Origin of the sequence: Streptomyces sp. NPDC050703 (assembly GCF_040654435.1) — a bacterium.
GTDB lineage: Bacteria > Actinomycetota > Actinomycetes > Streptomycetales > Streptomycetaceae > Streptomyces.
The window spans coordinates 57,672-114,770 of sequence record NZ_JBFAHX010000010.1 but is presented as its reverse complement, the minus strand read 5'-3'; the positions used below and the strand labels follow the sequence as shown (position 1 = coordinate 114,770).

Annotated in this window: 45 protein-coding genes (2 of these 45 running past the window's edge); 22 read left to right on the top strand and 23 right to left on the bottom strand. The window is 72.0% G+C overall.

Going from position 1 to position 57,099, the window contains the following annotated elements:
• Positions 1-1,143 carry the 5' portion of an APC family permease gene (locus tag AB0I16_RS12585; protein ID WP_363249317.1) on the bottom strand. Its footprint begins 324 nt before the window's first position, so 1,143 of the gene's 1,467 nt are visible here — the first part of the coding sequence; the start codon lies at positions 1,141-1,143; its stop codon lies beyond the left edge, outside the window.
• A 23-nt stretch (positions 1,144-1,166) separates the two neighbouring features.
• The gene (locus tag AB0I16_RS12580; RefSeq protein ID WP_363249316.1) at positions 1,167-1,850 is read right to left on the bottom strand and encodes a transcriptional regulator; all 684 of its coding nucleotides are present in this window, start codon (positions 1,848-1,850) and stop codon (positions 1,167-1,169) included.
• A 149-nt stretch (positions 1,851-1,999) separates the two neighbouring features.
• Between AB0I16_RS12580 and AB0I16_RS12575 the strand changes: the two genes are divergently transcribed.
• The gene (locus tag AB0I16_RS12575) at positions 2,000-2,455 is read left to right on the top strand and encodes a TerB family tellurite resistance protein (protein ID WP_363249315.1); all 456 of its coding nucleotides are present in this window, start codon (positions 2,000-2,002) and stop codon (positions 2,453-2,455) included.
• Between the two features lie 23 nt (positions 2,456-2,478).
• Here the strand turns inward: AB0I16_RS12575 and AB0I16_RS12570 are convergent, their stop codons facing one another.
• Both AB0I16_RS12570 and AB0I16_RS12565 read right to left on the bottom strand, forming a co-directional pair.
• On the bottom strand, positions 2,479-3,411 hold the full coding sequence (locus AB0I16_RS12570) for a M56 family metallopeptidase (protein ID WP_363249314.1): 933 nt from the start codon (positions 3,409-3,411) through the stop codon (positions 2,479-2,481).
• A 23-nt stretch (positions 3,412-3,434) separates the two neighbouring features.
• Positions 3,435-3,842 carry a BlaI/MecI/CopY family transcriptional regulator gene (locus AB0I16_RS12565; protein ID WP_363249313.1) on the bottom strand — a complete coding sequence of 136 codons (408 nt, stop codon included), beginning with the start codon at positions 3,840-3,842 and terminating at the stop codon, positions 3,435-3,437.
• Between the two features lie 148 nt (positions 3,843-3,990).
• Between AB0I16_RS12565 and AB0I16_RS12560 the strand changes: the two genes are divergently transcribed.
• Together AB0I16_RS12560 and AB0I16_RS12555 are read left to right on the top strand one after the other, a co-directional pair.
• The gene (locus AB0I16_RS12560) at positions 3,991-4,566 is read left to right on the top strand and encodes a TerD family protein (protein ID WP_363249312.1); all 576 of its coding nucleotides are present in this window, start codon (positions 3,991-3,993) and stop codon (positions 4,564-4,566) included.
• 55 nt (positions 4,567-4,621) lie between these two features.
• The gene (locus AB0I16_RS12555; protein WP_363249311.1) at positions 4,622-5,032 is read left to right on the top strand and encodes a CoA-binding protein; all 411 of its coding nucleotides are present in this window, start codon (positions 4,622-4,624) and stop codon (positions 5,030-5,032) included.
• Here the strand turns inward: AB0I16_RS12555 and AB0I16_RS12550 are convergent.
• Positions 5,029-6,090 (bottom strand): helix-turn-helix domain-containing protein, encoded by a 1,062-nt coding sequence (locus tag AB0I16_RS12550; protein ID WP_363249310.1) that lies wholly within the window; start codon positions 6,088-6,090, stop codon positions 5,029-5,031. The genes AB0I16_RS12555 and AB0I16_RS12550 overlap by 4 nt on opposite strands.
• Positions 6,091-6,173: 83 nt before the next feature.
• Here AB0I16_RS12550 and AB0I16_RS12545 point away from each other — a divergent pair, with 83 nt between their 5' ends.
• Together AB0I16_RS12545 and AB0I16_RS12540 are read left to right on the top strand one after the other, a co-directional pair.
• Positions 6,174-7,058 (top strand): MoxR family ATPase, encoded by an 885-nt coding sequence (locus tag AB0I16_RS12545; RefSeq protein ID WP_363249309.1) that lies wholly within the window; start codon positions 6,174-6,176, stop codon positions 7,056-7,058.
• A complete protein-coding gene (locus AB0I16_RS12540; protein WP_363249308.1) occupies positions 7,055-8,437 on the top strand; it encodes a VWA domain-containing protein in 1,383 nt (460 codons plus the stop codon). The genes AB0I16_RS12545 and AB0I16_RS12540 overlap by 4 nt, the downstream gene beginning before the upstream one ends.
• 28 nt (positions 8,438-8,465) lie before the next feature.
• On the opposite strand, the gene AB0I16_RS12535 is transcribed toward AB0I16_RS12540, so the two are convergent.
• Entirely contained in the window at positions 8,466-9,122 is a 657-nt protein-coding gene (locus AB0I16_RS12535; protein WP_363249307.1) for an endonuclease, read from the bottom strand.
• 168 nt (positions 9,123-9,290) lie between these two features.
• Here AB0I16_RS12535 and AB0I16_RS12530 point away from each other — a divergent pair, with 168 nt between their 5' ends.
• The 3 genes from AB0I16_RS12530 to AB0I16_RS12520 all read left to right on the top strand — a co-directional run bounded on the left by AB0I16_RS12530 (position 9,291) and on the right by AB0I16_RS12520 (position 14,316).
• Positions 9,291-10,544 (top strand): ATP-grasp domain-containing protein, encoded by a 1,254-nt coding sequence (locus tag AB0I16_RS12530; protein ID WP_363249407.1) that lies wholly within the window; start codon positions 9,291-9,293, stop codon positions 10,542-10,544.
• Positions 10,545-10,616: 72 nt separating this feature from the next.
• Positions 10,617-12,653, top strand: coding sequence for a CocE/NonD family hydrolase (locus AB0I16_RS12525; RefSeq protein ID WP_363249306.1), 2,037 nt, complete (start codon positions 10,617-10,619; stop codon positions 12,651-12,653).
• A 106-nt stretch (positions 12,654-12,759) separates the two neighbouring features.
• Positions 12,760-14,316 (top strand): FAD-dependent oxidoreductase, encoded by a 1,557-nt coding sequence (locus AB0I16_RS12520; RefSeq protein WP_363249305.1) that lies wholly within the window; start codon positions 12,760-12,762, stop codon positions 14,314-14,316.
• Positions 14,317-14,336: 20 nt separating this feature from the next.
• Here the strand turns inward: AB0I16_RS12520 and AB0I16_RS12515 are convergent, their stop codons facing one another.
• The 6 genes from AB0I16_RS12515 to AB0I16_RS12490 are packed head-to-tail and all read right to left on the bottom strand — an operon-like array spanning position 14,337 to position 21,067.
• Positions 14,337-15,308 (bottom strand): sensor histidine kinase, encoded by a 972-nt coding sequence (locus tag AB0I16_RS12515; RefSeq protein ID WP_363249304.1) that lies wholly within the window; start codon positions 15,306-15,308, stop codon positions 14,337-14,339.
• Entirely contained in the window at positions 15,305-16,192 is an 888-nt protein-coding gene (locus tag AB0I16_RS12510) for an MEDS domain-containing protein (RefSeq protein WP_363249303.1), read from the bottom strand. Before AB0I16_RS12510 ends, AB0I16_RS12515 begins: the two co-directional genes overlap by 4 nt.
• A gap of 58 nt (positions 16,193-16,250) precedes the next feature.
• Positions 16,251-17,423: an XdhC/CoxI family protein gene (locus AB0I16_RS12505; RefSeq protein WP_363249302.1), complete on the bottom strand. Its 1,173-nt coding sequence runs from the start codon at positions 17,421-17,423 to the stop codon at positions 16,251-16,253.
• Entirely contained in the window at positions 17,416-19,539 is a 2,124-nt protein-coding gene (locus AB0I16_RS12500) for a xanthine dehydrogenase family protein molybdopterin-binding subunit (protein ID WP_363249301.1), read from the bottom strand. The genes AB0I16_RS12505 and AB0I16_RS12500 overlap by 8 nt, the downstream gene beginning before the upstream one ends.
• Entirely contained in the window at positions 19,536-20,528 is a 993-nt protein-coding gene (locus AB0I16_RS12495; protein WP_363249300.1) for a xanthine dehydrogenase family protein subunit M, read from the bottom strand. The genes AB0I16_RS12500 and AB0I16_RS12495 overlap by 4 nt, the downstream gene beginning before the upstream one ends.
• On the bottom strand, positions 20,525-21,067 hold the full coding sequence (locus AB0I16_RS12490; protein WP_363249299.1) for a 2Fe-2S iron-sulfur cluster-binding protein: 543 nt from the start codon (positions 21,065-21,067) through the stop codon (positions 20,525-20,527). The genes AB0I16_RS12495 and AB0I16_RS12490 overlap by 4 nt, the downstream gene beginning before the upstream one ends.
• Positions 21,068-21,303: 236 nt before the next feature.
• Here AB0I16_RS12490 and AB0I16_RS12485 point away from each other — a divergent pair, with 236 nt between their 5' ends.
• The 4 genes from AB0I16_RS12485 (at position 21,304) to AB0I16_RS12470 (ending at position 24,786) form a co-directional block, all read left to right on the top strand.
• Complete coding sequence (locus AB0I16_RS12485; protein WP_363249298.1) at positions 21,304-21,882, top strand: TetR/AcrR family transcriptional regulator; 579 nt, start codon at positions 21,304-21,306, stop codon at positions 21,880-21,882.
• Between the two features lie 275 nt (positions 21,883-22,157).
• Positions 22,158-22,853, top strand: coding sequence for a type 1 glutamine amidotransferase domain-containing protein (locus AB0I16_RS12480; RefSeq protein ID WP_363249297.1), 696 nt, complete (start codon positions 22,158-22,160; stop codon positions 22,851-22,853).
• Positions 22,854-22,855: 2 nt separating this feature from the next.
• Positions 22,856-23,446, top strand: a complete 591-nt coding sequence (locus AB0I16_RS12475) for a helix-turn-helix domain-containing protein (RefSeq protein ID WP_363249296.1) — start codon at positions 22,856-22,858, stop codon at positions 23,444-23,446.
• Complete coding sequence (locus tag AB0I16_RS12470) at positions 23,443-24,786, top strand: aldehyde dehydrogenase family protein (RefSeq protein WP_363249295.1); 1,344 nt, start codon at positions 23,443-23,445, stop codon at positions 24,784-24,786. Before AB0I16_RS12475 ends, AB0I16_RS12470 begins: the two co-directional genes overlap by 4 nt.
• Here AB0I16_RS12470 and AB0I16_RS12465 read toward each other — a convergent pair.
• The 4 genes from AB0I16_RS12465 to AB0I16_RS12450 form a co-directional block, all read right to left on the bottom strand.
• Positions 24,783-25,442 (bottom strand): M15 family metallopeptidase, encoded by a 660-nt coding sequence (locus AB0I16_RS12465; protein ID WP_363249294.1) that lies wholly within the window; start codon positions 25,440-25,442, stop codon positions 24,783-24,785. The genes AB0I16_RS12470 and AB0I16_RS12465 overlap by 4 nt on opposite strands.
• A gap of 216 nt (positions 25,443-25,658) precedes the next feature.
• Complete coding sequence (locus AB0I16_RS12460) at positions 25,659-28,868, bottom strand: BTAD domain-containing putative transcriptional regulator (protein WP_363249293.1); 3,210 nt, start codon at positions 28,866-28,868, stop codon at positions 25,659-25,661.
• Between the two features lie 410 nt (positions 28,869-29,278).
• Positions 29,279-30,643: an FAD-dependent oxidoreductase gene (locus AB0I16_RS12455; RefSeq protein ID WP_363249292.1), complete on the bottom strand. Its 1,365-nt coding sequence runs from the start codon at positions 30,641-30,643 to the stop codon at positions 29,279-29,281.
• Between the two features lie 237 nt (positions 30,644-30,880).
• The gene (locus tag AB0I16_RS12450) at positions 30,881-31,303 is read right to left on the bottom strand and encodes a secondary thiamine-phosphate synthase enzyme YjbQ (RefSeq protein WP_363249291.1); all 423 of its coding nucleotides are present in this window, start codon (positions 31,301-31,303) and stop codon (positions 30,881-30,883) included.
• Positions 31,304-31,471: 168 nt separating this feature from the next.
• Between AB0I16_RS12450 and AB0I16_RS12445 the strand changes: the two genes are divergently transcribed.
• Positions 31,472-32,581 (top strand): NAD(P)-binding domain-containing protein, encoded by a 1,110-nt coding sequence (locus tag AB0I16_RS12445; protein ID WP_363249290.1) that lies wholly within the window; start codon positions 31,472-31,474, stop codon positions 32,579-32,581.
• A gap of 176 nt (positions 32,582-32,757) precedes the next feature.
• Here the strand turns inward: AB0I16_RS12445 and AB0I16_RS12440 are convergent, their stop codons facing one another.
• The 3 genes from AB0I16_RS12440 to AB0I16_RS12430 all read right to left on the bottom strand — a co-directional run bounded on the left by AB0I16_RS12440 (position 32,758) and on the right by AB0I16_RS12430 (position 36,101).
• On the bottom strand, positions 32,758-33,327 hold the full coding sequence (locus AB0I16_RS12440; protein WP_363249289.1) for a DinB family protein: 570 nt from the start codon (positions 33,325-33,327) through the stop codon (positions 32,758-32,760).
• A gap of 70 nt (positions 33,328-33,397) precedes the next feature.
• A complete protein-coding gene (mltG, locus tag AB0I16_RS12435; protein ID WP_363249288.1) occupies positions 33,398-34,252 on the bottom strand; it encodes an endolytic transglycosylase MltG in 855 nt (284 codons plus the stop codon).
• Between the two features lie 43 nt (positions 34,253-34,295).
• Positions 34,296-36,101 carry an ABC transporter ATP-binding protein gene (locus AB0I16_RS12430; protein WP_363249287.1) on the bottom strand — a complete coding sequence of 602 codons (1,806 nt, stop codon included), beginning with the start codon at positions 36,099-36,101 and terminating at the stop codon, positions 34,296-34,298.
• A 120-nt stretch (positions 36,102-36,221) separates the two neighbouring features.
• Between AB0I16_RS12430 and AB0I16_RS12425 the strand changes: the two genes are divergently transcribed.
• From AB0I16_RS12425 to AB0I16_RS12415, 3 genes are all read left to right on the top strand, one after another.
• On the top strand, positions 36,222-36,665 hold the full coding sequence (locus tag AB0I16_RS12425) for a MarR family transcriptional regulator (RefSeq protein WP_363249286.1): 444 nt from the start codon (positions 36,222-36,224) through the stop codon (positions 36,663-36,665).
• A 45-nt stretch (positions 36,666-36,710) separates the two neighbouring features.
• The gene (locus tag AB0I16_RS12420) at positions 36,711-39,638 is read left to right on the top strand and encodes an FAD-binding and (Fe-S)-binding domain-containing protein (RefSeq protein ID WP_363249285.1); all 2,928 of its coding nucleotides are present in this window, start codon (positions 36,711-36,713) and stop codon (positions 39,636-39,638) included.
• 226 nt (positions 39,639-39,864) lie between these two features.
• Complete coding sequence (locus AB0I16_RS12415; RefSeq protein WP_363249406.1) at positions 39,865-41,265, top strand: Gfo/Idh/MocA family oxidoreductase; 1,401 nt, start codon at positions 39,865-39,867, stop codon at positions 41,263-41,265.
• 144 nt (positions 41,266-41,409) lie between these two features.
• On the opposite strand, the gene AB0I16_RS12410 is transcribed toward AB0I16_RS12415, so the two are convergent.
• Together AB0I16_RS12410 and AB0I16_RS12405 are read right to left on the bottom strand one after the other, a co-directional pair.
• On the bottom strand, positions 41,410-43,053 hold the full coding sequence (locus AB0I16_RS12410; protein ID WP_363249284.1) for a peptide-N4-asparagine amidase: 1,644 nt from the start codon (positions 43,051-43,053) through the stop codon (positions 41,410-41,412).
• A gap of 67 nt (positions 43,054-43,120) precedes the next feature.
• Positions 43,121-43,864: a L,D-transpeptidase family protein gene (locus tag AB0I16_RS12405; protein WP_363249283.1), complete on the bottom strand. Its 744-nt coding sequence runs from the start codon at positions 43,862-43,864 to the stop codon at positions 43,121-43,123.
• Positions 43,865-44,152: 288 nt separating this feature from the next.
• On the opposite strand from AB0I16_RS12405, the gene AB0I16_RS12400 reads away from it, so the two are divergent.
• The 4 genes from AB0I16_RS12400 (at position 44,153) to AB0I16_RS12385 (ending at position 52,073) form a co-directional block, all read left to right on the top strand.
• A complete protein-coding gene (locus AB0I16_RS12400; RefSeq protein ID WP_363249282.1) occupies positions 44,153-46,201 on the top strand; it encodes an ABC transporter ATP-binding protein in 2,049 nt (682 codons plus the stop codon).
• Entirely contained in the window at positions 46,198-47,979 is a 1,782-nt protein-coding gene (locus tag AB0I16_RS12395; protein WP_363249281.1) for an ABC transporter ATP-binding protein, read from the top strand. Before AB0I16_RS12400 ends, AB0I16_RS12395 begins: the two co-directional genes overlap by 4 nt.
• A gap of 279 nt (positions 47,980-48,258) precedes the next feature.
• Entirely contained in the window at positions 48,259-50,244 is a 1,986-nt protein-coding gene (locus tag AB0I16_RS12390; protein WP_363249280.1) for an ABC transporter ATP-binding protein, read from the top strand.
• Entirely contained in the window at positions 50,241-52,073 is a 1,833-nt protein-coding gene (locus AB0I16_RS12385) for an ABC transporter ATP-binding protein (protein WP_363249279.1), read from the top strand. Before AB0I16_RS12390 ends, AB0I16_RS12385 begins: the two co-directional genes overlap by 4 nt.
• A 44-nt stretch (positions 52,074-52,117) precedes the next feature.
• Here the strand turns inward: AB0I16_RS12385 and AB0I16_RS12380 are convergent, their stop codons facing one another.
• Positions 52,118-52,912, bottom strand: a complete 795-nt coding sequence (locus tag AB0I16_RS12380; protein ID WP_363249277.1) for a metal-dependent hydrolase — start codon at positions 52,910-52,912, stop codon at positions 52,118-52,120.
• 31 nt (positions 52,913-52,943) lie between these two features.
• Between AB0I16_RS12380 and AB0I16_RS12375 the strand changes: the two genes are divergently transcribed.
• Together AB0I16_RS12375 and AB0I16_RS12370 are read left to right on the top strand one after the other, a co-directional pair.
• The gene (locus AB0I16_RS12375; RefSeq protein WP_363249276.1) at positions 52,944-55,547 is read left to right on the top strand and encodes a DUF3516 domain-containing protein; all 2,604 of its coding nucleotides are present in this window, start codon (positions 52,944-52,946) and stop codon (positions 55,545-55,547) included.
• Between the two features lie 46 nt (positions 55,548-55,593).
• Positions 55,594-56,463, top strand: coding sequence for an acyl-CoA thioesterase II (locus AB0I16_RS12370; RefSeq protein ID WP_363249274.1), 870 nt, complete (start codon positions 55,594-55,596; stop codon positions 56,461-56,463).
• 91 nt (positions 56,464-56,554) lie between these two features.
• Here AB0I16_RS12370 and AB0I16_RS12365 read toward each other — a convergent pair whose 3' ends face one another.
• Positions 56,555-57,099: the 3' portion of a DUF6397 family protein gene (locus AB0I16_RS12365; RefSeq protein WP_363249273.1), read on the bottom strand. Its footprint extends 403 nt past the window's final position; only the last 545 of its 948 coding nucleotides appear in the window; its start codon lies off the right edge, out of view; the stop codon is at positions 56,555-56,557.

Below are 57,099 nucleotides of genomic sequence, written 5' to 3'. Positions count from 1 at the left end.
GCTGCTCCACAGGAACGTGACGGTGTACGGGTCGGCCCCGGTGAGCACCGTCGCGGCGATCACGGCCAGGGCGAGCGCCGACTGCAGGGCCACGGCGGCGGCCGGGGCCCGCGTCCGGGGCGAGACGGTGCCGAGGCGGGCCGGCAGCAGGCCCTCCCTGCCGAGGGCGTAGAAGTAGCGGGCGGCGCCGTTGTGGAAGGCGAGGGTGGCCGCGAAGGCGCTGGTGATGATCAGCACGTGCATGGCGTCGGCGGCCCAGGCCCCCGCGAGGCGTGCGGTGGCCGTGAAGACCATGTCGGCGCCGCCGTCGCCGCTCGCGACGCGTTGGGCGCGGTCGGCCCCGTACGCGTTGATGATCATCCAGACCGTGAAGGTGTAGAAGAGCGCGAGGAACGCCACGGCGACGCAGGTGGCGCGGGGCACCGTCCGCTCCGGGCGGCGCGCCTCCTCGGCGTAGATCGCCGTCGCCTCGAACCCGATGAAGGCGCCGATCGCGAGGACGAGCATGCCGCCGACCCCGGAGTCGCCGAGGTGGGCGGGTGAGAGTGCCGTCAGCTCGATGCCCCGCGGGCCGCCGCCGTGCGCGAGGACGCCCGCTTCGAAGACGAGCAGGACCAGGACTTCGAGGACCAGCGCGACGCCGAGGACCTTGGCGCTGAGGGTCACCTTGAGGTAGCCGAGCGCGCCGATGGCGGCGAGTCCGGCCGACGCCCAGAGCCACCAGGGCACGGACACGCCGGTGAGGTCCTCGAAGCCGGTCTCGGTGAACCAGCCGAAGGCGGCGAGCAGCCCGACCTCGATGGCGTTGTACGAGAAGAGCGCCACGTAGGCGGAGCCCGCTCCCGTCACCTGTCCGAGGCCCCGGCCGATGTAGGCGTAGAAGGCCCCCGCGTTGCGGACGAAGCGGCTCATCGCCGTGAACCCCGCGGCGAAGACGACGAGGAGCAGCCCGGAGATCAGATAGCCGAGCGGCGCGGCGCTGCCCGCCATCGCGATGGACAGGGGGGCCACGCCCGCCATGACGGTCAGTGGCGCGGCGGCCGCCACGACGAAGAAGACCAGGTCACCGGTGCCGACGGCACCGTCACTGAGGCCGGGGTCGTCGCTGCGGCCGGGGCGGGTCGCGGGAGTCGCGGGGGTCACGGGGGTCGCGGGACGGAATTCGTTCACATGCCCCGCACCGCCTCGTCGCCGCTCGCGAGCGTCGCCCAGAACATCTCCTCGTAGGCTTGCACGAGGCGTCCGTAGCGCGGGTGGGCCGCCGTGACGCGCCGGCGGTCGAGGCCCGCCTGTACCGCGGCGAGCGCCTGCCGGTCGAGTTCCGGGGCGGGCTCGGCGAACAGGTCGAAGAAGCCGCGGGCCTCGTCCCCGAGCCCGTACCGCTCGCGCAGCGCGCGGGAGATCTCCGCGCAACAGGCTCCCCAGGAGGCGAAGTTGGCGGTGAGGGCGATGACGGCGTCGGCCGGTTCGGCGTTCAGCGCGAGCCAGGCCACGTACGCGGGGTAGGCCTGGCAGCCGGCCCGCGGTTCGTACGTCGCGCTCTCGGCCGCGGTGACGCCGAGGGCGTCGAGCAGCGGGGCGAGCCGTTCCTCGGCGACGGACTCGCCGTCGGCGAGGGCCACGAAGAACGCGGCGGACTCCGGGTCCTTGCCCTCGGCCGCACGCTCGGCGAGGTGCTGGAAGGAGCGCCGGTCGGCGGGGATGACGTGCCGCTGTTCGAGAGCGAGCACGGCGAGTGTGCGCGCCGCCGCCGTGCCGTCGGCGATGCGGGGGACGAGCGGGTTCGCCGCCGGGTCGAGGGTGAGGCGGGCGGCCGTGGTCCGCATGAGCTCTTGTGCCGTCGGTGTCATCGCGCGCACCTTCCGCTGGGCGGGAACTTCTCGGTTCGACTGCTAGTTTCTACAGTGTTGTAGAAATGACCGCGGTCACCGGCCCCCGATGGTGGGAGCCGTGGACCGCGTCAACACCCCTGGTACACCGATAGTTTATGGAGCTCTCCATGGCCCTGTGGGATCGCCTCAAGGAATCCGCGTCGACGATGCAGACCCAGCTGATGGCGAAGAAGAATGATCTGAAGAGCGGCGCCTTCCGCGACGCGAGCATGGCCATGTGCGCCCTGGTGGCCGCCGCCGACGGCAGCGTGGACCCCTCGGAGCGCCAACGCGTCGCCCAGCTCATCGGGACGAACGAAGTCCTGCAGAACTTCCCCGCGGACGACCTCCGCCGCCGCTTCGAGGGGTACGTGGACCAGCTCACCGCCGACTTCGCCTTCGGCAAGGTGAGCGTCATGCAGGAGGTCGCCAAGGCGAAGAAGAAGCCCGCGGAGGCCCGCGCGGTCGTCCAGATCGGCATCATCATCGGCGGCGCCGACGGCGACTTCGACAAGGACGAGCAGGCCGTCGTGCGCGAGGCGTGCTTCACGCTCGACCTGCCGCCGCACGAGTTCGACCTGTAGGCGGCAGGCCGGGCCGCGGCGCCTCAGAGCGGCGTGGCCGCCCGCAGGATGAGGACCATCGTGACCGCGGAGTTCGCCGAGGACATCGCGGACACGGCGGTGCCGAAGGCCGCGCACCACAGGGCGAGCCCCATCGAGGTGAAGACCGAGGGGCGGATGCGGGCGGCGGGCGCCGGCGCGAGCAGCGCGGCGACGCGGCGCGGCACCGGCCCCGGCGCCGCGAGCCCCGCGAGCGTCGGCGCGGGCACGCCCCGGGAGACCAGGGCGGCCTTGCCGATCGCGCGGGCCACGGTCCGCCGGTCCCTGACGGCGCGGGCCGCGCTCTCGTCGGCCCACCGCTCGGCGGTGAAGGCGACGGAGGTGCGCAGCGGCCGCAGGAACGGGTTGGCGCGGGCGGCGAGCTGCGTGACGAGCAGGTGCCTGTGGTGCCGCGCGGTCAGATGGGCCCGCTCGTGGGCGAAGAGCGCGCGCCGCTCGGGGGCCGTGAGCCCGGCCAGCATGCCGGTGGTGACCACGACGCGGCCGCCGCCGCGCGAGGGCAGGGCGTAGGCGTACGACGCCTCGTCGGCGAGGACGGCGACGGAGGTGCCGGGCAGCCCCGCGAGGGCCCGGTGCGCCCTTCGGCGTACGCGCGCGTGCCGCCACAGCAGGCGGGCGCATGCCGCGCAGACGGCGAGCAGGGCGGGGATGGCGGCCCGCCCGGCGATCTCGTCGTAGGGGACGGCGGCCCGCACCTCGGGGTCGGACCAGCCGTCCGGCAGCGGGTTGCCGGGGAGCTGGGCGGTGCCGACGACCATGAGCAGCGCCAGGCAGAGCGTGCTGCACACGGCCATCACGCCGGCGACGGCGGTGAGCACGCGCGTGGCGGCGCGCGGGTGCAGATGCTGTTCGGCGAGGCGGGCGACCGGCCACGCGGTCAGCGGCAGCACCAGCGGCAGGAAGACGAAGACGCCCATCAGAGAAGAACCCCCTTCGGGCGTCAGTCGTCCGCTTCGGCGTCCGCCCGGCCGAGCAGGTCGCGCAGGAGCTGCTCGTCGTCGGGCGTCAGCGTGGTGACGAAGCTGGCGAGGACCGCCTCGCGGTCGCTCTCGCCGTCGAGCACCTTGCGCATGCGGAAGGCGGCGAGCCCGGCCTCGTCGGAGGCGGAGGACCAGGCGAAGGAGCGGCCCGCGCGCTCCCGGGTCACGACGTCCTTGGCGAGCAGCCGGGTCAGGATGGTCATCACCGTCGTATAGGCGAGATCGCCGCCGATCCGCTCCTGCACCCAGGCGGCGCTGACCGGCTCCGGCGCGGCGTGCAGCGCGGCGAGCACCTGCTGCTCCAGCTCGCCCTGCGCGCGGCGGCGCAGCCGCGGCTGCCCCTCTTCGTGCTCGTCCTGGTGCTTCATGCCCGGCTCCCTCCAGCCTTGTCACGCTCCGCGGGGAGCGCCACATCGTAACGGGCCTCCACCGGACAATCGTCTTCTACAGTCCTGTAGATTCTGCGGGACCGGCCCGTTCCGCACTCATGTCTCACTCATACCTCAGGAGGACATCATGGGAGTTTCCCTGGCCAAGGGCGGCAACGTCTCGCTCAGCAAGGAGGCCCCCGGCCTCACCGCCGTACTGGTCGGTCTGGGCTGGGACGTGCGCACCACGACCGGCACCGACTACGACCTGGACGCCAGCGCTCTGCTCTGCGACGCCTCGGGCAAGGTCCTCTCGGACCAGCACTTCATCTTCTACAACAACCTGACGAGCCCGGACGGCTCGGTCGAGCACACCGGCGACAACCTCACCGGCGAGGGCGAGGGGGACGACGAGGCCGTGAAGGTGAACCTCGCGCAGGTGCCCGCCGACGTCGACCGCATCGTCTTCCCGGTCTCCATCCACGACGCCGAGAACCGCGGCCAGAGCTTCGGCCAGGTCCGCAACGCCTTCATCCGCGTGGTGAACCAGGCGGACCACGCCGAGATCGCGCGCTACGACCTCTCCGAGGACGCCTCGACGGAGACCGCCATGGTCTTCGGCGAGCTCTACCGGCACGGTGCGGAGTGGAAATTCCGCGCGGTCGGCCAGGGTTATGCCAGCGGGCTGCGCGGCATCGCGTCGGACTTCGGCGTGAACGTCTGACCGACGGGCGGCGGCCCCGCGGCCGGCCGGCCGCACTTCACCGAGGAGGCAGGGCATGTACGGCGACCAGGAGACGGTACGCAGGATTCTGACGGAGCACGGGGACACCTGGGCGGTCGTGGGCCTGTCCGAGAACCGTGACCGCGCGGCGTACGGCGTCGCGGCCGTCCTGCGGCGCTTCGGCAAGCGCGTCGTGCCGATCCACCCCAAGTCCCCCACGGTCCACGGCGAGCAGGGATACCCGTCCCTGGCCGCCGTGCCGTTCGAGGTCGACGTGGTCGACGTCTTCGTCAACAGCGCCCTGGCGGGCCAGGTCGCCGACGAGGCGGTGGCGGCCGGTGCCGCGGCCGTCTGGTTCCAGCTCGGCGTGATCGACGAGGCGGCGTACGAGCGCACGCGCGCGGCCGGCCTGGACATGGTCATGGACCGCTGCCCCGCCATCGAGATCCCGCGCCTCGGCGGCTAGAACTGCGTGTCGGGCCAGTCGAGGAGGCGTGCCCCGATGACCGCCGTCTGCAGCGTGTAGCGGTGCACGGGATCGGCCGGGTTGGCGCCGGTCAGCTTGTGGATGCGCTCCAGGCGGTAGGTCAGCGCGCGCACGCTCAGGGCCAGCGCGCGGGCCGTCTCCGCGGCGACACAGCCCGAATCGAAGTACGCGGTGAGCGTGTCGAGGAGCGGCCCGGGCCCGCCGCGGGCCTCCCGCAGCGGGCCCAGCGTGTGCAGCACGAGATCGGCCATGGCCTGCCGGTCGCGGGTCAGCACGGGATAGACGAGCAGGTCCGCGGCGCGCAGCACGGGGGCGTCGAACTCCAGGCGCTCCGCGAGGTCCAGGGCGCCCAGCGCCTCCTCGTACGACTGGACGACTCCCCCGGGGCCCGGCCGCGGGCGGCCGATGGCGACGCGGCAGCCGTCGGTGGCGGCGTACGCCTGCTTGGCGAAGAAGGTGAGCACCTCGGCCTGGTCGCCGGGCGCGACGCAGACCAGGCGGCTGTCCTTGGTGGTGAGCAGGATGCTCCGGTCGCCGAACCTGCCGATCAAGGCCCGCTCCACCTCGCGGGGGACGGCGTGCCCCTCCTTGTAGCCGTGCTGGTCCTGCGCGACGGCGACCGCGTGCTCGTAGGACAGGCGCAGGCCGAAGCGCTCCGCGCGCTCGGCGAGCAGGCCGAGGTCACTGCGCCCGTACAGCAGGTCGTCGATGAACTCCCGCCGCGCCGCCTCCTCTTGGCGTACGGCCAGGCGCTGGGCGCGTTCGTAGCCCTCGGCGAGGGCGTCGACCGCCTGCTCCGCCGCGGCGAGGACGCTGTCGGCGACGTCCGAGCGCCCGTGCGGCCAGTGGTCGCGGGTCGCCGCCAGGTGCGCGCCGACCAGGGCGCGCAGGCCGTGCCCGGCGTCGGCCGCCCGCTCCCCCAGGGCGCGCCGCGACTCCAGCTCCTCCCGGGTCAGCCTGCGGCCCGTGCGGGCGGCAGCGGTGAGGATGTCGGCATAACCGTCGAGGTAGTCGTCCGGTATGCCGTGCCCCGCCATGTGCGCCCCCGAGACGTCTCGAAATTTCGTTGCCGCCCTATCCTGACACCCCTTGCCTCCTGACCCTCGTTTGGAGCCCCGCCATGACGTCCGAGCCCCCGGCGACCGGATACTTCACGTCGGTCGACGACGTCGCGGCCCGTCTCGCCGAGACCGGGTACCTCGCCTCCCCCGCGGTCGCCACCACCGTCTTCCTGGCCGACCGGCTCGGCAAGCCGCTGCTCGTGGAGGGCCCTGCGGGCGTCGGCAAGACGCAGCTGGCGAAGGCGGTCGCCGAGGTCGCGGGGGCGCGCCTGGTCAGACTCCAGTGCTACGAGGGCGTCGACGAGTCCCGCGCGCTCTACGAGTGGAACCACGCCAAGCAGCTGCTCCGCATCACCGCGGGGCGCGACGAGTCGTGGGACGAGACGCGCACCGACATCTTCAGCGAGGAGTTCCTGCTCGCCCGCCCGCTGCTCACCGCGATCCGCGGCGACGAGCCGAAGGTGCTGCTGATCGACGAGATGGACAAGGCCGACGTCGAGGTCGAGGGCCTGCTCCTCGAAGTGCTCAGCGACTTCCAGGTGACGGTGCCCGAACTGGGCACCATCGGCGCGGAGCGCCGCCCGTTCGTGGTCCTCACCTCCAACGCGGGCCGTGAGCTGTCCGAGGCGCTGCGCCGCCGCTGCCTGTTCCTTCACATCGGCTTCCCCGACGAGGAGCTGGAGCGCCGCATCGTCCGGATGCAGGTGCCCGGTCTCGACGAGGCGCTCGCCGCGTCGGTGGTGCGGGTGGTGGGGGCGCTGCGCGCGATGGACCTGCGCAAGGTGCCCTCGGTCGCGGAGACCGTCGACTGGGCGCGCACCCTGCTCGCCCTCGGCGCGGACACCCTGGACGAGGGCGTCGTGCGCGACAGCCTCGGCGTCGTCCTCAAGCACCAGGACGACGTGCTGAAGGCGACCGCGAAGCTGGACCTGGACGCCGTGTGACCGCCGTGGAAGGCGGCCTCCCCCGGCGGCTCACCGGCCTGGTGGCGGCGCTGCGCGCGCACGGTCTGCGGATCGGCACCGGGGAGACCGTCGACGCCGCGGAGGCGCTGCGGGCACTCGGTCTGGACGACAGGGAGCGGGTCAGGGAGGGCCTCGCCGCCGCCCTGCTGCACCAGCGGAGCCAACGGGCGGTCTTCGACCCCGTCTTCGACCTGTACTTCCCGTCACGCGTCGGCGCCCCCGGCGGCGAGGCGGGGCGGGACACCCCGCCGGACCGCGAGGCGCTGCGCGAGCGCCTGGCCGCCGCGCTCGCCGCCGGTGACCAGGCACTCCTGTCCCAGTTGGCGGCCGAGGCCGTCGACGGCTTCGGCGGGTACGGCTCGGGACGGGGCGGCTCCGACGGCTGGTCCTCGTACCAGACCCTGGACCGGCTGCGGCCCGAGACGCTCCTCGCGCGCGTGCTCGCCGCGCTGCGTGCGGAATCCGGCGGGGACGCCGCGTTCACGGACCGTCTGGAGGCCGACGAGATCCGGCGCCGGATCGAGGGCTTCCGCGAGCGGGTCGGCACGGAGGCGCGCCGCCGGGTCGCCGAGCGGCGCGGCACCGAGGAGATCGCCCGCCGGGCCGTGGTGACCACCGCCGACCGGATCGACTTCCTGGTGGCCGGCCGCGCCCAGCTGGAGGAGCTGCGCAGGACCGTGCACCCGCTGGCCCGCAAGCTCGCCACCCGCCTGGCGGCCCGCCGCCGACGGGCCGCGCACGGCTCCATCGACCTGCGCAGGACCCTGCGCGGGTCCCTGTCGACCGGCGGGGTGCCGATGCGGCCCGTGCTGCGCCGCCGCCGTCCGGGACGCCCGGAGCTGGTGCTGCTCTGCGACGTCTCCGGTTCGGTGGCCGGCTTCGCGAACTTCACGATGCTGCTGGTGCAGGCGTTGCACGAGCAGTTCAGCAAGGTGCGCGTGTTCGCGTTCGTCAACCGCGTCGACGAGGTGACCGGACTGCTCGCGCGCGGAACGGCCGACCCGGCGGGGCTCGCCGCCCGCATCGCCCGCGAGGCCGCCGTCACGGGCCGGCACGGCAGCAGCGACTACGGGACCTCCCTGGGCGAGTTCGCCGAGCGGTATCTCGACGCGGTCGGCCCGCGCACCACGGTCTTCGTGCTCGGTGACGCCCGGACGAACATGAGCGACCCCAACCTGCCCGCGCTGCGGCGCGTCGCCGAGCGGGCCCGCCGCGTGTACTGGCTCAACCCCGAGCAGCGCTCGCAGTGGTCGACCGGGGACTCGGCGGCGTACGCGTACGCCGAACTGGCCGAGATGCACGAGTGCCGCACCGCACGCCGGCTCGGCTCACTGATCGCACGGCTGCTCCCGGTCTGAACCGGGCCGGCCGCCTCGGCCGGCCGCCTCACAGGTCGTCCGCCGTGCGCTTCTCCAGTGACGCCCTGACCAGCGCGGCCGACAGGACCGCGGGCTCCGTCCTCCCCGCGAGCCGCATCAGCTCGTCCGGATCGTCCGGGAGCCCGAGCCGCCGCGCCCCGTCCAGGGCCTTGTCGCCGAAGTAGGGACCCGTCTCCGGCCACACCCGCTGCACCTCGCGCAGGAAGATGGCGGCGCCCGTCGGGCCGAGCCCCGGCACCTTCTGCAGGCTCCTGCCGAGCGCCTCCGCGTCGCCGCCGGCCTCGTCCCGCATCCGGCGCAGATCGCCGCCGTAGTCCCGCTGTACGAGCTGCGCGCCGTCGCCGAGCCGCGTGGCGGTGCTCTCGTCGTAGCGCCGGTAGCCGCCCCGGCCCAGCGCGTCGACGCGCTCCTGCCAGGTCGCGTCGGCCATGCGCCGGGCGTCGCGCATCCCGGCGCCGAAGAGCTCCCTGGCCGCGCCCACCGCCGCACCGCCGCGGATCGGCGCGCTCAGCAGGACGGAGAGGACCAGGAGCTCGTACAGCGGCTGTGGCGTATCCCGCAGCCGGATTCCGGCCTCCTCGGCGTAGGTGCGGCCCTCGGCCTTGAGAAGCGCTTTGATCAGGGCTTTTGCCGCGTCACGTGGTCCGTCGCCTCGGGCGGTCATGGTGCTCCTTCCGGTGGGATGGATTCCGCTTACCCAGGATGGCCGACGTGTGCGCCCACGGCCTGCGGGTACTCAGCGGCCTTGACGCCGTCTAGCGAAGGAGCATTTGTGTCTGCACGCCAGAAGAACGTCTTCGTCATCGGACTGGACGAGGCCAACCTGCCGGCGATGAAGGACATACCGAACGCGGCGGACTACCGGTTCCACCCACTGCTCACGATCGAGGAGCTGCAGGGCGGCGAGGTCTCCGTACCGGACCTGATGGCGAAGGCGGAGAAGATCCTCGACGCCTTCGACGGCGACATCGACGCGATCGTCGGCTACTGGGACTTCCCCGTCAGCACGCTCGTGGCGATGCTCGGCGACCGCTACGGCACCCGCAGCACCAGCCTGGAGTCGGTCGTCAAGTGCGAGCACAAGTACTGGAGCCGCCTCGAACAGCAGAAGGTGATCAAGGAGCACCCGCGCTTCGGCCGGGTGGACCTGGAGGCGGCGGACCCGCGGCCCCCGGAGGGCGTGCGCTACCCCATGTGGCTCAAGCCGGCGCTCTCGTACTCCTCGAAGCTGGCCTTCAGCGTCCGGGACGAGGACGAGTTCCGGGAGGCCGTGGCCAAGATCAAGGACGGGATCACCCTCGTCGGCCGGCCGTTCGAACACATCATGGAGCGCATCGAGGTCCCCGAGGAGATGGCGGGCGTCGGCGCGCAGGTCTGCCTCGCCGAGGAGGCGCTCTCCGGCATCCAGGTCGCCGTGGAGGGTTACGTCCATCGGGGGGAGGTCACCGTCTACGGCGTCCTCGACTCCATCAACTATCCGGACTCCTCCTGCTTCCTCCGCCACCAGTACCCCTCCACGCTGCCGGAGCCCGTGGTGCGCCGTCTGCACGACGTCTCCGAACGGGTGATGCGGCAGATCGGGATGGACTCGGCGACCTTCAGCATCGAGTACTTCTACGACCCGGGCAACGACGAGCTGAACCTCCTGGAGATCAACCCGCGGCACTCGCAGGCCCACGCCGAGCTCTTCGCGTTCGTGGACGGCGTCCCCAACCACCACTGCATGGTCAGCCTGGCCTTCGACGAGGACCCCGCCTTCCCGCACGGCAAGGGCCCGTGCACGACCTCCGCCAAGTGGTACTACCGCTGGTTCTCCGACGGTGTGGTGCACGACGTGCCCACCCGCGAGGAGATCGACCGCATCGAGCGGGAGATCGGGAACGTGCGCATCGAGGTCCTGGTCGAGGAGGGCCAGCGGCTCTCCGACGCCGGCCACCAGGACAGCTACAGCTTTGAACTCGCCCACATCTCCACGGGGGGCGACAGTGAGGAAGAGCTGCGGAGCAAGTACGACCGGTGCGTGGCCGCCCTCGGCCTCACCTTCGACGAGACGGAGCCGGGCGGACGCGACCTCACCAACGACTGACCCGCCTTCGCCGCAGCAGCACGAGACCGCCGGACCCGGCGGAAGAGTCGACCGAGAGGATGGCACGGCCACATGCGTTACGTGGGAAATCTCCCGTACGCGACCAAAGAGGAAGAACACGTCGTCGTCCCGATGTCCGACGGCACCCGTCTGTCGGCGCGCGTCTGGCGCCCGACGTCCTCGGACGACGCGCCCGTCCCGGCCGTCCTGGAGTACATCCCGTACCGCAAGCGCGATCTGAGTTCCGTGCGCGACTCGATCCATCACCCCTACATCGCGGGACACGGCTACGCGTGCGTGCGCGTGGACGTGCGCGGCACGGGCGAGTCCGAGGGCGTACTGCGGGACGAGTACCTGGAGCAGGAGCAGGCCGACGCCGAGGAGGTGCTGGCCTGGCTCGCGGAGCAGCCCTGGTGCGACGGGTCCACCGGGATGATGGGCATCTCCTGGGGCGCGTTCGCCGCGCTGCAGGTCGCCGCCCGGCGGCCGCCGAGCCTGAAGGCGATCGTCATCTCCTCGTTCACGGACGACCGGTACGCCGACGACATGCACTACATGGGCGGCGCGATGCTGTCCGACAACCTCGCCGAGGCGGGGACCATGTTCGCCTACGGCACCTGCCCGCCCGACCCGGCCGTGGTCGGGGACCGCTGGCGCGAGATGTGGCACGAGCGCATGGAGGGCACCCGTCCCTGGGTCCTCGAATGGCTGCGCCACCAGCGCCGCGACGCGTACTGGAAGCACGCCTCCGTCTGCGAGAACTACCAGGACGTACGCTGTCCCGTCCTCGCCTCCAGCGGCTGGGCCGACGGCTACTCCAACGCCGTGACCCGGCTGCTCGGCAACCTCGACGTGCCGCGCAAGGGCCTCGTCGGCCCCTGGTCGCACAAGTATCCGCACCTGGGTGAGCCGGGGCCCGCCATCGGCTACCTCCAGGAGGTGGTCCGCTGGTGGGACCACTGGCTCAAGGGCGAGGACAACGGCGTCATGGAGGGCCCCATGCTGCGGGCCTGGATGCAGGACAGCGTGCCGCCCTCGACCTCCTACGAGGAGCGCCCGGGACGCTGGGTCGGCGAACCGGAGTGGCCCTCACCGCACATCGAGGAGGTCTCCCACCCCCTGCTGCGCCACCGCATCGCCCGGCGGGGCGAGGTGCCGGAGGGCGCGGGGTCCGGTGAGGCCATGACCGTGCAGTCCCCGCTGTCGGTCGGCCAGTTCGCCGGGAAGTGGGCCTCCTACAACGCGCCGCCCGACCTCCCCTACGACCAGCGGGAGGAGGACGGCGGCTCGCTGGTCTTCGACTCGCCCGAGCTGACCGAGGCGGTGGAGATCCTCGGCTCGCCCTCCGTCGACCTCGACCTGACCGTCAGCGAACCGGTGGCCACGGTCGCCGCCCGCCTCTCCGACGTCGCCCCCGACGGCCGGGCCACACGCGTGACGTACGGCGTGCTCAACCTGACCCGCAGGGACGGCACGGGCGAACCCCAGCCGCTGGAGCCCGGCAAGCGCTACCGCGCGACGCTCCAGCTCAACGGCGTGGCCCAGTCGTTCCCGCCGGGCCACCGCATCCGCCTTTCGCTGTCCACGTCGTACTGGCCGCTGGCCTGGCCGCCGCCCCGCCCCGTCCTGCTCAGCGTGTACGAGGGCACCAGCGCGCTGCGGCTGCCGGTGCGCCCCGTGGCGGAGCCCGACAACGCGCCGCAGCGCCCCTTCGAGGAGCCCGAGGGCGCGGAGCCGCTGTCCACGACCCGGCTGACGCCGCCGGACCAGCGGTGGGAGGTCCGGCGCGACCTGATCACCTACGACTCCGCCCTGGAGATCGTCAAGGACCGGGGCACCGTGCGCTACGAGGAGATCGGCCTCGACGTCGGCTGCCGCGCCTTCGAGAGGTACACCTCCACCGGAGAGGACTTCACGTCGGTGGGCGGTGAGTCGGCCTGGACGATGACGTTCCGGCGGGACGACTGGGACGTGCGCGTGGAGACCCGCACGGTGCTGCGGTGCGACGAGGACACCTTCCTCGTCGACGCCACGCTCGACGGCTACGAGGGCGAGCGGCGCGTGTTCTCCCGTACGTGGAACGAGACGGTGCCCCGCGACTGGCTCTGACGGAGCACCGAGAACTCCCGTGAAACGACGCGGACAGCCGTGAACTGCCGAGACAGCCAAGAACTGACGAGAACTGACGAGAACTGCCGAGAACAAGGAGATCGCCATGTCTGGCTCACCCCCCGCCCCGGCCGGTCCACTGCCGGGCCGCCCCGAGTCCTACTGGATGGACACCACCCCGGCGACGTCCTACACGCCCCTGGCCGAGGACATCGAGGTGGACGTCGCCGTGATCGGCGGCGGCATCGCGGGGCTCAGCACGGCGTGGGAGGCGGCCCGCGGGGGCCGGACCGTGGCCGTCCTCGAAGCCGACCGCGTCGCGGCCGGGGTGACCGGCTACACCACCGCGAAGCTGTCCGCACTGCACTCCCTCGTCTACGACCGGCTCCGCCGCTCCCGCGGGCCCGAGGCCGCCCGCCTGTACGCGCGGTCGCAGCAGGAGGCGGTGGAGCGGGTGGCCGCCGTCAGCGCCGAGATCGGCGTGGACTGCCGTCTTGAGCGGGCGCCCGCGTACACGTACACCGTCCGCCCCGACCGGAGGGACGAACTGCGGGCCGAGGCGGACGCCGCGGCGGAGGCCGGTCTTCCGGCGGAGTACACCGAGGTCACCGGCCTGCCCTTCGACGTGGCGGGCGCGGTGCGGGTGGCGGACCAGGCGCAGTTCCACCCGCGCGAGTACCTGCTCGCGCTCGCCGAGGACCTGCGCGCCCGGGGCGGCGTCATCCACGAGCGCACCCGGGTGACGGGCCTGAAGGAGGGCACCCCCTGCCGGGTGACGGCCGAGTCGGGGCACACGGTCACCGCGAAGGCGGTCGTCGTCGCGACCCACTACCCCGTGTTCGACCGGGCACTGCTCTTCTCCCGTCTCTCCGCCAACCGTGAGCTCGTCGTCGCCGCGCCGCTGGCCGCGGGGCGGGACCCGCAGGGCATGTACATCACGCAGGACGAGGGCAAGCGCTCGGTGCGCACCGCCCCGTACGGCGACGGCGGGCGGCTGCTGATCGTCACGGGTGAGGGCTTCACGCCGGGCACCGGCGACGCCGCGGCCGGGTTCCGCGCCCTCGACGCGTGGATGCGGGAGCGCTTCGACGTCGGCGAGACGGTCTACCGCTGGGCCGCTCAGGACAACTCCGTGACCGACGGCGTGCCCATGGTCGGGCCCTTCCACCCCGGCGCCCGCAACACGTACGTGGCCACGGGGTTCGGCGGCTGGGGCATGAGCGGCGGTGTCATGGCGGGCACGCTGCTCGCACGGCTGATCGACGGGGAGAAGTCCCCCTGGTCCGACCTGTACGACCCGCGCCGGCTGCTGAGCACCGTGCGGGAGGCCCCCGCGCTGCTCGGCCAGCAGGCGGAGGTGGCCAAGCACTTCGTCGGGGACCGCCTCAAGTCCTCCCACGTGGACTCCGTCGACGAGATCCCCGCGGGTTCGGGAGCGGTGGTGCGGATCGAGGGGAGCCGCTGCGCGGTCCACCGTGACGAGGGCGGCGCGCTGCACGCCGTCTCCGCGCGCTGCACCCACCTCGGCTGCCTGGTCGCCTTCAACGAGGCGGAGACCACGTGGGAGTGCCCCTGCCACGGCTCCCGCTTCGCCACCGACGGCTCGGTGCTGCAGGGCCCCGCGACGCGCCCCCTCGAACGCAGGGAACTGCCCGGCTCATAGGGGCGCGCCCCATGGGGCTCTCAACGGCGGAAGTGCAGCCGCAGGACCGCTCCCCCGGCGCCGAAGTCCTCGGTGACCAGGTCGCTCAACTGCCGCGCGACCCACAGGCCGTGGCCCCGCGCGGCGTGCGGGTCGGGCGGGAGCCGGCCGAGGAAGCCGGTGTCCCGCACGGCGGGGGCGGTGCGGCCGCCGCCGGTGTCGGTGACCTCGCAGACCACCCAGTCGGAGTCGTTCGACACCCGCAGCACCCCGCGGCCGCCCCCGAACCGGACGGCGTTGACCACCGCCTCGTGGACGGCCGCGACCATGTCGCGCGCGCGGTCCTCGGCCATGCCGCACCGCCTGGCGTACTCGGCGACGGCCAGGCGCGCGGCCACCGACTCGCCGCGGGTGAAGGCGACCGTGCGGGGTGCGCCGGAGGCGGCGAGCGGCACCGGCGACACGCGGTCGAGTTCCGAGCACTCGGCGTAGAAGTCGGCCGGGTCCGCGTACCGGCCGCCGACGGCCGGCGCGGTGGCCGACGAGGTCACCTCCGGGTGGGTGCGCCCCACGGTGCCGAGCACGTCGGCGGGCAGCACCCGGGCGTCGTAGGGGCAGACGATCCAGTGGCCCGAGTCGGCGAACGCGGCGTTGATCACCGACTCGTAGCGAATCCACTCGCGGGTCTCGGCGGCCGTCCGGCCCGTCCACACCGGCTCCCCGATGACGCGGACCCTGCGGGCGCCGCCCTCGCCCCGCGCGGTGCAGTAGTCGTGGTACATGCCGAGGGTGCGGGAGGGATGGTGGTACCAGTCGCGGGCGTCGATGAACTCCACATCCCGCGCGTCGGCGCCGAGGGCGTCGCGCAGCAGTGCGATGTTGTGCACCGCGGCGACGGCGAGCACCGCGTCGTCCGCCGCGAGGCCGTCCCTGACGAAGCCGGCCGTACCGGCGACGAACCCGTCGTCCGAGGCGTAGCACAGTGCCTGGTGCACGAAGCCGCGACGCGTCATGTCCGCTCACGCCCCTTTCCCGGGGAGAGGCCCGGTACGCGGTCCCAGCCGGTGACGCGCAGGACCCTGCGCACGTGCGGGGCCACGCCGTCGAGGACGATGCCGCCGCCCAGCGCGTGGAGGCTCAGCCCGGTGAAGACGAGCAGCCGCAGCGCGCAGACGTCGACGAAGGTCAGCTCGCGCAGGTCGACGTGGACGCGGTGCGGTTCGTCCGCCCGTCCCGCGGCCCGCCGGGTCTCGGCGCGCAGGGCGCGGGCCACCGCGGTGAGGTTGCTGTCGTCCACCTCGCCGCGCAGGGCGAGGCCCGGCGGGGTGAACGTCCGGGTGATGCGCAGCAGTTCGTCCTGCCAGACGTCGTCGACGACCACCCTGCCGTGGTGCAGGGCGTCGAGCGCGGCCAGTCCGCGCGCGTCGAAGGCGCGGCGGTCGTACTGGCACAGTCCGATCACGGGCAGCACCCGGAAGACGGGGTCGAGGAGCTTCTCGGCGTCACCGGGTCCTCCGGGCACCCCTGTGCCCGACGGCGCGGCCTCAAGGACCACCCGCAGGCCGAGGAGTCCGGCGGAGACCGTGCTCTCGGCCTCGCGGCACACCAGTTCGTCGAGGTCGTACGGGTCCTCCTCCGCGCCCGGCAGGTGTGCCGCCCGCAGCCGGCCGTCGGCCAACGCGTCGGCCACGTCGTGGCCCTGGTGCCGCAGCCGCTCCCGGAGACCGGACGGCGCCCGGGCGGACGTCAGGAGCAGTCCGCGGTGGCCGCTCGCGAGGCCGTCGACGAGGAACGCGGCGAGCACCGCCTCGCGTTCCTCCTCCGTCTCGTAGCCGTGGAAGAGGTGGTCGCCCGGCCGCATCTCCCCCACCGCACGCAGGGCAGGAGCGGTGTCCATCCCCGTGCACTCCTTCCGTGGCACCCCTGCCGCACCGCTACCCGGTGTGGCCGCACGATTACACCGTACGCATTCCGGGGCCCGCGCGGGACGGGCTTCGGCGATCCGCCGCCACGGTCACGTCGGGGTGGATCGGTGTGCGGGAGCCGGTCAGCGGGCGCCCCGTGCCTCCCTGGCGGACGGCGACGATCTCCGCGGCGATGGAGAGCGCGGTCTCCTCGGGCGTGCGGGCGCCGAGGTCGAGGCCGATGGGCGAGTGAAGGCGCGTCAGTTCCTCCTCGGTGACGCCGACTTCGCGGAGTCTGCGGTTGCGGTCCTCGTGGGTGCGGCGGGAGCCCATGGCCCCGACGAACGCGACGGGCAGCCGCAGTGCGGCTTCGAGCAGGGGCACGTCGAACTTGGCGTCGTGGGTGAGCACGCACAGGACCGTGCGGTCGTCCGTGGTGGTGCCTTCGAGGTAGCGGTGGGGCCAGTCGACGACGATGTCGTCCGCGTCGGGGAAGCGGACACGCGTGGCGAACACGGGTCGGGCGTCGCACACGGTGACGTGGTAGCCGAGGAACTTCCCGGCGCGGACCAGGGCCGCCGCGAAGTCGACGGCGCCGAAGACGATCATCCGGGGCGGCGGCACGCTCGACTCCGCGAGGACCGTCACGGCGCTGCCGCAGCGCGATCCGCTCTCCGAGACGACGAACTGCCCGGTGCGGCCCGCCGCGAGCAGCGCCCGGGCCTCCCCGGCCGCCGTACGGTCCAGGTCCGGGTGCCCGCCGAGGCTGCCCTCGGGCGCAGCGTCGGGGCGGACCACGAGGGGCCTGCCGAGCAGTTCGGCCGGCCCCTCGATGACGCGGGCCAGAGCGGTCGCGCCACCGCGGGCGGCCGCCGAGAGGGCGGCGGCGAACACCGCCCTGTCGGGTGCGTCGGCCCGGACCGGCGTGACCAGGACGTCGATGACACCGCCGCAGGTCAGGCCGGTCGCGAAGGCGTCCTCGTCGCTGTAGCCGAACCGCTCGACGACGGTCCCGCCCTCCCGCAGGGCGGTGACGCACAGGTCGTACACCGCCCCCTCCACGCAGCCGCCCGACACCGAGCCGATGGCCGTGCCCTCGCCGTCGACGGCCATGGCGGCGCCGGGGCCGCGCGGTGCGCTGCCGCCGACGCTCACGACGGTGGCGACCGCGAAGTCCCGGCCCTCACCGACCCAGCGGTTCAGGTCGTCGGCGATGTCAAGCACGCGGGCTGCCCGCCTGGATCACCCGGTCGGGGCGGATGGGCAGGTGCCGGTGGCGGACGCCGGTCGCGTGCCAGACGGCGTTGGCGATGGCCGCGGCGGCACCCACGATGCCGATCTCGCCGATGCCCTTGATCCCGATCGGGTCGTCGGGGTCGGGGTCGTCGACCCAGTCCGCCTCGATGTGCGGCACGTCGGCGTTGGCGGCGAAGTGGTAGCCCGCGAGGTCGGCGCCGACGTGCGCGCCGGTGAGCTGGTCCCTGACCGCCTCCTCGTGCAGGGCCATGGACAGGCCCCACGTCATGCCGCCGACGAGCTGGCTGCGTGCCGTCAGGGGGTTGATTATCCTGCCGGCCGCGTAGATGCCGAGCATGCGCCGCACCCGCACCTCGCCGGTGGCGACGTCCACGGCGGCCTCGGCGAACTGGGCGCCGTAGGAGTGCCGTTCCTTCTGGGCGAGCGCGCCGATGGCGGCGCCGGTGTCGGACCTGGTGGTGAGCCCCTGCGGCGGGATGTCACCGCCGAGCGCCAGTTGCTCGCGCAGCTCGGCCGCCGCGTCCCGCACCGCCCAGCCCCAGGAGCGGGTGCCCATCGAACCGCCGGCGATCGTCGCGGGTCCGAAGTCGCTGTCGGCGATGCGCACCCGGATGCGGCCGGGCTCCACCTCCAGGGCGTCGGCGGCGACCAGGGTCAGTGCCGTACGGGCCCCGGTGCCGATGTCGGAGGCGGTGATCCGCACGGTGAAGGTGCCGTCGGGCTCGGCGGTGGCGCTCGCCGTGGACGGGGCGACGATCACCGGGAAGGTCGCGGAGGCGACGCCGGTGCCGAGCAGCCAGCGCCCGTCGCGGCGCACCCCCGGGCGCGGGTCGCGCTCGGCCCAGCCGAACCTGCGGGCGCCCTCCTCGAAGCAGGCCGTGAGGTTGCGGCTGGCGAACGGCAGGCCGGAGACGGGGCCCACCTCCGGTTCGTTGCGGACGCGCAGCGCGATGGGGTCGATGCCGCACTTCTCCGCCAGCTCGTCGAGCGCCGACTCCAGCGCGAACGAGCCCGGGGCCTCGCCCGGCGCCCGCATGTAGGTGGGCGTCGGCACGTTCAGGCGTACGACGCGGTTGACGCTGTGGTGGGCGTCGGTGGCGTACATCGGGCGTCCGAACGAGGCGCTCGACTCGATGAACTCGTGGACGGTCGACGTCAGGTTCAGCCCCTGGTGGTCGACGGCCCGCAGCCGTCCGTCCGGCTCGGCGCCGAGCCGCACGCGCTGGGCGGTGGGGCTGCGGTAGCCGACCAGGGAGAACATCTGGCGGCGGGTCATGACGACGCGCACCGGCCGGTCGAGGACGGTCGCCGCCATCACGGCGAGGACCTGGTGGACCCGCAGGCCCTTGGAGCCGAAGGCGCCGCCGACGTGCTCGGAGCGCACCCGGACCGAGGCCGGGTCGAGGGAGAACAGCTTCGACAGCTCGTCCGCGATCCAGGTGCTGCCCTGGTTGGAGTCGACGACCTCCAGGCGTCCGCCGTCCCAGCGGGCCGTCGCCGCGTGCGGCTCCATCGCGTTGTGGTGCTCCTCGGGCGTGCTGTACTCGGCGTCCACCACGTGCGCGGAGGCGGCGAGTTCGGCCTCGACGTCGCCCTTCTCCACGCGCGTGCCGTCGCCCTCCGGCGTGTAGCTGTCGGGGCGCCGGAGGTGGAAGTCGACGTCGTGCGGCCTTTCGTCGTAGTGGACGACGAGCGACTCGGCGGCCTCCCTGGCCTGTTCGGAGGTCTCGGCGACGACGAGCGCGACGGGCCAGCCCGCGCAGGGGATCTCGTCGGTCTGGAAGACCGCGACGGTGGGGTCGGGGCGGCCCAGCATGCCCTCGTACGAGGCGTCCACCCGCGGGGCGTTGCCGTGGAACAGGACGTCGAGGACGCCCGGCATCCGCCGGACGGGCTCGGCCTCGACGGAGCGGATGCGGCCGTGGGCGACGGTGGAGAGCACCAGCCAGCCGTGGGCGAGGTTCGCGAAGGGCACCTCCGCGGCGTAGCGGGCCGCTCCGGTGACCTTCTCGACGCCCTCGACCCGGCTGTGCGCGGAGCCGACGGCGCCGGTGACCGCGGTGGGTCCGGTGGTCGTGGTCATCGGGCGGCCTCCTCGGCGAGTTCGGTGAGCACGGCCACGGTGAGGTTGCGCAGGAGCGTGACCTTGTAGCCGTTGCGGGGCAGCGGGTCCGCGGCGGCCAGTTCCGCGTCGGCCGCGGCGGCGAACGCCTCGGCGCTCGCGGGGCCGCCGGTCAGCGCCCGTTCGGCGGCGCGGGCCCGCCACGGCCGGGACGCGACCGCGCCATAGGCCAGGCGCACCTCGTGGACGATGCCGTCGCGCACGTCCAGGGCGGCGGCTGTCGAGCCGATGGCGAACGCGTAGGAGGCGCGCTCGCGCACCTTGCGGTAGCGGGAGGCGGCGGCGACCGGGGCGGGCGGCAGGGTGACCCCGGTGATCAGCGCGCCGGAGGGCAGCGCGGTCTCCAGGTGCGGGGTGTCGCCCACCGGCAGGTAGAAGTCGGCCAGCGGCAACTCGCCGGGCCCTTCGGCCGTTTCGTAGCCGACCACGGCGTCGAAGGCGGCCAGGGCCACGCCCATGTCGGAGGGGTGGGTGGCGACGCAGTGGCCGGTGGCGCCGAGGATCGCGTGGTTGTGGTGCTCGCCCGCGACGGCGGGGCAGCCGCTGCCCGGCACGCGCTTGTTGCACGGCTTGCTCACGTCGGTGAAGTAGCCGCAGCGGGTGCGCTGGAGGAGGTTGCCGCCGACGGTGGCCATGTTGCGGAGCTGTCCCGAGGCGCCCGCGAGGACGGCCTGGGCGAGCGCGGGGTAGCGGCGCCGGACCTCGGGGTGGGCGGCGAGGTCGCTGTTGGTGACCGTCGCCCCGATGCGCAGGCCGCCGTCGCCGGTGGACTCGACGCTGTCCAGGGGCAGTTCGCGTACGTCGATGAGGCGTGTGGGCCGCTCGACGCCGATCTTCATCAGGTCGACGAGGTTGGTGCCGCCGCCGAGGTAGCGGGCGTCGGGGTCGGCGCCGAGCAGGGCGACGGCCCCGGAGACGTCGTGGACCCGCTCGTATCCGAAGTCCTTCATACCGCCTCCTCCTCGGTGCGCGCGGCGCGCGCGACCGCCTGCACGATCGACACGTAGGCCCCGCAGCGGCACAGGTTGCCGCTCATCCGTTCGCGGATCTCGTCGGCGGTCAGTTCGGGCACGCCCGCTTCGGGCCGGACGTCGGTGGTGGCGGCGCTCGGCCAGCCGGCGGCGTGCTCCTCGATGACGCCGAGGGCCGAACAGATCTGGCCGGGCGTGCAGTAGCCGCACTGGAAGCCGTCGAGGTCGAGGAAGGCCTGCTGCACGGGGTGCAGCCGGTCGCCGTCGGCGACGCCCTCGATGGTGGTGATCTCGCGCCCCTCGGCGGCGACCGCGAGCTGCAGGCAGGAGACGGCGCGGCGGCCGTCGATCAGGACCGTGCAGGCGCCGCACTGGCCCTGGTCGCAGCCCTTCTTGGTGCCGGTCAGGTCGAGCCGCTCGCGCAGCGCGTCGAGCAGGGTGGTGCGATGGTCGACGGACAGCGTGTGCTTCTCACCGTTGACCTTGAGGGTGAGGGCACTGGACGTCGATGGAGCCATGAGCAGCCTTCTTTCGCGGATCGCGGAGGACGAGGCGGTCCCGGCGGTGGTGCGGGAAGCGGTGGCGCTGTACGAAGAGGGGAAGAGGAGCGGCTCGGAGGCACGGACCGCTCCGGTGGCGGTGTCTGCCGCTATGGTGACCCCAAGCGGACAGGTGTCCGTTAGCTTCAGAACTTAGTGGACAGCTGTCCGCTTAGCAAGGTCCAGACCGGCACGACAGGAAGAAGGAGACGCGAATGGGCCAGCATCGCGAGGGCCCGTTGCGCTCCGACGCCCAGCGGAACCGCGAGCGCATCCTGGAGGTCGCCCTCGCCGAGCTGACGCGGGCGAGCGACGCGCCGCTGAGCGTGATCGCCAAGAAGGCGGGCGTCGGCCAGGGGACCTTCTACCGCAACTTCCCCAGCCGTGAGGCGCTCATCCTGGAGGTCTACCGCTACGAGGTGGGACAGGTCTCCGAAGCCGCCTGCCAGCTGCTGCACACCCGCCCCCCCGACCAGGCCCTGCGGGAGTGGATGGACCGCCTCGTCCAGTACGCGATGGCCAAGGCGGGACTCGTCGACGCCATCCGCAAGGCGACCAGCGCCCGCGGCAGCCTGGCCGGAGTGGGGTACGGCCCGCTGACCGAGGCCGTCGCCCTGCTCCTCGACGCGAACGAGAAGGCGGGCACCATCCGCCCCGGCGTGACACCGGACGACTTCCTGCTCGCCGTCGCCGGCCTGTGGCAGATCGACCCGCACGGCGACTGGCAGGGGCGCGCGGAACGGCTCATGGACCTGGTGATGGACGGTCTGCGGGCCGGCGCGCCGGGGCGCTGAACCCGTTCGGCGGTACGGCGCCACACCGGTGCGCGGCCCGCCGCCGACCCGCCCCGGCCCGCTCGCCGGGCGCTCGGACCCGCTCTCCCGGTGCGATCCGGCCCGCTCTCCCGGGTGCGCCCATCGGTCTGCCGATACCTCCCATCGGTTTCCGCATTGGATACCTATGTCCGATCGGTCTACCTTCGAGAGGTCGCCGTACTGACGTTCTGCACACGGAATGTCAGACCCTCGGACGACCGGCCCCCCTCGTCGTCACCCTCGGAGAGCACACCATGTCGAAGATCCTTTTCGTTGTCACCGGCGCCGACCAGTGGACGCTGGCCGACGGCAGCAAGCACCCGACCGGCTTCTGGGCCGAGGAGGCCGTCGCGCCCTACCAGGCGTTCAAGGCCGCGGGCCACGAGATCGTCGTCGCCACCCCCGGCGGCGTCGTCCCGACCGTCGACCGCGGCTCGCTCGCCCCGGAGGCCAACGGCGGCCAGGAGGCCGCCGACGAGGTGGCCGCCGCCCTCGACGGCTTCACCGAGCTCAAGAACCCGGTCGACCTCGCCGCGGTGGACCTCGCCGACTACGCCGCCGTCTTCTACCCCGGCGGCCACGGCCCCATGGAGGACCTCGCCGTCGACGCCGACTCCGGCAGGCTCCTCGTCACGGCTCTGGAGATCGGCATGCCGCTCGGCGTGGTCTGCCACGCCCCCGCCGCCATGCTCGCCGCCACCAGGGACGACGGCACCAACGCCTTCGCCGGGTACCGCCTGACCGGCTTCACCAACGCCGAGGAGACCCAGGCGGGCCTCGCCGACAAGGCGAAGTGGCTGCTCCAGGACCGCCTCGTCGAGGCGGGCGCCGACTTCCAGGAAGGCGAGCCCTGGGCGCCCAAGGTCGTCGTCGACCGCAACCTCGTCACCGGCCAGAACCCCGCGTCCTCCGCCCCGCTCGCCGCCGAGCTCCTGAAGAAGCTGGCCTGACGATGGCCGCCGACCGGCTCGACGAGGTCCTCGACGCCGCCTACGACTGCCTGACGCGGTACGGCGTGCGACGCACCACGATGGACGACATCGCCGCCTCCATGGGCGTGTCCCGGTCAGCCGTCTACCAGTACGTACGCGGCAAGGACGACGCCTTCCGCCGGCTCGCCGGGCGCCTGCACGACCAGGCGCTGCGGCGGGCCGGGGAAGCGGCCGCCGCCGACGCGCCCGCCGAGGAGCGGCTGCACGGCATCCTCGCCGCCAAGCTCGACCTGGTCCTGCGCCTCGGCCAGGACTCCCCCCACGCCCCCGAACTGGCCGACGGCCGGGCCCGCCTCTTCGGCGCCATCTGCACGTCGTTCACCACGGACCTACGGGACCTCCTGACGGCCCTGTTCGACGAGGAGGGCACCGCCGACGGCGTCGAGCCGCCGCAGGCCGCCGACATCTGCGTGGCGCTCGTCGTCGGCCTCGAATCCGTGCCGGGCGCCCGCGAGCTGCTGCGCCCGGCATCCGCCGCCCTGGCGGCCGGGCTGCTCGGCACGGGCCCCCCGCACCCCCGCACCCCCACCCCCCAAGGAACGCAACGATGAGCACCACCGCCACCCCCGCCCCGGGCACCGAGGACATCCCCGCCCTCGTCGCCCGCCTCCGCGCCGCCTTCGCCACCGGCCGCACCCGGCCGCTGGCCTGGCGCGAGGAGCAGCTCACCCGGCTGCGCGCGCTCCTCACCGAGAACCGCGGCGCCATCACCGACGCCCTCTACAGCGACCTGCGCAAGCCCCGCCCCGAGGCGTCCGCCGCCGAGGTCGACTTCCCCGTACGCGAGATCGACCACACGCTGGCCAATCTGCGGGTGTGGCTGGAGCCGTACTCCCTCGACCAGGCCGCCCTCGCCGGGCTGCCCGCCGGGTCCACGGCCGGCACGCTCTACGAGCCGCTGGGCACCGTCCTGGTCATCGCTCCCTGGAACTACCCGGTCCAGCTCTCCCTGGTGCCGGTCGCCGGCGCGCTCGCGGCGGGCAACGCCGTCGTCCTCAAGCCGAGCGAGGTCTCCCCCGCCACCTCGGCGCTGATGGCACGCCTGCTGCCGCGGTACCTGGACCCCGAGGCGGTCGCCGTCGTCGAGGGCGACGTGCCGCGCACCACGGAGCTGCTCGCGCAGCGCTTCGACCACATCTTCTACACCGGCAACGGCACGGTCGGCCGCATCGTGATGCGTGCCGCGGCCGAGCACCTGACCCCCGTCACCCTGGAACTCGGCGGCAAGTCCCCGGTGTTCGTGGACCGGGACACGGACGTCACCGCGGTGGCCGCCCGCCTCGCCGACACCAAGTTCCGCAACTCCGGGCAGACCTGCGTCGCCCCGGACTACGTCCTCACCGACCCGGACACCGCCCGCGCCCTGGAGAGCGCCCTCGCCGAAGCGGTGGAGAAGCTGTTCGGCCCCGACCCGCAGTCGTCGCCCGCCTACGGGCGCATGGTCAACCAGCGGCACTTCGACCGCGTCGCCGCGCTGCTCGACTCCGGCACCACGGCGTTCGGCGGGCAGACCGACCGCGACGACGTCTACATCGCGCCGACCGTCCTGACGGGCGTGAGCGGCGACGACCCCGTGATGCGGGAGGAGATCTTCGGCCCGGTCCTGCCCATCGTGGAGGTCGCGGACCTGGACGAGGCCATCGCCTTCATCAACGACCGGGACAAGCCCCTGGCCCTCTACGGCTTCACCGGCAACGAGACCACCCGGCACCGCCTCGCCACGGAGACCTCGTCCGGCGGGCTCGGCTTCGGCCTCCCGATGGCCCACCTCCGCCTGCCCGAACTGCCGTTCGGCGGGGTCGGCGAGAGCGGCATGGGCAACTACCACGGCCCGCACTCGCTCGCCACGTTCAGCCACCGCCGCGCGCTGCTCGACGTGCCGCTCGGTTAGAGGGACCCGCGGGCCACCGGCCCGTAGCGGGCGGCGGGGGCACCGGTCGACAGGGCCCAGTAGCGGTCACCGTAGGACCAGTGCCACCACTCCGTGGGGTAGTTGACCAGGCCCGCCGCGCTCAGGGCCGCCCCGAGGACGGAGCGGTTGCGGCGGGCCTCGCCGGAGATGCCGTCGCACCGCGTGTAGCAGGCGCCGCCGCTCTCCTCGGGGCCCGCGTTGACCGGGGTGCCCAGGTCGAGCTCGGCGCCGTCCGCCGTGCACAGCGTCAGGTCCACGGCCGCGCCCGCGACGTGCGGGCCCACCTCGGGCGGCGACAGGGAGCGGCTGGTCTGCGCGCGCAGGTGCTCGGCCGGCCACTCGGGGTGGGCCGCCCGCAGCTCGGCCGCGTACTCCTCGAAGTACGCGATCTGCAGGGCCAGCGGGCGGTAGCCCTCGGTGGCGAGCAGACACAGGCCCGCGGGCAGCAGGTGCGCCGCGTGCGCGAGACGGTCCGCGACGCCCTCGCGGAGCCGGGCGTAGTGCCCCGCGTCGTCGGCGAGGCGGTGGTCCACCCGGAGGAAGTCCAGGCCCCGCAGGTCGACCAGGGGCTCGCCGCACTCGTGGACCGGGATGCCGACCACGCGCGGATCGTTCATGAGGATGATCGGCGGCATGCTCGGCCCTTCGTGGCGGTCGCGGCTCCCGCACGCGGTACGGCCCATACGGCCGACAGGCTCGGTCGTATGGGCCGTTGCGAGGCAACAGTGGCCCTTCCCCCGTTGGTTCCCCCGTTGCCGTCGGCCCCTTGGAAGCCGCCGACACGTCGAGCGTGCCGTGGCCCGCTGCAAATTCTCTGCAATTCCGCGCCAAGCGGGCCGGGGGACGAGGGGTCAGCCGCTGCCCCGTTTCTCGTCCCGCTCCCGCGCCTCGTACGCGACGAAGACGTCCCGCGCCTCGGCACGCAGCGCGAGCGCCCCCTCCCGGTCCCCCGCGGCCTCCCGCGCCGCCGCGAGATCGCGCAGGGTACGCGCGCGGGGCAGCGGCAGTTCCAGGGCGGCCCACAGGTCCGCGGCCCTGCCGAGGAGCTGACCGGCGGCGTCGAGGCGGCCCGCGGCCAGCTCGCACTCGCCGAGCGTCCGCAGGGTCAGGGCCTCGCCGAAGCGGTCGCGATGGGCGCGGCAGACGTCCAGGACGTCCCGCAGCTCGGCGACGGCCTCGTCGCCTCGGCCGAGACGCAGCCGGCACTTGGCACGGGCCTGGACGGCGTAGGCCGACATGAGCGGGTCCCCGGTGGCGCCCAGGAGGTCCACGGCGCGGTCCGCGAGCCGCTCGGCCCGCTGGTAGTCGCCGAGCGCCCGGTGCACGAGGCTCAGCGAGCGCAGGGTGAGCGCCTCACCGCGACGGCTGCCGAGCCTGCGGTAGGCCCGCAGGGACTGTTCGAGCAGGGTGAACGCGGCCTCGTGCTCGCCCAGTTCGAGGTGGACGGAGCCCGCGAATCGGCAGGAGAGCCCGGTGCCCGGGTCGTCGCCGAGCGCGCGGAAGACCTCCACGGCCCGGCCGAGGACGTCGAGCGCGGCCCGCAGCCGACCCGCCTCGCGCAGGGCGCTGCCGAGTCCGGCGAGAGCGGCGGCCCGGCCACGTTCCTCACCGAGGTCGGAGCAGAGCTCGGCCGCCTGCCGGAAGTAGAGCTGCGACTCCGCGAACCGGTCCTGTTCGTAGCGGAGCTGCCCGATGCCGATGAGCAGCAGCGCCTCGCCGGAGCGGTCGTCGGCGCGGCGGGCCGCGGCCAGCGCCGCCTCATGGCTGCGCCACCACGCCTCGAAGCGGTTGCCGACCGCGTAGGCGGACGAGCAGAGGGCCGCCGCCGCCTCGCAGGCCAGGGTGTGCAGATCGAGGGCGGCGGCGCGCTCGACGGCCGCGGCGAACGCGTCGGCCTCGGCCTCGAACCAGGCGGCGGGGTCCTTGAGCGCCCGCCGGGTCACACCGGGTCCGGCGGGGCGCACGAAGCGGTCCGACGCGCCGGAGGCGGCGTGGGCGGGGTCGAGCACCCCGCGGTGGAGTTCGACGGCTCCGGACGGCGTGGCGGAGGCGACGCGCCCGATGAGCCAGAGCCCGGCGCCGAGGGTCCGGCCCACGGCGGCGGAACGTTCTTCGGGGGTGTCCTCGGCCGCCGCGCGCTCGGCCACGTAGACCCGTACGAGGTCGTGCGGTCGGTAGCGGGGCTGTCCCGCGCGGTCGACGGAGGTGCAGTGCAGGAGCTGGGCGTCGATGAGCTGCTCGACGACGCGGTCCGCCGTCGCCTCGTCCGCGTCGAGCAGGGCGGCGACCATCCAGGACGCGACGTCGGGCGCGGCGAGCAGTCCGAGGCGGCGCAGGGCGGTGCGGGCCGGACCGTCGAGGGCGCGGTAGCTCAGGCCGAGGCCGGCACGGACCTCCAGATCGCCTACGGCCAGTTCGTCCAGGCGGTGGCGTTCGTCGGCGAGGCGTTCGGCGAGGGTGCGGGCCGTCCAGTGCCTTCGGGTGGCGAGCCGGGCGCCGGCGATGCGCAGCGCCAGCGGGAGGCCGCCGCAGAGCTCGACGATGCGGCGCGCGGCGTCGGGCTCGTCGCGGACCCGCCGCTCCCCCGCGACCCGGGCGAGGAGTTCGGTGCCGGGTGCGGTGTCGAGCACGTCCAGGTCGGTGCGGTGGGTGCAGGGCAGGGCGCCGAGCCGGGCGCGGGCGGTGATCAGGACCCCGCAGGTGGCGCTGCCGGGGAGCAGCGGACGCACCTGGGACTCGCTGCCCGCGTCGTCGAGGACGAGCAGGACGCGCCGCCCCGCGACCAGGCTGCGGAAGAGGTCCCCGCGTTCGGCGTCGCCCTCCGGCGGGTCGGCGCCGAGGGCGCGCAGGAGGCGGCCGAGGACCTCACAGGGGGGCACGGGGTCGGTGGCGCCGCGCAGTTCGGCGTAGAGCTGCCCGTCGGGATAGGCGTCGGCGACCCGGTGGGCGGCCGTGACGCCGAGGACGGACTTGCCGACGCCGCCGGGTCCCGTCACGGCGACGACGGGCATGGCCTCGCGCGCCCCCTGCCCCCTCAGGGCGGCGCACACCTCGCGCAGGTGCGTCTCGCGGCCGGTGAGGTCGCCGATGGCGGGCGGCAGCAGGGCGGGGGCCGGCGGTTCTCCCATGGTCTTGGGGCCGACGGCCGTGGGAGCGGTGGCTGTGGGGCCGACGGCTGTGGGACCGGCGGCTGTGAGGCCGGCGGCTGTGAGGCCGGTGGTTGTGGGGCCGGTGGCTGCGGGGCTGGTAGTTGTGGGACCGGTGGCGCCTGTGCGCTCGGGGCGCCACCCCTCGGCCGTGCTCTCCGCCGCGGGCAGCAGCCGCTCGTCCCCGCGCAGGATGGCCTGGTGCAGCGCGCGCAGCTCCGGGCCCGGATCGATGCCCAGCTCCTCGGCGAGCACGGTGCGCCCCTCCGCGTACACCGCGAGGGCGTCGGCCTGGCGGCCCAACCGGTAGAGGGCGAGCATCAGCTGGCCACGCGGGCGCTCGCGCGTGGGGTGTGTGGCGACGAGGGCGGTCAGCTCGGCGACCAGTTCCCTCTCGCGGCCGGTCCGCGCCAGGTCGGCGGCGATCCGCTCCTCCAGGGCCGCCTGCCGGGCCTCCTCCAACTGGTCGGCCATGGCCCGCAGGGTCTCACCGATGCCGCCGAGGGCGGGTCCGCGCCAGAGCGCGAGCGCCTCGCTCAGGAGCCGGGCGGCGCCCGCGTGATCGCCCGCGGCGGCCGCCTGCCTGCCCTGCGCGGTGAGCCGCTCGAACGCGGCGCGGTCGACGACATCGGCGTCCGCGTGGATGAGATAGCCGGGCGGCCGTGTCTCGATCACGTCGGCGGAGAGCGCCCTGCGCAGGGCGGACACATAGGACTGGATGAGGGAGCGCGCGGTGTCCGGCGGGCTCTCGCCCCAGATCGCGTCGATCAGGGCGTCGGCCGACACCACCCGGCCCGGCTGCAGCAGCAGGGCCGCGAGCAGCGCCCGCGGCTTGGGGCCGCCCAGGGTGAGGCGGCGGCCTTCGCGCCATGCCTCGACCGGCCCCAGCAAGCGGTAGTGCATGTTCGTTTCCACGCCCGTCCCAAGGCTCCTTGCCCCGTACCGCCCCCACTTCTCGTCCGCTCCCGGCCCGCTCCCGAACCATCCCCGCGACCACCCCCGACCGACTGGTCATGGTACGTCCGCGGGGGCGTGACCGGCGTGGGAGGAAGAGCGATTCCGGCCATACGGTCACGGGACGGCGAAAGGCCGTCGGCCCCGGGACGGTGGTCACCGGGGCCGACGGCCTTGGAGGCGGAGAGGGGTGCTGGTGCCTGGCGTTGCCGCCTGGCGCCTGGCGTCCGGCATCTGGCGTCTGGCGTCTGGCGTCTGGCGCCTGGCGCCTGGCGTCGACGCGGGCCGCTGCTCGATGCCTGCGCGCGGCTCGACGCCCGCGTGCCGCCGGACGCTTACGCACCGTCAGACGCCTACGCACCGTCAGACGCTTACGCGCCGCTCGCGTCCAGCATGTCCTCGCGCTCGACGAGCTTCACGCGCTCACGGCCCTGCGGCTCGCCCAGCGCCTTCTCGGCCGCGTCGAGGCGGTACCAGCCCTCCCACGTGGTGAAGCGGACGTTCCGCTCGGCCAGGAAGGCGTCCACGGCCTCGGGGGCGGGCGCCTCCGGCGTGAGCAGACGGCCGTTCTCGTGGTCGTCGATGAGGCTGGCGACCGTCTCGTTGGCGTCACCCTTGGTGTGACCGATGAGGCCGACCGGTCCACGCCGGATCCAGCCGGTGACGTACGTCGACGGCATGTGCGCGCCGGACTCCTCGATCACCCGGCCCGCCTTGTCCGGAACGGTTCCGGACGCGATGTCCCAGGGCAGCTTCGGCAGTTCGTCGGAGAGGTAGCCGACGGCACGGTAGACCGCGCCGAGGTCCCAGTCCTTGAACTCTCCGGTGCCCTTGACGTTGCCGGTGCCGTCGAGAGCGGTGCGCTCGGTGCGCAGGCCGACGACCTTGCCGTCCTCGCCGAGGATCTCCACGGGCGACTCGAAGAAGTGCAGGAACAGCTTGTGCGGGCGGTCGCCGACGTCGCGGATCGCCCAGTTCTCCAGCGTCTTGGCGACCATGTCGGCCTGCTTGTTGCCGCGCCGCGTGGCGATCGAGCCGTCGTCGTAGTCGATGTCCTCGGGGTCGACGATGACCTCGATGTTCGGCGAGTGGTCGAGCTCCCGAAGCTCCATCGGGCTGAACTTGGCCTGCGCGGGGCCGCGACGCCCGAAGACGTGCACCTCCAGCGCCTTGTTGGCCTTGAGGCCCTCGTGGACGTTCGGCGGGATCTCGGTGGGCAGCAGTTCCTCGGCGGTCTTGGCGAGGATGCGCGCCACGTCGAGCGCGACGTTCCCGACACCGAGGACGGCGACCTTCTCGGCCTCCAGGGGCCAGGTCCGCGGCACGTCGGGGTGCCCGTCGTACCAGGAGACGAAGTCGGCGGCCCCGTACGAACCGTCGAGGTCGATGCCGGGTATGTCCAGCGCGCGGTCGGCCGTGGCCCCGGTGGAGAAGATGACCCCGTCGTAGAAGCCGCGCAGGTCGTCGAGGCTGATGTCGTTCGGGTAGTCGACGTTGCCGAAGAGGCGGATCTGCGGCTTGTCGAGCACCTGGTGCAGGGCCGTGATGATGCCCTTGATGCGCGGGTGATCGGGGGCTACGCCGTAGCGGATGAGACCGAACGGCGCCGGCATCCGCTCGAAGAGGTCGATCGACACACCGGGATCGACGGCCACTGCGGACTTCAGCAGCGCGTCGGCAGCGTAGATCCCGGCGGGGCCGGCTCCGACAATGGCTACCCGCAGAGGGCGAGGCATGTTCAGGTTCCCTTCGAGCGGTTGCGGGGGATGACGCACGAGGAAGCCTAAACTAAGGCAAGCCTAAGTCAGTAGCCGGGTCGATCTTATGACCTCATAAGGCGACCTTATGGGGTCACCCATGCGCGACTTATGGGCGGACCTGCGGGGAGCGTGCTCCGAAGTTCGCCACGAAGGGCGGGCGGGCGCGTGAGGCAGGCAGGGCACCCGCGCGAGGCAGGCAGGGCAGGCGCGGGCTCACCCGAGGAAGCTGAGCCTGACCTTCCGGTCGGGGTTGTCCACGTTGGTGTCCACGAGGCACACCGACTGCCACGTCCCGAGCTCCAGCCGGCCGCCGACCACCGGCAGCGTCGCGTGCGGCGGAACCAGCGCGGGCAGGACGTGATCACGGCCGTGACCCGGACTGCCGTGGCGGTGCTGCCAGCGGTCGTCGGCCGGAAGCAGCGTGTGCAGCGCGGCGAGGAGGTCGTCGTCGCTGCCGGCGCCGGTCTCCATGATCGCGATGCCCGCCGTCGCGTGCGGCACGAAGAGGTTCAGGAGGCCGTCGCGACCGGCCGCGACCTCATTCAGGAAGGCCTCGCAGTCGCGGGTCAGATCATGGACCGTCTCGGTGGAGCCGGTGGCGACCCGGAGGACTCGGGTGGTGAACGCATCGGACATACCCCCATCCTCCCCCATCCGGCCTGCCGCACTCAGCCCGGTACACGACACGCGGCCTCCAGCCGCCCCACTCGGCCAGGCCCCGGTCGCACCGGGCGGCCCCGGTTCGCACCGGGCGGCTCCGGCCACAGCGGGAAGATCCGGCCGCCCCGCCGGGTTAGTAGAAGCGTGAACGACATCGGGGTACGAGAGGCGGCGGGCGACACGGCCGCGCACGAGGTGGACGTCGTCGTCATCGGCGCCGGGCAGGCGGGCCTGTCCGGCGCCTACCACCTGCGGCGGACGGGCCTCGAACCCGGCCGGGACTTCGTGGTCCTCGACCACGCGCCCCGGCCCGGCGGCGCATGGCAGTTCCGGTGGCCCTCCCTGACCTACGGCAAGGTGCACGGCATGCACGCCCTGCCGGGCATGGAGCTGACCGGCGCCGACCCCGCGCGGCCGTCCTCCGAGGTCATCGGCGAGTACTTCACCGCGTACGAGGAACGCTTCGACCTGCGGGTACGGCGTCCCGTCGACGTCGGCGCGGTACGGGAGGGCGACGGCGGGCGGCTGCTCGTGGAGACCTCGGCGGGCACCTGGTCGACGCGTGCGCTGATCAACGCCACGGGCACGTGGGACCGGCCGTTCTGGCCCCGCTACCCCGGTCAGGAGACGTTCCGCGGACGCCAGTTCCACACCGCCGTCTACCCCGGGCCCGAGGCCTTCGCCGGACAGCGGGTCATCGTCGTCGGCGGTGGCGCGTCGGGCACCCAGCACCTGATGGAGATCGCTCCCCTCGCCGCGGAGACCACCTGGGTCACCCGGCGTCCACCGGTCTTCCGCGAGGGCCCGTTCGACGAGAACTGGGGCCGCTCGGCCGTCGCCATGGTCGAGGAGCGCGTACGTCAGGGCCTGCCGCCGCGCAGCGTGGTCTCGGTGACCGGCCTCCCGGTGAACGACGCGATCCGCGAGGCGCGGGCCGCCGGGGTCCTCGACCGGCTGCCGATGTTCGACCGCATCACACCGACCGGCGTCGCGTGGGACGACGGGCGCCGGGTCGACGCGGACGTCATCCTCTGGGCGACGGGCTTCCGCGCGGCGATTGACCACTTGGCGCCGCTTCGCCTGCGCGAGCCGGGCGGCGGCATCCGCATGGAGGGCACACGCGCCGCCGCCGATCCCCGCGTCCACCTGGTCGGCTACGGCCCCTCGGCAAGCACGATCGGCGCCAACCGGGCAGGCCGAGCCGCCGTACGTGACATCCAGCGGTTGCTCTCGGAGGCGAGAGCGACCGTCTGAGGCACCCGGCCGGCCCGCGCCGGCCCGGGTGAGACTCGTCCCCCGAGGCGGCCGGCGATGAAGCGGACCCTGGGCGGCCGGCAGTGAAGCAATTCCCCAAATGGCCGACAATGAAGCGAGTCCCGAAACGGCCGGCGATGACGCGAGTGCGGCCTGCCGAGCGAGTGAGGCCGGGCCTACTGGCCGACGCGCCCGTCGACGCACTCCCGCAACAGGTCCGCATGGCCGCAGTGCCGGGCGTACTCCTCGATCCTGTGCACCATCAACTCGCGGATGGAGACCCGGTCCTTGCCGACGCGCGCGCCCAGGTCCTGGTGCTCGGCCAGCGCGGCGTCGGTCGTGGCCTGCTCTCGCTCCAGGGCGGCGAACGCGGCGTCGACCTCGGCCGGGTCGGCGACGGCTCCGTCGAAGTCCGCGTCCTTCTCACCGTACAGCTTCGGCACCGGGTCGCCCTCGGTCAGCCAGTTGCGCCAGTCCCGCTCCACCTCGACGAGGTGCCGGACCAGGCCCAGCAGCGACATCGTCGACGGCGGGACCGACCTGCGGGCCAACTGCTCCGCGTCCAGCCCCTCGCACTTCATCCGCAGGGTCAGGCGGTAGTTGACCAGAAAGTCCAGCAGTGTCGCCAACTCGCCGTCCGGGGTCCCTCCACTGTTCTCACGGGGGTCGTCGTCCGGGTCGGCCCACATGTCGGGGTAGACACTCGCCTGGGTCCATCGTGCCGCTGGATCGCTCATGCGCCTCATGGTGGTCCCTGCCGACGCGGGTTCGCCAGTGATTTTGTTTGCCTCGCAGCCGCAACGGTCCTGCCGTCCGTCAGCTCCGCTTGCTCACCTCATTGAACTCCTCCACGTTCCGCTGGTGCTCCTCGTACTTCGCCGTGAAGCGCGTATCACCCGGCCTCACCGTCACGAAGTACAGCCAGTCCCCCGTCGGCGGGCCCGCCGCGGCCCGCATCGCCTCCGCACTCGGATTGCCGATCGGCGTGGGCGGCAGACCCATGCGCGCATAGGTGTTGTATGGACTGTTGATCTTCGTGTCACGGTCGCTCGTGCTCAGTGTGAAGCGGTTGAGGGCATAGTTGACGGTGGAGTCCATCTGCAGGGGAATCCCCTGGTCAAGACGGTTGTAGATGACGCGGGCCACCTTGCCCATCTCCTGCCGGGAACCCGCTTCCGCCTCGATCACGCTGGCGATGGTGACCGTCTGGTAGACGCTCATCGCGTGGTGGTCGGCGCCCGCCGTGGCGCTGCCGCCGCCGTACTTCTTGTTCGCGGTGTCGACCATGTACGAGAGCACGGACTCCGGGGTCGACCGGGGACTCAGCGGGTAGGTCGCCGGGAAGAGATACCCCTCAGGATTGCCGCCCGCCTCGGCGGGAAGCTTCAGCCCGGCCCTGGGGACCGCCCGCTGTGTGGTCCCGGCGGGCACACGCAGGGCCTTGTCCACCGCTCGGTACACCTGCCCCGCCCGCCAGCCCTCCGGGATGGTCAGCGTCTCGGGCCGCCGCACGTCGTCGTCCGGCAGCAGCAGTGGTACCGCCACGGCCACGGCGGTGGCCGCCACGACGGCTCCGCCCGCGATCAGGGCGATGCGCCCCCGTCGCGTCAGCCGAACCTTGCCGCGTCTCGTGCCCCGTCCCGTGCTCCAGCGCGGAGTCTTGATCTGCATATCGGAACGTTACCCCGCAAATGGGGGCATTCTCTGCATATATTCATGTCGCTGGCTCCAATTGGGCGTCGCGGCGGACGAGGGCGGCATAACGCCCGTCACACTCCATCAGCTCCTCGTGCGTCCCCCGCTCGGCGGTGCGCCCGCCGTCCAGGACGACGATCTGGTCGGCGCCACGAACGGTGGAGAGCCGGTGGGCGATGGTCAGGGTCGTGCGGTCGGCGGAGAGGGCGTCGATGGCCTCCTGCACCGCCCGCTCCGTACGCGTGTCCAGTGCGCTGGTGGCCTCGTCGAGGATGAGGACCGGCGGATCGCGCAGGATGGTGCGCGCGATGGCGAGCCGCTGCTTCTCCCCGCCCGAGAAGCGGTGACCGCGCTCGCCGACCACCGTGTCGTACCCGTCGGGCAGCGACGCGATGTGGTCGTGGATCTGCGCGGCACGGGCCGCGGCCGTCAGCTCCTCGTCGGTGGCGTCGGGCTTGGCGAAGCGGAGGTTGTCGGCGACCGAGGCGTGAAAGAGATACGTCTCCTGGGAGACCACCCCGACCGCGCGGGCCAGCGTGTCGAAGTCCAGGTCACGCACGTCGACCCCGTCGAGGGTGACCCGGCCGCCCGTGACGTCGTACAACCGGGGCACGAGGTGGCTCAGGGTGGACTTCCCCGAGCCGGTCGGCCCGACCACGGCCAGACTGCCGCCGGCGGGTATCGTCACGTCGATGCCCTGGAGGGTGGGCGCCGACTTCTCGTCGTAGCGGAACTCGACGTCCTCGAAGCGCACCTCGCCCTTGACCTTGTCCAGGCGGACGGGGTTCTCGGGCTCGGTGATGTCGACGTCCAGGTCGAGGTACTCGAAGATGCGCTGGAAGAGCGCCAGCGACGTCTGGATCTGCACACCGGTGGAGAGCAGGCTCACCGTCGGCCGGAACAGACCCTGCTGGAGCGAGACGAAGGCGACGAGCGTGCCGATGGAGACCGTCGGGCCACCCATCTGGAAGGCGAGGCCCGCGCTCCAGTAGATGACGGCGGGCATGGCGGCCATCACGATCGAGATGACGGCCATCCGCCAGCGGCCCGCCATGTTCGAGCGGATCTCCAGGTCGACGAGGCGCTCGGACTCGCCGGCGAAGGACTGGGTGAGCGAGTCGGCCCGGCCCATCGTGCGGCCGAGGACGATGCCGCTCACGGAGAGCGACTCGGTGACCGTCGCCGCCATCGCTGCCATCTGCTTCTGGCGCTGTGTCGCGATCTTCTTGCGCTCGCGGCCGACGCGGCGGCTGATCCACACGAACACCGGGAGCAGCAGCAGCGAGACGACCGTCAGCCGCCAGTCGAGGGCGAGCATGGCGACGATCGTGGCGACCACGCTCGTCAGGTTCGACACCAGGGACGTGGCGGTGGATGTGACGGTCGCCTGCATGCCGCCGATGTCGTTGGCTATCCGGGACTGGACCTCACCCGTGCGGGTGCGGGTGAAGAAGGCCAGGGACATGCTCTGCAGGCGGCCGTAGACCGCGGTGCGCAGGTCGTGCATGACCCGCTGGCCCACGGAGGTGCTGATCAGGGTCTGCAGCACGCCGAAGACGCTGGTGACCACCGCGCTGATGATCATGCCGAGCGCGAGCAGGCTCAGCAGGCCCGTGCGTCCCTGCGGGATCGCGGTGTCGAGGATCTCCTTGAGCAGGAAGGGGGTGGCGACCGAGACCAGGGACGCGGCGCAGACCAGCAGGCCCACGAGCGCGAGGCGGCCGCGGTAGGGACGGAAGAGGCGGAGGATGCGGCGCATCTGGCGCGGCGGTTCCTGGCCGGGGGCCTTGGGTGGCGGCGTCCAGGTGGGTTCGTCGTGGCGCATGGACTCCTTTCGGATGCCAGTGGCGGTCGGCGGTCGGCAGACGTGACCGAGGATGACTTGGAGAGCATAGCTCACTGTTACCTATACTCACAATGCACAAGGTCCTGGTAAAGTTCCCGCATGAACACCCCGGATCCCGACGGCCTGCTCGCCGAACAGTTGCTGCGGCTGACCCGCAGACTGCAGCGGATACAGAAGCGCCATCTGGTGCCGGTCGGTATCACGCCGGCGCAGTCCCGCCTGCTGCGCACCCTCGCGCACTACGAGACGCCACCCCGTATGGCGGACCTCGCCGAGCGCCTGGAAGTGGTCCCCCGCGCCGTGACGACGCTGGTCGACGGCCTGGAGACGGGCGAGCTGGTCCGCCGCGTGCCCGACCCCACCAACCGCAGGGTGATCCGCATCGAGCTCACCGATGCCGGCCTCAAGGCCCTCGGCAAGCTGCGCCGCGCGCGCCGGGCCGCCGCGGAGGACATCCTGGCTCCATTGGACACAGAGCAGCGAGCGCAGCTGGGCACCCTGCTGAACGCGCTGTTCGACGTCCCGGACGTCCGGCGCTGCTGACACGTCCGTACCGCAGCCCGAGGACCGCAACCGCCGAGGAGAGCCATGCCGCTGCTGGAGCCCGAGCCGGACGCCCTGCGCCCCACGACGCGCGACGGAGGCCCGGCGGCCGACCGCGTGCCGGACGGACGGGCCACCGGTACCCCCGAGCCGCTGCGTTCCGAGCTGATCGCGCTGCTCGGCGCGGACAAGGTCCTGACGAAGGTCTCCGACCTGGTGCGGTACGCGTCGGACGCGAGCCCGTACCGCTTCCTGCCGCAGGTCGTGGTCGTCCCCGAGGACGTGGACGACGTGTCGGCGGTCCTCTCGTACGCGCACGGCAAGGGCCGCGAGGTCGTCTTCCGTGCGGCGGGCACCTCGCTGAACGGCCAGGCGCAGGGCGAGGACATCCTGGTCGACGTCCGCAAGCACTGGTCCGGCATCGAGGTGCTCGGCGGGGGCGAGCGGGCGCGCATCCGCCCCGGCACGACGGTGGTGCGCGCCAACGCCACGCTCTCCCGGTTCGGCCGGGTCCTCGGCCCCGATCCGGCGAGCGCCATCGCCTGCACCCTCGGCGGCGTCGTGGCGAACAACGCGTCGGGCATGACGGCGGGCACCACCCGCAACTCCTACCGCACGGTCGCCTCGCTGACGTGCGTCCTGCCCTCGGGCACGATCGTGGACACGGCGGCCCCGGACGCCGACGAAGCGCTGGCCCACGCGGAGCCGGCCCTGTGCGAGGGCCTGCTCGCGATCAAACGCGAGATCGAGGCGGACGCCGATCTCGTGGCCCGCATCCGCGCCAAGTACCAGCTCAAGAACACCAACGGCTACCGCCTGGACGCCTTCATCGACGGCTCGACGCCCGTGGAGATCCTGCGCGGTCTGATGGTCGGTTCCGAAGGCACCTTCGGCTTCATCTCGGAGATCGTCTTCGACACTCTCCCGCTGGACCGGTTCACATCCACGGCCCTGCTCTTCTTCCCCTCGCTGACCGCGGCCGCCGAGGCGGTGCCGGTGTTCAACGCCGCGGGCGCGCTCGCCGTCGAGCTGATGGACGGCAACACCCTGCGGGCCTCGGTCAGCGTGCAGGGGGTGCCGGCCGACTGGGCCGAACTGCCGAAGTCGACCACCGCGCTCCTGGTGGAGTTCCGCGCCCCGGACGAGGCGACGTGCGAGGCGTACGAGGCCGCGGCGGCCAAGGCTCTCGAAGGCCTGGAGCTGGTGGCGCCCACGCCTTCCGTGACGAACACGTTCACGCGCGACGCCAAGACCATCGGCGGCTACTGGAAGGCGCGCAAGGCATTCGTCACCGCCGTCGGCGGCTCCCGCCCCTCGGGGACGACCCTGATCACGGAGGACTTCGCGGTGCCGCCGGGACGGCTCGCCGAGGCCTGCGAAGCCCTGCTGGAGCTGCAGACACGGCACGGCTTCGACACCGCCGTCGCGGGCCACGCGGCCCACGGCAACCTGCATTTCCTGCTCGCCTTCGACGCGGGCCTGCCGTCGGACGTGGACCGCTACGCCGCCTTCATGGACGAGTTCTGCCGTCTGACCGTGGAGCGGTTCGACGGCAGCCTCAAGGCCGAGCACGCCACGGGCCGCAACATCGCGCCCTTCCTGGAGCTCGAATGGGGGCCGAAGGCCACCGAGCTGATGTGGCGCACCAAGCAGGTCATCGACCCCGACGGGGTCCTCGCCCCGCGCGTCGTCCTCGACCGCGACCCGAAGGCCCATCTGCGCGGCCTGAAGACCATCCCCAAGGTGGAGCTCATCGCGGACCCGTGCATCGAGTGCGGCTTCTGCGAACCGACCTGCCCGAGCGAGGACCTCACCACGACACCGCGCCAGCGCATCGTGCTGCGCCGCGAGATGATGCGCCAGCCCGCGGGCTCCCCCGTCGAGGACGGCCTCGTCGACGCGTACGGCTATGACGCCGTCGACACCTGCGCGGGCGACTCCACCTGCAAGCTGGCCTGCCCGGTCGGCATCGACACGGGTGCCCTGATGAAGGACTTCCGGCACGCCCGGCACTCACCCCGCGAGGAGCGGCTCGCCGCGCTGGCCGCGAAGAACTTCAAGGCCGTCGAGGCATCCGCCCGGCTCGCCGTGGCCGCCGCGGACCGCATCAGCGACCGGCTGCTCACCGCGGTGACACGAACGGCCCGCAAGGCGGTCCGCCCCGACCTCGTCCCGGAGTGGCTGCCGCAGATCCCCGGGGCCGCCGCGCGCAAACTGCCGCGCACCACACGCGCGGGGGCGTCGGCCGTCTACTACCCGGCGTGCGTCAATCGCATCTTCGGCGGTCCCGAAGGCCGTCCCCTCCCCTCGCTTCCCGAAGCCGTCGTCGCCGTCTCCTCGCGCGCCGGCAGGCCCGTCTGGATCCCGGACGACGTCGCGGGCACGTGCTGCGCGACGATCTGGCACTCCAAGGGCTACGAGGCCGGCAACAGGCTCATGGCCAACCGCATCGTCGAGGCGGCCTGGGGCTGGACCGCGGGCGGCCGTCTGCCGCTGATCGTCGACGCCTCGTCGTGCACGCTCGGCATCGCGCAGGAGGTGGTGCCGTATCTGACCGCCGACAACCGCGCGCTCCACCACGAGCTGACAGTCGTCGACTCGATCGTCTGGGCGGCCGACGAGCTGCTCCCCCGTCTGACCGTGCACCGCAGGATCAGTTCGGCCGTCCTCCATCCGACCTGCTCGATGCAGCACCTCGGCGACGAGGCCCAACTGCGCGCAGTCGCGGAGGCGTGCGCGGACGACGTGACCGTGCCGGACGACGCGGGGTGCTGTGCCTTCGCGGGCGACCGCGGCATGCTCCACAAGGAGCTGACCGAGTCGGCCACGCGCCGGGAGGCCGCGGAGGTCGCGGGCCGCCCCTTCGAGGCGCATCTCTCGGCGAACCGCATGTGTGAGATCGGCATGGACCACGCGACGGGGCGGGGGTACTACTCCGCGCTGCTGGAGCTGGAGCGCGCGACGCGCCCGTAGTGGCTGCCGGTGACCGGTGGGCATCACTCCGGAAGTCCATGAAGTCATGGCGGAAGTCCAACCCCCTGGCCACTTCCGCCCCTTGCATCCCCCGTGGCAGCCCTAACAGGGTGGCTTCCGCCCCAGTGGCAGAGACCAGCCGCCTTACAGCTACGGAGGTCCGATGCACGACGAGAACGCGACACCGACTCCCGAGAGCGCGACCCCTGCCGGTCCTGACGAGGGCATGACGGGCGACGGCCACTCGCGCCGCGCGGTGCTCCGCACGGCGGGGCTCGCCGGGGCCGGGATCGGCATCGGCGCCTTTGCGTCCGGCACGGCGCACGCCGCGTCAGACGCCGCCCCGACCGCCGAGGACACGGCGCAGGCCCCCGCCCGTAAGGGCCGCACGATGATCGGGGTGCCGTTCGAGCGGCGCTCCACGGTCAGGGTCGGCATCATCGGGCTCGGCAACCGCGGCGGCTCCATGATCGACCTGTTCCTCGCCGTCCCGGGCGTGCGCGTCGTGGCCCTGTGCGACCCGGTCAAGGACAAGACCGCGGCCGCCGCGAAAAAGGTCACCGCCGCGGGCCAACCGGTCCCGGCGACGTACACGAAGGGCGAGCACGACTACGAGAACCTCTGCAAGCGCGGGGACATCGACTTCGTATACGTCGCCACACCCTGGGACTTCCACTTCGAGATGGCCAAGTCGGCGATGCTGAACGGCAAGCACGTCGGTGTCGAGTGTCCCATCGCCCTGCGCCTCGACGAGCTGTGGCAGCTCGTCGACCTGTCGGAGCGGACGCGCAAACACTGCATGCAGCTCGAAAATTGCTGTTACGGCAGGAACGAGATGCGGGTCCTGCGGATGGCCCACGCGGGCAAGTTCGGCGACCTCCTGCACGGTGCGGGCGCGTACAACCACGATCTGCGCGGTCTCATGTTCGACCCCGACTATTACGAGGGCCCCTGGCGCCGCCTCTGGCACACCCGGCTCCGCGGCGACCTCTACCCCAACCACGGCTTCGGCCCCGTCGCCAACTACATGGACGTCAACCGTGGTGACCGCGCCACCCACATCTCCAGCTTCGGCACGCCCGCTCTCGGTCTCGCCCAGTACCGCAAGGAGCACATGCCCGCGGGCGACCCCAGCTGGAAGGAGACCTACATCGAGAGCGACCGCACCATCAGCCTCGTGCAGACGGCGAAGGGGCGCGTCATCCGTTTGGAGCACGACGTCTCGACCCCGCATCCGTACAGCCGCATCAACAGTCTGGGCGGCACGAACGGCGTCTTCGAGGACTACCCGGAGCGCATCTACATCGAGCCCGACCACACGAACGACGAGTGGGGCGACTTCGCCAAGTACGCCGACTTCGACCACTGGCTGTGGAAGGAGCACTCCAACCCGCCGGGCGGCCACGGCGGCATGGACTACATCATGGTCTTCCGGCTGATGCAGACCATGCGGCTCGGCCTCGTCCCGGACTTCGACGTGTACGACGCCGCGACGTGGACGGCGCCCGTGCCGCTGAGCCACCTCTCGATCAAGGCGAAGGGCGCACCGCAGGCGATACCCGACTTCACCCGTGGGCTCTGGAAGAAGGCGCGCCCGGGGATGGACTCGGAGAAGCCGAAGGAGTAGCGGCCGCCGGGCGGTTCTCCGGGTGGCCGGATGCGGGCCGGGACCATCGGCGGACGCTCGTATGCCGCCGCTGGCCCCGGCCCGCCGGGGAGCGCAATGCCCTGTCGCTGTCGCTGTTGTCGCCGCTGAGGCGGTCGTTTTCGTTCAGCAGCGGCGCCGGTCGACGGTCAGCGCGCCCTGTTCCGTGGCCAGCGTCCGGTCGTGGCAACCGCCGTCGCCGTACTGCCGATAGCGCTCGCGGGAGGTGCCCACCGCATGGCGCTCCTCACGGGGCGCGGTGGCGGTGTACGTGGCATCGCCGTCGTAACGATCGTCGGTCACGGACCGGCCGGTGCGCCGACCGTCGGTGACCGTGACGCTCTCGGCACGGTCACCGAGTGAGATCTCGGTGCGCAACCGGTCGTCGGCGCCCAGCGTCGTGGTGCCGTCCATCGTGTACGTGCGGTCGGTCCGCACCGCGCGACCGTTCACGGTGACCGTCTCGCGATCGGACCAGGTGGCCTTGAGCGCGTCCAACGCCTCTCCCTCGGTCCACCGGTGTGCGGAGGTGTTGGCCAGGGCCCGTGTCACGGTCGTCGTGACGCGGCCGTGCGAGGTGTTCACGTGGCCGGAGACCGTGAGACGGTGGCCGCCCTTCGTGTCGAGCCGGTGCGCGCTCCCCTCGGTGGATGCCGGGGTGTACGTCGTGTCGTTGGCGAGGCGTCCCGCGTCGTGCCTGGTCAGTTTGCCGGTGACGTGCTCGCTCCGCTCGTCCTGCCAGACCAGGACGTTCACCGGGAGGCTCCAGCCGGTCTGAGCCTTGGGCACACCGATGACGGAGACCTCGACCTTGTGCGGCCGTCCGTCGTTGAGGATCCCGGCGAAGGGCGTCAGGTCGTACTCGATGGGCTTGATGTCGAAAGCGCGGGGCCCCGGGATCACGTACCAGAGGAAGGGGTTGGACCATCCGCCCGTCCACACGGTCGGGAACGGTGCGGCGATGCCCGCCACCTGCCCGTCCACCGTGACCTGCACCTCACGGTAGGGACCTTGGTCGGCCTTGCAGGAGTAGGGGGCGGCATCCGGAACCGTCAGATACCAGTACTCCTCACAGCCTCCGCCCGAGCCGGTCGCGTAGACCTCGGCGACGATGCGTTCGCTGTTGCGTGGGGTGGTGAGAGCGGAGTCGTCACCGAGGGGCAGGACGCGGTCGGGCACCGCACCTCCGGACCCGGCACCGGGTTTCTTCTCGGGCCCGGCCCCGGTGTTCTTCTTCCGCTCGTAGAACGTCAGCGTCACCCTGACGTCGATGATCCCGGTGTACGTCTCATTGACGACGTTGCCGATCAGCATCTCGACGCTTCGGTTCTGGCGCAGCGTCTCGCTGTAGCGGGTGACGTCCTTCTCCACGGACCAGCTGATGCCGTCGGCGGACGGCTCCGGCGTGGACGTACGGAATACCTCTACGCCGCCGATGCGCAGGTACCCGAGCCGGTCGTACTGTCTGCCCTTCACCTTGCCGTCCAGGCGCAGCACCACCTTGCCCCAGCGGTCCCCGCATCCGCGCGGCGGCGCGTAGTCGCCCGTGTAGGGCGTGAAGTCCTTGAACTGCGCCTCGGCGACGGTGACCTCACAGGATTTGGTGTGCGGCTTCTCTATCGGGGGTGCGGCGGTGACCGGGTCGTGCCAGTCGGTGCCGAACTCAGGAGGAGCGGGAGGCTTCGCGGCCGCCGTGGACTGGCCCGTGCCAAGGAGCGTGCCTGCGGCGACGACCACCCCAACGAGCATGGACATGACGCGTCTTCTCATGGGGGTGTTCTATGGGGCGGCGGGTGATCACCGCAATGGGGTCTCGGGTGCGACAAGAGCTCGGGGCTCACGCCGCGAGGTTCGCCTTGTCGCCCATCACCACGACCGGGTGCTGCTTCGGGTCCAGCGTGCGCAGCAGGTACGCCATGCCCGACTTCGACAGACTGACGCACCCCGACGTACCGCTGCCGTGGTCCATGTGCAGCCAGATGCTGCCACCCTTGGCCTGCCCCAGCGGACGTGTCGGATCGTTGGGTGGGGTCCCCTTGGCGCGGTTGTAGTCGATGGCGATGACGTAGTCGAAGTCGTGCCAGTGCGTCTTGGGCCAGTAACGCGGCGCCTGCATGGAGACGGACTTCGTGTACGGGAACCTGGCGCCGGGGTCGGTGAGGACACCGCCCGCGTCGGTGAGGGTGAACACGCCGACAGGACTCCGCTTGTCGTTCTCGTGGTGATCGAGGGTCCAGCCCTTCTTGCCGTTGTGCGCGGGCCAGGTACGCGCCTTCTTCCACGTGGTGTCCGTCTTGCTGGCCTTCGTGTACAGGACGACGGTCGACTCGGCGGAGTTCACGCCGTCTCCGTAGACCGCGACCACCTGACGCGAGTCCTTGGGGATCTTCGACTGCAGCCGGTCGCCGACATCGGGAATCCGCTTGGCATCGGCGGCCCGCACCTGCGAGCCGTCCCCGCGCTTCCCCTCCTTGGCCTGTCCGGATCCAGCGTCGTCACCGCTTCCGCTCCCACAGGAGGTCAGCAGGACACCACAGGCCGCCGCCGCGACCACCGTTCGCACCGCACCGGCTATACGCATCCGCCCATGGTCGCATTCGGCTCATGTCACCCCTGTCCAGCCCGGCCCTCCGCACCAAGAAGGGGCCGATTCTTTACTCCGAGACGGAAAACCGTTTGCTTCGGACCACCGAACGAGGTGAACCTTTCACGGTTTGTTACCACCGTCCGTTCCGGCTCGTTCCGGTCCTCGACTGTGACCTCGCCGTGGTCTTGCGTGCGTATTCGCTCGCGGCACCGCCCGCCTCGTCGCCTCCGAGGAACCGCCTCGACGGAGCCGACGGCCACCGCTCTCGACTGCTGGGACGACATGCAGATCCGCGATCTCCCCTATCCCGACCCCGGCGTCCCCGATGTCAGGTCGGGCCCGCGCTTCCTGCTGTGGCTTGGCCGGAACCAACTCGCGGGGCAACTGAAAGCCCTCGCCTGGGGCCTGCTGCACTTCGGCTCCATCGCTGGCCTGCCTTACGCGGTCGGCATCGCCGTCGATGCGGTGCTCGACCGGTCCGGCGGACGGCTCGCGCTGTCGGGCGTACTGCTCGTCCTGCTCGGCCTCGCCATCGCGCTGGGCGACACGATGCTGCACCGCACCGCAGTCACCAACTGGATCACCGCCGCGGCCCGCGTGCAGCAACTGCTCGCCCGCAAGACCGCTCGGCTCGGCTCCGTGCTCACCCGGCGCGTGGCCGCCGGTGAAGTCGTATCCGTATCCACTGGTGACGTCGAGAAAATCGGTTGGTTCGTCGAGGCACTGTCCCGGTTCGCGGCAGCCGCCTGCACGGTCCTTCTCGCCTGTGTCGGCCTCCTCGTCTACCAGCCCGCCCTGGGCGTCGTCATCGCGGTGGGCATCCCCGTGCTCGCCCTCGCCGTGCTCCCCCTGCTGCCGCGTGCCACCCGGCGCGCCGACCTCCAGCGCGAGAAGGCGGGCCGGGCCACGGAACTGGCGTCCGACACCGTCGCGGGGCTGCGGGTCCTACGCGGCATCGGCGGTGAGGACCTCTTCCTCGACCGCTACCGCCGCGCCTCGCAGGAGGTCCGGACGGCCGCTGTCCGCAGCGCCCGGATGTGGGCGGTGATCTCGGCGGCGCAGGTTCTGCTGCCGGGACTGCTGCTGATCGCTCTGGTCTGGCACGGCGTGCACCTGGCCCGAGAGGGCCGCATCACCGTCGCCGAACTGGTCACCGTCTACAGCGCGGTCATGATGCTCAACTATCCGCTGCGCCACTTCGAAGAGATCGCCATGGCGTACTCCTTCTCCCGACCCAGCGCCAAGCGGGCAGCCCGTGTGCTCGCCTTGGAGCGAACGGAATCGGTGACCGACGGGACGGTACCGCCCGCACGGAACCAGCAGGTCGAGGAACCGCCGACACGAGGCGGAAAAGCAACGAACGGACCTGACGGTGCGGTTGCGGGGGCGGCACCGCGACGCGTCGACGTGCCGCCGCCCGCGAGCGAGCAGCCATCCGAGCAGCGCCGCGAACGGACCCTGGCCGGCGGCGCCCGGCACCCGGGCGATCTGTTCGACCCGGCGACAGGTCTGCTCGCACCGGCCGGCCGACTCACCGCCGTGGTCTGCGGCGACCCCGACGAAGCCGGACGGCTCGCCGAGCGACTCGGCGGCCACCCCACCTTCGAGGAGGCAGCGGGCCTGCCGTCCGTGCGCCTGGGTGACATCGCTCTGGACGAGATGCCGCTCTCCACTGCCCGTACCCATGTACTGGTGCAGGACAAGGACCCCGTCCTGCTCTCCGGCACCCTGCAGGACCTCCTCGACGTACCGGCATCCGGAGCCATCACCCCCGCCGAAGCCCTGGCGGCTGCCCAGTGCTCCGACGTCCTGGACGCGCTGGCCCAGGTGTCGGTGAGCGACGACCCCATGGCCGCCCATCTCACGGAACGCGGCCGCTCCCTCTCCGGAGGCCAGCGCCAGCGCCTGGCCCTGGCACGCTCACTGGTCACCGACCCCGACACGTTGGTACTCGACGAGCCGACGTCCGCCGTCGACTCGCACACCGAGGCCCGGGTCGCCGACGGCATCCGCCGGCTGCGGTCGGGACGGACCACCGTCGTCCTCACCTCGTCCCCACTGCTCCTCGACCGCGCCGAGCGTGTCGTGTTCCTGACTGACGGCGAGGTCGCGGCGGTGGGCGCGCATCGTGAGCTGATGCACAGCGAACCGCGGTACCGCGCGGTCGTCACTCGTGAGACCGACGACGAGCAGGCCGCTGCGGCCGAGTCCGGCTTGGCCGGCCTCGGCTCCGACTTCGAGGCTGACTTCGAGCCGAAGATCAACACCGCCACGACGAGCACGAACGCGACCGCCAGTGCGACCGCCAGCAACCTTGAGGAGACCGCATGATCGGCCTGGCGCCACCGGAGTACGATCCGGCGGCCCCCACCACGGCGGAGACCCTGCCCATCGGCGCACCGGCGACGGTCCGCGCCTACGTCCGTGAGCTGTTCCAGCGCCACCGCACGGCCTTCGTCCTGCTCATCCTGGTGAACACCCTCGCCGTCACCGCCTCGATGGCCGGCCCCTACCTGCTCGGCGACCTCGTGGAGAAGGTCTCGCACGACACCCGCGACCTCCACCTGGAACGCACCATCGGCCTGTTCGCGCTCGCCCTCGTCGTACAGTCCTTCTTCGTGCGCGAGGTTCGGTTGCGGGGCGCGATGCTCGGCGAGCGGATGCTCGCCGACCTGCGGGAGGACTTCCTCGTACGGTCTGTCGGGCTTCCGCCCGGGGTCCTTGAGCGAGCCGGCACGGGTGATCTGCTCTCGCGCATCACCACCGACGTCGACCGCCTCGCCAACGCCATGCGCGAGGCCGTGCCGCAGCTCGCGATCGGCGTGGTGTGGGTCGTGCTGCTGCTCGGCGGACTCGTCGTGACCGCACCGCCGCTGGCGCCCGCCGTGCTCGTCGCCGTGCCGCTCCTGGTGGTCGGCTGCCGCTGGTACTTCAAGCGGGCACCCGCCGCCTACCGTTCGGAGGCCGCCGGATACGCCACCGTGGCAGCCGCCCTCGCCGAGACCGTCGACGCGGGCCGCACCATCGAGGCCCACCGGCTCGGTGTGCGGCGCATCGAACTGTCGGAACGCCGCATCAAGGAATGGACCGCCTGGGAGCGCTACACCCTCTACCTGCGGTCGGTCCTCTTCCCCGTGATCAACTTCACCCACACCACGGTGCTCTGCTCGACGCTGATGATCGGCGGCGTCTTCGTGCTGCAGGGCTGGATCGGCGTCGGACAGCTGACCACGGGCGTCCTGATCACACAGATGCTCGTCGATCCCCTGGGAATCATCCTTCGCTGGTACGACGAACTGCAGGTCGCGCAGGTCTCCTTGGCCCGTCTCGTCGGCGTCCGCGACATCGAACCCGACGCGGGCGACACCTCCGTCACACCGAAGGGGCGCCACGTCCACGCCGACGACGTCCACTTCGGCTACCGCGAGGGCGTCGACGTCCTCCGCGAGGTCTCCCTCGCCGTCGAACCCGGCTCGCGCGTCGCCCTCGTCGGGCCGTCGGGCGCGGGCAAGTCGACGCTGGGCAGGCTGCTCGCCGGCATCTACGGCCCGCGCACCGGGCAGGTCACCTTGGGCGGCGCGGAGCTCTCGGCCATGCCCGCCGAGGAGGTCCGCTCCCATGTGGCCCTGGTCAACCAGGAGCACCACGTCTTCGTGGGTTCCCTGCGTGACAACCTGCTCCTGGCACGGACCAGTGCGCGGGACGCCGAACTGTGGGCCGCGCTCGGGGCTGTCGACGCGGCCGACTGGGCCCGCGGCCTCGACGAGGGGCTGGACACCGAGGTCGGCTCCGGGGGCTTCGCGCTGACTCCCGCCCAGGCCCAGCAGATCGCCCTGGCCCGGCTCGTCCTCGCCGACCCGCACACGCTGGTCCTCGACGAGGCGACCTCGCTCCTCGACCCGCGCGCCGCACGGCATCTGGAGCGTTCGCTCGCTCGTGTCCTGGACGGCCGCACCGTCGTGGCGATCGCCCACCGCCTGCACACCGCCCACGACGCGGACGTCATCGCGGTGGTCGAGAACGGCCGCATCAGCGAACTCGGCAGCCACGACCAACTGGTCGCCGCGGACGGCGCTTACGCCGCCCTGTGGCGGTCCTGGCACGGTTAGGGGCGGTGGCTCGGCCACGGGCCGTGGGCTCGCCACCGCGCAGCCCCGCCTCGGTCTCGGTCCGGCACCGGCTGCTTCCGCCTCCGGCGCGGATCGGCCGGGGCCGGGCCGCTTCGTGCCGAGCCGTTTCGTATCAGACCGTTTCGCACCAGGCCGCTTCGTGCGGGGTGGTTTCGTGCCGTGTGGTTTCGTACCGGGCCGTTTCGTGTCGGCCCCGGGTCGCTCGTCACGAGGTGAGGCGCCAGTTCCCGCCCCAGCAGGGGTAGTTAGGGTACGTGGATGGCCACTGCACCGAGCACGGACCCCGGCGTCCCCGACCGACGCGGGCCCGCGCGCTACCTCTGGTGGCTTGTCACCGCCCAACCCAAGCGGGTCGCTCTCGGCGCCCTGCTCGGCAGTGCGTGGATGGTCGGTCTGACGCTTCCCCCGTACGTCCTTTCGCGTGCCATCGATGACGGACTCCGCCCCGGCGACCAGAGCGCACTGATCGGTTGGACCGCCGCACTCTTCGGCGTCGGAGTTCTCGACGCCTGGCTCGGGATCATGCGGCACCGCACGATGACCCGCATCCGGCTCGACGCCTACTTCCGGACCGTGCGTGTCGTGATGGCCCACGCCACCCGGCTCGGCGCAGCTCTCCCCCGGCGTGTCTCGGCGGGCGAAGTCGTCACCATCGGTCACTCCGACGTGGGCGTCATCGGCTCGACGCTCACCGTCACGGGGCCCGGGGTGGGTGCGGTGATCGCCTACTTCCTCGTCGCCGTCCTGCTTCTGTCGTTCTCCGTGCTGCTGGCCATCGTGGTCCTGCTCGGGGTGCCCCTGCTCGCCCTGTTCGTCGGGCCGTTCCTGGGCAGGCTGCAAGGGGCGGAGACCGCGTACCGGGAGCGGCAGGGCGCACTGGCCGACGTACTCGGCGACCTGGCCGCCGGACTGCGGGTCCTCAACGGTCTTGGCGGCAAGCAGGTCTTCGCGGCCCGCTACCGCGCGGGATCGCGAGAGCTGAGGGCCGAGGGTCACCGGGTCGGCTCGTCCATGAGCTGGATCCAGGCCTTCGGGATCGGCCTGCCCAGCGTGTTCCTTGCCGCCGTGACCTGGCTCGCCGCCCGCATGGCGGCCCAGGGGACCATCACCGTGGGCGAACTGGTCGCCGTCTACGGTTACGTCGCCGTCCTCGTGGTTCCGGTGTCGTCCTTCATCGAGAGCGGCTACGACATCAGCCGTGGTCTGGTCTCGGCCCGCCGGGTCGTGGACTTCCTGGGTCTCGAACCGGAAACGTGGTCGGCGGCGCCCACGAGTGGGGCGAAGAGCGGGGCTGCGATGCTCGACGCCTCGCGTGCGGCTTCCGGTGTCGGCGAGCGCGAGCCCGGCGTCCGGGAGAACACCGCCGACGCTCCCGAGGCACCGGCCGTCCTCCACGACCGCCTCTCCGGAGTGAAGGTGGAACCGGGCTTCCTCACCGCGCTCGCCAGTACCCGTGCATCGGAGGCCATGGAGGTCGTCGATCGCCTCGGCCGCTTCGCCCCTGGCCCGGTCACCTGGGGGTCGGTCCCCCTGGACGCCGTCCCCTTGGAGCAGGTCCGCGCGCGCATCCTCGTCGCGGACAACGAAGCCGCCTTGTTCGCCGGTGCGCTGCGTGCGGCGCTCTCCGGCCGCCTGGACCGGGACGAGCACGCCCTCACCCGTGCGGTCGAGGCGGCCGCGGCGCACGACATCGTGCGCGGTCTCCCGGGCGGCTTCGACGCTCGTCTCGACGCCCATGGTCACAACCTCTCCGGCGGTCAACGGCAACGCATCCGCCTGGCCCGGGCCCTGCTGGCCGACCCCGAGGTGTTGCTGGCGGTCGAACCCACATCTGCCGTCGACGCCCATACCGAGGCCAAGATGGCCGCGGGTCTCCGCGCGGCCCGTGCCGAGCGCACGACACTCGTAACCACTACTTCTCCCCTTGTCCTCGATCAGGCCGACGTCGTCTACCACCTGGTCGACGGTCGCGTCACCACTGTGGGCCGACACGCCGACCTCCTGTCGAGCCACCCTGGCTACCGCCGCCTTGTGTCGCGTGACACCGAAGAGGCCGCGACGGCCGAAGCCGCAGAGGGCAGGGAGCCCACGAAAGTGGGAGCGGTCACCGCTTCGAACGAGCGCCCGGCGACGGACGCCACGGAGGAGGCCGCCAAGGCGGCCGATGCGGACGAGCAGGCCCGACCAGACGACCGCAAGAACTCCCGTCCCGACCCCGAGCCGACTCACGAGACCCTCCGATGACGCCGTCCCGCAGCGGCGACGCGCCCGAAGCCGCCGGCGGTCACCTGCCCGTCGCCAGCCCCCGCCAGGTCCACCGCGCCGCCCTGCGGCTGATCCGGCAGGACGCCCGCGCCTTCGCCGCCATGCTCTTCTTCAACGCGCTGGCCGCGGCTGCGGGCCTCGTCGGCCCGTGGCTCCTGGGGCGCATCGTGAATATCGTGAAGGACGGCGGAGACGTCGCCGCCGTGGATCGCCTCGCCCTCGGCATCCTCATCGGCGCCGTCGCCCAGCTCCTCCTGGCGCGCCATGCCCGCTACCTCGGCCATCGCTTCGGCGAGCGCACCCTCGCCCGCATCCGCGAACAGTTCGTCGACCGTGCGCTCGCCCTGCCCTCCTCGGTCGTCGAACGCGCCGGCGCGGGTGACCTGACGGCACGCGGTACGTCGGACATCGCGACCACCGGTCAGACGCTGCGGGACACCGGCCCCGATGTCTTCGTCGCGGCCGTGCAGGCACTGTTCATCGTCGGTGCGGTGTTCCTGCTCGATCCGCTGCTCGGTGTCTGCGGGGTACTCGGCCTCACGGGTATCTGGTTTGCCACCCGCTGGTACCTGCGGCGTGCGCGCTCTGCCTACCTCGCCCAGGGTGCGGCTCACTCCGCGCTGGCCGAAGTGCTCGCCGCCACCGCGTCCGGAGCCCGCACCGTCGAGGCGTTCGGCTTGCGGAAGCGGCGCATCGCGGACAGCGAGAGGGAGGTCGAGCGCTGTGTCACCGCCCGCGAGCGCACTCTGTACCTGCGGAGCGTCCTCTTCCCCGCCGTCGACATCTCGTACGTGATCCCGGTCGTCGGCATGCTGCTCATCGGCGGTGCGCTGCACTCCCAGGGCACAGTGAGCCTCGGCGCGGTCGTCGCGTCGGCGCTGTACCTCCGCCAGCTCTCGCAGCCGCTGGACACGATCCTGCAACGTGTCGAGGAGCTGCAGAGCAGCGGTGCCTCCTTCGCCAGGGTGGAGGGTCTGGCCACCACTCCCTCGGAACCGGCCTCTCCCAGCACCCTCACCCCCGAGAACGACCGCATAGACGTCGAGGGCGTGTGGTTCGCCTACACCGGTGGCGTCGATGTTCTTCGAGGTGTCGACCTGTCCGTCCGTCCCGGTGAACGTCTCGCCGTGGTCGGCCCCTCCGGCGCCGGGAAGACCACTCTGAGTCGGCTCCTGGCGGGCATCGACAGGCCCGACAAGGGCTCGGTTGCCGTCGGCGGGGTCCCGATCGCCGATCTGCCCTCCGACCGGCTGCGCCGTCAGGTCGTCCTGGTCACGCAGGAGCACCATGTGTTCCATGGCACCGTCCGGGACAATCTGCTGATCGCAGCGGAGTCCGCCACAGACGCCGAGCTGGACGCCGCGCTCACGGCGGTCGGCGCCGAGTGGGCCACGGACCTGCCGGAAGGCCTCGACACCGAGCTCGGTTCCGGCAGTCATCAGTTGAACGGGGCGCAGGCCCAGCAGCTGGCTCTGGCCCGAGTCGTGCTCGCCGACCCGCACACGCTGATACTCGACGAGGCGACGGCGCTCCTGGACCCGGCCACCGCCCGGCACACGGAGCGGGCCCTGGCGGCAGTCCTGCGCGGCCGCACCGTGATCGCCATAGCTCACCGCCTGCAGACCGCTCATGACGCGGACCGCGTCGCGGTGATGGAGAATGGCCGCGTCAGCGAGCTCGGCAGCCACGACGAGCTGGTGAGGGCCGACGGAGCGTACGCCGCCCTCTGGCACTCCTGGCACGGCGACCACCCGGTCGCCCCGGGGGCTCAGTCGGCTCCCGCCGGGCCCGGCGGGCCCGGCGGCTGATCCTCGGTTCGAGTGGCCGCCGTGTGGACGGGAACCGCCCGGCCTCAGATGAAGTTGAGCGCGGCTGCGCCACCCACCCCGCCGAGCAGCATGAACACCGGCATCAGCACCTTCAGCTCGATCCAGCTGCCGGCCCGGAAGCGCAGTGCTTTCGGCGGCCCGATCGGGTACCAGCGCTTTCGCCCTATGGGGATGGGCCACAGAATCGGGCACCCGGAGACCGTCAGCGCGTCCCCGATGTCGTGCACCAGCGCACCGAGCACGATGGGCAGCCCGAGCCAGAGGTACTCCTGGCCGGGCGCGGTGAAGAACCAGTCCGAGCCATTGCCCGGTTTGTCGAGGACGCCGGCGAGGATCCACGCGCTCGTGGCGGCGAGCAGCCACACCAGTACATCGCTGCTCGACCCACGCGCCGCCCGCCACAGCAGGCCCTCGATGGCGAGCACCATGTGGACGAAGAGGATCGCGAGCACGGCCCACCGCCCGCCGAAGATCGCCAGGGCCGAGGCGCCCGCGCCTATCAGCACCGCCCACAGCCAGGTGTGGGTGAGCGTGCGGTGGCCACCCGAGCGACGCGGGTCGCCCGCCTTGCGTGTCGCCTTGTAGACGGCGTACGAGAGTTTGTCGACAATTTCGCACAGACCCCGCGAAACGGGACCAAAGGCCCTTGAAATGGTCGCGGACTTGTGATCGAGATCGGGCGCGAGGGCCGCCCCGGCACAGATGAGCGCCCCCACGAGAAGGACCGGCCAGGGCATCGTGTGGCCCGCGGCCGCCGCGGCCGCGCCGACCCCGAGCCAGGCCGCCGCTCCCGACAGTGAGTGTGCCGGTCCCATCATTGCTGCAGCCCGCCCCATTTCCCATGTTCTGATGCCCCGTTGGCGACACAGCGTAGCGTTCGTGATCTTTCGGGGTACCGCCGGTTCCCTGATCCGGTCGGAAGGAAGGCAAGATGGGGGGGTGACCCTTATCGATCAGCTGCCGCCGGATGCCGACCCCGATGCCCTCTTCGAAGCCTTCTCCACGTGGGCCGAGAACCAGGGGATCACTCTCTACCCGGCCCAGGAGGAGGCACTGATCGAGGTGGTCTCCGGGGCGAACGTGATCTTGTCTACGCCCACGGGCTCCGGAAAGAGCCTGGTGGCCGCCGGCGCCCACTTCACCGCCCTCGCCCAGGACAAGGTCACCTTCTACACGGCCCCCATCAAGGCACTGGTGTCGGAGAAGTTCTTCGACCTGTGCAAGCTCTTCGGCACCGAGAACGTCGGCATGCTCACGGGCGACGCGTCCGTCAACGCCGACGCCCCCGTCATCTGCTGCACGGCGGAGGTCCTCGCCTCGATCGCCCTGCGTGACGGCAAGGACGCCGACATCGGCCAGGTCGTGATGGACGAGTTCCACTTCTACGCCGAGCCGGACCGCGGCTGGGCCTGGCAGATCCCGCTGCTCGAACTGCCGCAGGCGCAGTTCATCCTCATGTCGGCGACGCTCGGCGACGTCAGCATGTTCGAGAAGGACCTCACGCGCCGCACCGGCCGCCCCACCTCGGTCGTCCGCTCCGCGACGCGCCCCGTGCCGCTGTCGTACGAGTACCGGCTGACGCCGATCACCGAGACGCTCACCGAGCTCCTGGAGACCAAGCAGGCTCCGGTCTACATCGTGCACTTCACCCAGGCACAGGCCGTCGAGCGAGCCCAGTCGCTGATGAGCATCAACATGTGCACGCGCGAGGAGAAGGACAAGATCGCCGACTTGATCGGCAACTTCCGCTTCACCACCAAGTTCGGCCGCAACCTGTCGCGCTATGTGCGCCACGGCATCGGCGTGCACCACGCCGGCATGCTGCCGAAGTACCGCCGCCTGGTGGAGAAGCTCGCCCAGGCCGGTCTTCTGAAGGTCATCTGCGGTACGGACACCCTCGGCGTCGGCGTCAACGTTCCGATCCGCACCGTCCTCTTCACCGCGCTCACCAAGTACGACGGCAACCGGGTCCGCACTCTGCGCGCGCGGGAGTTCCATCAGATCGCCGGCCGGGCCGGACGCGCGGGCTTCGACACCGCGGGCTTCGTGGTCGCGCAGGCACCCGAGCACGTCATCGAGAACGAGAAGGCACTCGCGAAGGCGGGTGACGACGCGAAGAAGCGCCGCAAGGTGGTCCGCAAGAAGGCACCGGAGGGCTTCGTCGGCTGGACGGAGAACACCTTCGAGAAGCTCATCGCCTCCGAGCCGGAGCCGCTGACCTCCCGATTCCGCGTCACGCACACCATGCTGCTGTCCGTGATCGCCCGCCCCGGCAACGCCTTCCAGGCGATGCGCCACCTCCTGGAAGACAATCACGAGCCGCGCAAGGCACAGCTGCGGCACATCCGCCGCGCCATCGCCATCTACCGCTCGCTCCTGGCCGGTGGCGTCGTGGAGAAGCTGGACGAGCCGGATGCCACGGGCCGCATCGTGCGCCTGACCGTCGACCTGCAGCAGGACTTCGCGCTCAACCAGCCCCTGTCGACCTTCGCCCTCGCGGCGTTCGAGGTGCTCGACCCGGATTCCCCCTCCTACGCCCTCGACATGGTCTCCGTGGTCGAATCCACCCTCGACGATCCGCGCCAGATCCTGGCGGCCCAGCAGAACAAGGCGCGCGGCGAAGCGGTGGCGCTGATGAAGGCGGACGGCGTCGAGTACGAGGACCGGATGGAGCGGCTCCAGGACGTCACCTACCCCAAGCCGCTGGAGGAGCTGCTCTACCACGCCTACAACACCTACCGGACGAGCCACCCGTGGGTCGGTGACCACCCGCTGTCCCCGAAGTCCGTCATCCGCGACATGTACGAGCGGGCGCTGTCCTTCACCGAGTTCACTTCCTTCTACGAGCTCGCTCGTACCGAAGGCATCGTGCTGCGCTACCTCGCCAGTGCGTACAAGGCCCTTGAGCACACCATCCCTGACGACCTGAAGTCCGAGGATTTGGAGGACCTGATCGCCTGGCTCGGCGAGATGGTCCGACAGGTCGACTCCAGCCTCCTCGACGAGTGGGAGCAGTTGGCCAACCCCGAGGTCATGACGGCCGAGGAGGCCCAAGAGCGGGCCGACCAGGTCAAGCCGGTCACGGCCAATGCCCGCGCCTTCCGTGTCCTGGTGCGCAACGCGCTGTTCCGCAGGGTCGAGCTGGCCGCTCTCGACCACGTCGAGGAGCTGGGTGAGCTGGACGCCGAGTCCGGTTGGGACGCGGACGCCTGGGGTGAGGCCATGGACAAGTACTGGGACGAGTACGAAGATCTCGGGACCGGCCCCGACGCGCGCGGCCCCAAGCTTCTCTCCATCGAACAGGATCCTGAGCACGGTCTGTGGCGCGTCCGCCAGACGCTCGCCGACCCGAACGGCGACCATGACTGGGGCATCAGCGCGGAGGTCGATCTCGCGGCATCCGACGAGGAGGGCCGCGCGGTCGTGCGGGTCACGGACGTCGGCCAGCTCTGAAGTCCGCCAGGAATCGCGTGTCCCCGACAGGAGTCGAAGAAGCGCCATGAGCAACCCTGCCGAACGGCTGGTCGATCTGCTGGACCTGGAGCAGATCGAGGTCAACATCTTCCGGGGCCGCAGCCCCCAGGAGTCTTTGCAGCGTGTGTTCGGCGGGCAGGTCGCCGGGCAGGCCCTGGTGGCGGCCGGCCGCACCACGGAGGGCGACCGCCCTGTGCACTCACTGCACGCGTACTTCCTGCGCCCCGGCAGGCCGGGCGTACCGATCGTGTACCAGGTCGAGCGGGTCAGGGACGGTCGTTCCTTCACCACGCGTCGCGTCACCGCCGTCCAGCAGGGCCGCACGATCTTCAACCTCACCGCCTCCTTCCACAAGCCCGAACAGGGCGCTTTCGAACATCAGCTGCCGCCGCGCATCTCCGCTCCCGACCCGGAGTCGCTGCCGACCGTCGCCGAGGAGATCAAGGAGCACCTGGGCGCCCTTCCCGAGCAGCTGGAGCGCATGGCCCGGCGCCAGCCCTTCGACATCCGTTACGTGGACCGGCTGCGCTGGTCCTCCGCGGAGATCAAGGACGCCGAACCGCGCAGCGCCGTGTGGATGCGCGCCGTCGGCCCGCTGGGTGACGACCCGCTCGTGCACACCTGCGCGCTCACGTACGCGAGCGACATGACACTGCTCGACGCCGTGCGCATCCCGGTCGAACCGCTCTGGGGACCTCGTGGTTTCGACATGGCGTCGCTCGACCATGCCATGTGGTTCCACCACTCGTTCCGCGCCGATGAGTGGTTCTTGTACGACCAGGAGTCCCCCATCGCGACGGGGGGTCGCGGCCTTGCCCGCGGCCGTATCTATGACACCGAGGGCCGGCTCCTCGTATCGGTGGTGCAGGAAGGCTTGTTCCGCCCCCACGCGTGACGTCACTCAGTGGACCGGTGTCATCGGACATCACCAGACCGACATCATCGGCTGTGCTGTGTGTCCATGGCGCTGTATGTCGTCGTACGCATCACTCGTCCTGCACCTGCCTACGGCGCAACCACTTCCTCAGGCCGCGTGACTCGTGCTCCGGAAGGTCGATGGTGTCGCTCGTTCGTCGCTCGGGCCTCACGCGAGCCGAGACCGATCCGGCTGCCTCAGCTGAAACGGCTGGTGTGCGTGAGGGCCGGGGTGCCGCGTATTCGAGGCGCGCCTGGGCCAAGCCGAGCAGGAGGCTGGCGTGCAGCCAGCGCACCTCTTCGGGATCGTCCGCAATCATGATCCGTTCGACGATCTGCGCCGCGGGCGAATCGGGTGCCGCTTGCGTGCGTGGCGCGGGCATGAGCCGACTGAGGTATGCCCGTTCGTAGGGGTCCTTGACGATGTCCGTCAGTTGCACCTGGTCGAGGAGCGAGGCCATGACTGCCACGCGCCGCCAGGAATCCTTGGTCTGCCGGAGCAAGAATCCCGCGTTTCGGCTCCGCCAGTTGCGTGCCCGAAGATCCTGCCCGTCGTCCAGACGCGTACGGACCGATTCGGGCAGGCGGCCGGTGAGAAGGCCGTCATGCATCTGGC

Bases quoted from the DNA above. Each gene is read 5' to 3' on its own strand.
- AB0I16_RS12580 (WP_363249316.1), bottom strand. From the start codon at position 1,850: ATGACACCGACGGCACAAGAGCTCATGCGGACCACGGCCGCCCGCCTC.
- AB0I16_RS12575 (WP_363249315.1), top strand. From the start codon at position 2,000: ATGGCCCTGTGGGATCGCCTCAAGGAATCCGCGTCGACGATGCAGACC.
- AB0I16_RS12570 (WP_363249314.1), bottom strand. From the start codon at position 3,411: ATGGGCGTCTTCGTCTTCCTGCCGCTGGTGCTGCCGCTGACCGCGTGG.
- AB0I16_RS12565 (WP_363249313.1), bottom strand. From the start codon at position 3,842: ATGAAGCACCAGGACGAGCACGAAGAGGGGCAGCCGCGGCTGCGCCGC.
- AB0I16_RS12560 (WP_363249312.1), top strand. From the start codon at position 3,991: ATGGGAGTTTCCCTGGCCAAGGGCGGCAACGTCTCGCTCAGCAAGGAG.
- AB0I16_RS12555 (WP_363249311.1), top strand. From the start codon at position 4,622: ATGTACGGCGACCAGGAGACGGTACGCAGGATTCTGACGGAGCACGGG.
- AB0I16_RS12550 (WP_363249310.1), bottom strand. From the start codon at position 6,090: ATGGCGGGGCACGGCATACCGGACGACTACCTCGACGGTTATGCCGAC.
- AB0I16_RS12545 (WP_363249309.1), top strand. From the start codon at position 6,174: ATGACGTCCGAGCCCCCGGCGACCGGATACTTCACGTCGGTCGACGAC.
- AB0I16_RS12535 (WP_363249307.1), bottom strand. From the start codon at position 9,122: ATGACCGCCCGAGGCGACGGACCACGTGACGCGGCAAAAGCCCTGATC.
- AB0I16_RS12530 (WP_363249407.1), top strand. From the start codon at position 9,291: ATGAAGGACATACCGAACGCGGCGGACTACCGGTTCCACCCACTGCTC.
- AB0I16_RS12525 (WP_363249306.1), top strand. From the start codon at position 10,617: ATGCGTTACGTGGGAAATCTCCCGTACGCGACCAAAGAGGAAGAACAC.
- AB0I16_RS12520 (WP_363249305.1), top strand. From the start codon at position 12,760: ATGTCTGGCTCACCCCCCGCCCCGGCCGGTCCACTGCCGGGCCGCCCC.
- AB0I16_RS12515 (WP_363249304.1), bottom strand. From the start codon at position 15,308: ATGACGCGTCGCGGCTTCGTGCACCAGGCACTGTGCTACGCCTCGGAC.
- AB0I16_RS12510 (WP_363249303.1), bottom strand. From the start codon at position 16,192: ATGGACACCGCTCCTGCCCTGCGTGCGGTGGGGGAGATGCGGCCGGGC.
- AB0I16_RS12500 (WP_363249301.1), bottom strand. From the start codon at position 19,539: ATGACCACGACCACCGGACCCACCGCGGTCACCGGCGCCGTCGGCTCC.
- AB0I16_RS12495 (WP_363249300.1), bottom strand. From the start codon at position 20,528: ATGAAGGACTTCGGATACGAGCGGGTCCACGACGTCTCCGGGGCCGTC.
- AB0I16_RS12490 (WP_363249299.1), bottom strand. From the start codon at position 21,067: ATGGCTCCATCGACGTCCAGTGCCCTCACCCTCAAGGTCAACGGTGAG.
- AB0I16_RS12485 (WP_363249298.1), top strand. From the start codon at position 21,304: ATGGGCCAGCATCGCGAGGGCCCGTTGCGCTCCGACGCCCAGCGGAAC.
- AB0I16_RS12480 (WP_363249297.1), top strand. From the start codon at position 22,158: ATGTCGAAGATCCTTTTCGTTGTCACCGGCGCCGACCAGTGGACGCTG.
- AB0I16_RS12475 (WP_363249296.1), top strand. From the start codon at position 22,856: ATGGCCGCCGACCGGCTCGACGAGGTCCTCGACGCCGCCTACGACTGC.
- AB0I16_RS12470 (WP_363249295.1), top strand. From the start codon at position 23,443: ATGAGCACCACCGCCACCCCCGCCCCGGGCACCGAGGACATCCCCGCC.
- AB0I16_RS12465 (WP_363249294.1), bottom strand. From the start codon at position 25,442: ATGCCGCCGATCATCCTCATGAACGATCCGCGCGTGGTCGGCATCCCG.
- AB0I16_RS12455 (WP_363249292.1), bottom strand. From the start codon at position 30,643: ATGCCTCGCCCTCTGCGGGTAGCCATTGTCGGAGCCGGCCCCGCCGGG.
- AB0I16_RS12450 (WP_363249291.1), bottom strand. From the start codon at position 31,303: ATGTCCGATGCGTTCACCACCCGAGTCCTCCGGGTCGCCACCGGCTCC.
- AB0I16_RS12440 (WP_363249289.1), bottom strand. From the start codon at position 33,327: ATGAGGCGCATGAGCGATCCAGCGGCACGATGGACCCAGGCGAGTGTC.
- mltG (WP_363249288.1), bottom strand. From the start codon at position 34,252: ATGCAGATCAAGACTCCGCGCTGGAGCACGGGACGGGGCACGAGACGC.
- AB0I16_RS12430 (WP_363249287.1), bottom strand. From the start codon at position 36,101: ATGCGCCACGACGAACCCACCTGGACGCCGCCACCCAAGGCCCCCGGC.
- AB0I16_RS12425 (WP_363249286.1), top strand. From the start codon at position 36,222: ATGAACACCCCGGATCCCGACGGCCTGCTCGCCGAACAGTTGCTGCGG.
- AB0I16_RS12420 (WP_363249285.1), top strand. From the start codon at position 36,711: ATGCCGCTGCTGGAGCCCGAGCCGGACGCCCTGCGCCCCACGACGCGC.
- AB0I16_RS12415 (WP_363249406.1), top strand. From the start codon at position 39,865: ATGACGGGCGACGGCCACTCGCGCCGCGCGGTGCTCCGCACGGCGGGG.
- AB0I16_RS12410 (WP_363249284.1), bottom strand. From the start codon at position 43,053: ATGAGAAGACGCGTCATGTCCATGCTCGTTGGGGTGGTCGTCGCCGCA.
- AB0I16_RS12405 (WP_363249283.1), bottom strand. From the start codon at position 43,864: ATGCGTATAGCCGGTGCGGTGCGAACGGTGGTCGCGGCGGCGGCCTGT.
- AB0I16_RS12400 (WP_363249282.1), top strand. From the start codon at position 44,153: ATGCAGATCCGCGATCTCCCCTATCCCGACCCCGGCGTCCCCGATGTC.
- AB0I16_RS12395 (WP_363249281.1), top strand. From the start codon at position 46,198: ATGATCGGCCTGGCGCCACCGGAGTACGATCCGGCGGCCCCCACCACG.
- AB0I16_RS12390 (WP_363249280.1), top strand. From the start codon at position 48,259: ATGGCCACTGCACCGAGCACGGACCCCGGCGTCCCCGACCGACGCGGG.
- AB0I16_RS12385 (WP_363249279.1), top strand. From the start codon at position 50,241: ATGACGCCGTCCCGCAGCGGCGACGCGCCCGAAGCCGCCGGCGGTCAC.
- AB0I16_RS12380 (WP_363249277.1), bottom strand. From the start codon at position 52,912: ATGATGGGACCGGCACACTCACTGTCGGGAGCGGCGGCCTGGCTCGGG.
- AB0I16_RS12375 (WP_363249276.1), top strand. From the start codon at position 52,944: ATGCCCCGTTGGCGACACAGCGTAGCGTTCGTGATCTTTCGGGGTACC.
- AB0I16_RS12370 (WP_363249274.1), top strand. From the start codon at position 55,594: ATGAGCAACCCTGCCGAACGGCTGGTCGATCTGCTGGACCTGGAGCAG.